Annotated in this window: 62 protein-coding genes and 1 other RNA gene (2 of these 63 only partly in view); 15 read left to right on the forward strand and 48 right to left on the reverse strand. The window is 41.8% G+C overall.

Annotated features, from left to right (window positions below; all coding sequences use genetic code 11):
• The 4 genes from MHB38_RS15940 to MHB38_RS15955 all read right to left on the reverse strand — a co-directional run.
• Positions 1 to 459 carry the 5' portion of a trimeric intracellular cation channel family protein gene (locus tag MHB38_RS15940; protein WP_007500242.1) on the reverse strand. The gene continues 153 nt to the left of window position 1, outside the view, so the window shows 459 of its 612 coding nt (coding positions 1-459); its start codon is at positions 457 to 459; the stop codon falls past the left edge of the window.
• 342 nt (positions 460 to 801) lie between these two features.
• The gene (locus MHB38_RS15945) at positions 802 to 1,215 is read right to left on the reverse strand and encodes a disulfide oxidoreductase (RefSeq protein ID WP_007500241.1); all 414 of its coding nucleotides are present in this window, start codon (positions 1,213 to 1,215) and stop codon (positions 802 to 804) included.
• Positions 1,212 to 1,898: a DsbA family protein gene (locus tag MHB38_RS15950; protein ID WP_017359241.1), complete on the reverse strand. Its 687-nt coding sequence runs from the start codon at positions 1,896 to 1,898 to the stop codon at positions 1,212 to 1,214. The genes MHB38_RS15945 and MHB38_RS15950 overlap by 4 nt, the downstream gene beginning before the upstream one ends.
• A 146-nt stretch (positions 1,899 to 2,044) precedes the next feature.
• Positions 2,045 to 4,144 (reverse strand): heavy metal translocating P-type ATPase, encoded by a 2,100-nt coding sequence (locus tag MHB38_RS15955; protein ID WP_202734220.1) that lies wholly within the window; start codon positions 4,142 to 4,144, stop codon positions 2,045 to 2,047.
• 422 nt (positions 4,145 to 4,566) lie between these two features.
• Here MHB38_RS15955 and MHB38_RS15960 point away from each other — a divergent pair, with 422 nt between their 5' ends.
• The 3 genes from MHB38_RS15960 to MHB38_RS15970 are packed head-to-tail and all read left to right on the forward strand — an operon-like array spanning position 4,567 to position 7,134.
• On the forward strand, positions 4,567 to 5,310 hold the full coding sequence (locus tag MHB38_RS15960; protein WP_008347622.1) for a metal ABC transporter ATP-binding protein: 744 nt from the start codon (positions 4,567 to 4,569) through the stop codon (positions 5,308 to 5,310).
• Positions 5,310 to 6,182 carry a metal ABC transporter permease gene (locus MHB38_RS15965; RefSeq protein WP_007500236.1) on the forward strand — a complete coding sequence of 291 codons (873 nt, stop codon included), beginning with the start codon at positions 5,310 to 5,312 and terminating at the stop codon, positions 6,180 to 6,182. The genes MHB38_RS15960 and MHB38_RS15965 overlap by 1 nt, the downstream gene beginning before the upstream one ends.
• Positions 6,183 to 6,195: 13 nt before the next feature.
• A complete protein-coding gene (locus MHB38_RS15970; protein ID WP_008347626.1) occupies positions 6,196 to 7,134 on the forward strand; it encodes a metal ABC transporter substrate-binding protein in 939 nt (312 codons plus the stop codon).
• A 38-nt stretch (positions 7,135 to 7,172) separates the two neighbouring features.
• Here MHB38_RS15970 and MHB38_RS15975 read toward each other — a convergent pair whose 3' ends face one another.
• On the reverse strand, positions 7,173 to 7,721 hold the full coding sequence (locus MHB38_RS15975) for a hypothetical protein (protein WP_017359239.1): 549 nt from the start codon (positions 7,719 to 7,721) through the stop codon (positions 7,173 to 7,175).
• A gap of 88 nt (positions 7,722 to 7,809) precedes the next feature.
• On the opposite strand from MHB38_RS15975, the gene MHB38_RS15980 reads away from it, so the two are divergent.
• Positions 7,810 to 8,418 (forward strand): TetR/AcrR family transcriptional regulator, encoded by a 609-nt coding sequence (locus MHB38_RS15980; protein ID WP_025207976.1) that lies wholly within the window; start codon positions 7,810 to 7,812, stop codon positions 8,416 to 8,418.
• Positions 8,419 to 8,432: 14 nt separating this feature from the next.
• On the opposite strand, the gene MHB38_RS15985 is transcribed toward MHB38_RS15980, so the two are convergent.
• The 10 genes from MHB38_RS15985 to MHB38_RS16030 all read right to left on the reverse strand — a co-directional run bounded on the left by MHB38_RS15985 (position 8,433) and on the right by MHB38_RS16030 (position 19,508).
• Positions 8,433 to 9,365: a response regulator gene (locus MHB38_RS15985; RefSeq protein WP_048002947.1), complete on the reverse strand. Its 933-nt coding sequence runs from the start codon at positions 9,363 to 9,365 to the stop codon at positions 8,433 to 8,435.
• Positions 9,362 to 10,678, reverse strand: coding sequence for an ATP-binding protein (locus MHB38_RS15990; RefSeq protein WP_060832649.1), 1,317 nt, complete (start codon positions 10,676 to 10,678; stop codon positions 9,362 to 9,364). The genes MHB38_RS15985 and MHB38_RS15990 overlap by 4 nt, the downstream gene beginning before the upstream one ends.
• A gap of 117 nt (positions 10,679 to 10,795) precedes the next feature.
• On the reverse strand, positions 10,796 to 12,241 hold the full coding sequence (gene aspA, locus MHB38_RS15995; RefSeq protein WP_007500224.1) for an aspartate ammonia-lyase: 1,446 nt from the start codon (positions 12,239 to 12,241) through the stop codon (positions 10,796 to 10,798).
• A 16-nt stretch (positions 12,242 to 12,257) separates the two neighbouring features.
• Positions 12,258 to 13,535: a cation:dicarboxylate symporter family transporter gene (locus MHB38_RS16000; protein WP_007500222.1), complete on the reverse strand. Its 1,278-nt coding sequence runs from the start codon at positions 13,533 to 13,535 to the stop codon at positions 12,258 to 12,260.
• Between the two features lie 328 nt (positions 13,536 to 13,863).
• Positions 13,864 to 13,989 carry a hypothetical protein gene (locus MHB38_RS16005; protein ID WP_265784893.1) on the reverse strand — a complete coding sequence of 42 codons (126 nt, stop codon included), beginning with the start codon at positions 13,987 to 13,989 and terminating at the stop codon, positions 13,864 to 13,866.
• Positions 13,986 to 16,421: a heavy metal translocating P-type ATPase gene (locus MHB38_RS16010; RefSeq protein ID WP_050826613.1), complete on the reverse strand. Its 2,436-nt coding sequence runs from the start codon at positions 16,419 to 16,421 to the stop codon at positions 13,986 to 13,988. The genes MHB38_RS16005 and MHB38_RS16010 overlap by 4 nt, the downstream gene beginning before the upstream one ends.
• An 84-nt stretch (positions 16,422 to 16,505) precedes the next feature.
• The gene (copZ, locus tag MHB38_RS16015) at positions 16,506 to 16,712 is read right to left on the reverse strand and encodes a copper chaperone CopZ (protein ID WP_008347645.1); all 207 of its coding nucleotides are present in this window, start codon (positions 16,710 to 16,712) and stop codon (positions 16,506 to 16,508) included.
• Positions 16,713 to 16,795: 83 nt separating this feature from the next.
• Positions 16,796 to 17,101 carry a metal-sensing transcriptional repressor gene (locus tag MHB38_RS16020; RefSeq protein ID WP_008347647.1) on the reverse strand — a complete coding sequence of 102 codons (306 nt, stop codon included), beginning with the start codon at positions 17,099 to 17,101 and terminating at the stop codon, positions 16,796 to 16,798.
• 97 nt (positions 17,102 to 17,198) lie between these two features.
• Positions 17,199 to 17,654 carry a DUF6376 family protein gene (locus MHB38_RS16025; protein WP_076821121.1) on the reverse strand — a complete coding sequence of 152 codons (456 nt, stop codon included), beginning with the start codon at positions 17,652 to 17,654 and terminating at the stop codon, positions 17,199 to 17,201.
• A gap of 255 nt (positions 17,655 to 17,909) precedes the next feature.
• On the reverse strand, positions 17,910 to 19,508 hold the full coding sequence (locus tag MHB38_RS16030; RefSeq protein WP_035389410.1) for a histidine kinase N-terminal 7TM domain-containing diguanylate cyclase: 1,599 nt from the start codon (positions 19,506 to 19,508) through the stop codon (positions 17,910 to 17,912).
• A 64-nt stretch (positions 19,509 to 19,572) separates the two neighbouring features.
• On the opposite strand from MHB38_RS16030, the gene MHB38_RS16035 reads away from it, so the two are divergent.
• Positions 19,573 to 19,728, forward strand: coding sequence for a hypothetical protein (locus MHB38_RS16035; RefSeq protein ID WP_017359231.1), 156 nt, complete (start codon positions 19,573 to 19,575; stop codon positions 19,726 to 19,728).
• Positions 19,729 to 19,747: 19 nt separating this feature from the next.
• Positions 19,748 to 19,993: a hypothetical protein gene (locus tag MHB38_RS16040; protein ID WP_017359230.1), complete on the forward strand. Its 246-nt coding sequence runs from the start codon at positions 19,748 to 19,750 to the stop codon at positions 19,991 to 19,993.
• Positions 19,994 to 20,095: 102 nt separating this feature from the next.
• Here the strand turns inward: MHB38_RS16040 and MHB38_RS16045 are convergent, their stop codons facing one another.
• Positions 20,096 to 20,662, reverse strand: coding sequence for a hypothetical protein (locus MHB38_RS16045; protein WP_017359229.1), 567 nt, complete (start codon positions 20,660 to 20,662; stop codon positions 20,096 to 20,098).
• A gap of 427 nt (positions 20,663 to 21,089) precedes the next feature.
• Between MHB38_RS16045 and MHB38_RS16050 the strand changes: the two genes are divergently transcribed.
• Positions 21,090 to 21,926, forward strand: coding sequence for a hypothetical protein (locus tag MHB38_RS16050; protein WP_048002942.1), 837 nt, complete (start codon positions 21,090 to 21,092; stop codon positions 21,924 to 21,926).
• A 110-nt stretch (positions 21,927 to 22,036) separates the two neighbouring features.
• Here MHB38_RS16050 and ssrA read toward each other — a convergent pair.
• The 7 genes from ssrA to MHB38_RS16085 form a co-directional block, all read right to left on the reverse strand.
• Positions 22,037 to 22,400, reverse strand: a transfer-messenger RNA (tmRNA) gene (ssrA, locus tag MHB38_RS16055).
• Positions 22,401 to 22,582: 182 nt separating this feature from the next.
• Complete coding sequence (gene smpB, locus MHB38_RS16060; RefSeq protein ID WP_008347658.1) at positions 22,583 to 23,053, reverse strand: SsrA-binding protein SmpB; 471 nt, start codon at positions 23,051 to 23,053, stop codon at positions 22,583 to 22,585.
• 139 nt (positions 23,054 to 23,192) lie between these two features.
• A complete protein-coding gene (rnr, locus tag MHB38_RS16065) occupies positions 23,193 to 25,532 on the reverse strand; it encodes a ribonuclease R (RefSeq protein ID WP_341003956.1) in 2,340 nt (779 codons plus the stop codon).
• A 19-nt stretch (positions 25,533 to 25,551) separates the two neighbouring features.
• Positions 25,552 to 26,298, reverse strand: coding sequence for an alpha/beta hydrolase (locus MHB38_RS16070; protein WP_008347663.1), 747 nt, complete (start codon positions 26,296 to 26,298; stop codon positions 25,552 to 25,554).
• 123 nt (positions 26,299 to 26,421) lie between these two features.
• Positions 26,422 to 26,655, reverse strand: a complete 234-nt coding sequence (gene secG, locus MHB38_RS16075; protein WP_003212746.1) for a preprotein translocase subunit SecG — start codon at positions 26,653 to 26,655, stop codon at positions 26,422 to 26,424.
• Positions 26,656 to 26,842: 187 nt separating this feature from the next.
• Complete coding sequence (locus MHB38_RS16080) at positions 26,843 to 27,133, reverse strand: AbrB/MazE/SpoVT family DNA-binding domain-containing protein (protein WP_008347666.1); 291 nt, start codon at positions 27,131 to 27,133, stop codon at positions 26,843 to 26,845.
• A gap of 37 nt (positions 27,134 to 27,170) precedes the next feature.
• Entirely contained in the window at positions 27,171 to 27,404 is a 234-nt protein-coding gene (locus tag MHB38_RS16085; RefSeq protein ID WP_008347669.1) for a helix-turn-helix domain-containing protein, read from the reverse strand.
• A 155-nt stretch (positions 27,405 to 27,559) separates the two neighbouring features.
• Between MHB38_RS16085 and MHB38_RS16090 the strand changes: the two genes are divergently transcribed.
• The 3 genes from MHB38_RS16090 (at position 27,560) to MHB38_RS16100 (ending at position 28,899) form a co-directional block, all read left to right on the forward strand.
• Positions 27,560 to 27,964 carry a helix-turn-helix domain-containing protein gene (locus tag MHB38_RS16090; protein ID WP_017368066.1) on the forward strand — a complete coding sequence of 135 codons (405 nt, stop codon included), beginning with the start codon at positions 27,560 to 27,562 and terminating at the stop codon, positions 27,962 to 27,964.
• 130 nt (positions 27,965 to 28,094) lie between these two features.
• On the forward strand, positions 28,095 to 28,496 hold the full coding sequence (locus tag MHB38_RS16095) for a helix-turn-helix domain-containing protein (protein ID WP_017368067.1): 402 nt from the start codon (positions 28,095 to 28,097) through the stop codon (positions 28,494 to 28,496).
• Positions 28,497 to 28,578: 82 nt separating this feature from the next.
• Positions 28,579 to 28,899, forward strand: a complete 321-nt coding sequence (locus tag MHB38_RS16100; RefSeq protein WP_007500199.1) for a winged helix-turn-helix transcriptional regulator — start codon at positions 28,579 to 28,581, stop codon at positions 28,897 to 28,899.
• A gap of 81 nt (positions 28,900 to 28,980) precedes the next feature.
• Here the strand turns inward: MHB38_RS16100 and MHB38_RS16105 are convergent, their stop codons facing one another.
• From MHB38_RS16105 to MHB38_RS16120, 4 genes are read right to left on the reverse strand one after another with little or no spacing between them, the layout of a single operon-like run.
• Positions 28,981 to 29,670: an ABC transporter permease gene (locus MHB38_RS16105; RefSeq protein ID WP_008347676.1), complete on the reverse strand. Its 690-nt coding sequence runs from the start codon at positions 29,668 to 29,670 to the stop codon at positions 28,981 to 28,983.
• 21 nt (positions 29,671 to 29,691) lie between these two features.
• Positions 29,692 to 30,609: an osmoprotectant ABC transporter substrate-binding protein gene (locus MHB38_RS16110; protein WP_008347678.1), complete on the reverse strand. Its 918-nt coding sequence runs from the start codon at positions 30,607 to 30,609 to the stop codon at positions 29,692 to 29,694.
• Positions 30,610 to 30,622: 13 nt separating this feature from the next.
• Positions 30,623 to 31,276, reverse strand: a complete 654-nt coding sequence (locus MHB38_RS16115) for an ABC transporter permease (RefSeq protein WP_008347681.1) — start codon at positions 31,274 to 31,276, stop codon at positions 30,623 to 30,625.
• Between the two features lie 13 nt (positions 31,277 to 31,289).
• Entirely contained in the window at positions 31,290 to 32,438 is a 1,149-nt protein-coding gene (locus MHB38_RS16120) for a betaine/proline/choline family ABC transporter ATP-binding protein (RefSeq protein WP_017359222.1), read from the reverse strand.
• A gap of 269 nt (positions 32,439 to 32,707) precedes the next feature.
• Here MHB38_RS16120 and MHB38_RS16125 point away from each other — a divergent pair, with 269 nt between their 5' ends.
• Positions 32,708 to 33,244, forward strand: a complete 537-nt coding sequence (locus MHB38_RS16125) for a GbsR/MarR family transcriptional regulator (protein ID WP_065461083.1) — start codon at positions 32,708 to 32,710, stop codon at positions 33,242 to 33,244.
• A gap of 54 nt (positions 33,245 to 33,298) precedes the next feature.
• Here the strand turns inward: MHB38_RS16125 and MHB38_RS16130 are convergent, their stop codons facing one another.
• Positions 33,299 to 33,934, reverse strand: a complete 636-nt coding sequence (locus tag MHB38_RS16130; RefSeq protein ID WP_202734219.1) for a MarC family protein — start codon at positions 33,932 to 33,934, stop codon at positions 33,299 to 33,301.
• Between the two features lie 118 nt (positions 33,935 to 34,052).
• On the opposite strand from MHB38_RS16130, the gene MHB38_RS16135 reads away from it, so the two are divergent.
• Complete coding sequence (locus MHB38_RS16135; protein WP_202734218.1) at positions 34,053 to 34,517, forward strand: hypothetical protein; 465 nt, start codon at positions 34,053 to 34,055, stop codon at positions 34,515 to 34,517.
• A gap of 15 nt (positions 34,518 to 34,532) precedes the next feature.
• Complete coding sequence (locus MHB38_RS16140) at positions 34,533 to 34,997, forward strand: GNAT family N-acetyltransferase (protein WP_182488926.1); 465 nt, start codon at positions 34,533 to 34,535, stop codon at positions 34,995 to 34,997.
• 19 nt (positions 34,998 to 35,016) lie between these two features.
• Here the strand turns inward: MHB38_RS16140 and MHB38_RS16145 are convergent, their stop codons facing one another.
• The 13 genes from MHB38_RS16145 to MHB38_RS16205 all read right to left on the reverse strand — a co-directional run bounded on the left by MHB38_RS16145 (position 35,017) and on the right by MHB38_RS16205 (position 48,528).
• On the reverse strand, positions 35,017 to 35,298 hold the full coding sequence (locus MHB38_RS16145; RefSeq protein ID WP_008347692.1) for a hypothetical protein: 282 nt from the start codon (positions 35,296 to 35,298) through the stop codon (positions 35,017 to 35,019).
• Complete coding sequence (locus MHB38_RS16150; protein ID WP_202734217.1) at positions 35,299 to 35,664, reverse strand: hypothetical protein; 366 nt, start codon at positions 35,662 to 35,664, stop codon at positions 35,299 to 35,301.
• Positions 35,661 to 37,058: a hypothetical protein gene (locus MHB38_RS16155; protein WP_202734216.1), complete on the reverse strand. Its 1,398-nt coding sequence runs from the start codon at positions 37,056 to 37,058 to the stop codon at positions 35,661 to 35,663. Before MHB38_RS16155 ends, MHB38_RS16150 begins: the two co-directional genes overlap by 4 nt.
• Positions 37,030 to 37,797, reverse strand: a complete 768-nt coding sequence (locus tag MHB38_RS16160; protein WP_008347699.1) for an ATP-binding cassette domain-containing protein — start codon at positions 37,795 to 37,797, stop codon at positions 37,030 to 37,032. The genes MHB38_RS16155 and MHB38_RS16160 overlap by 29 nt, the downstream gene beginning before the upstream one ends.
• A 59-nt stretch (positions 37,798 to 37,856) precedes the next feature.
• The gene (locus tag MHB38_RS16165; protein WP_008347702.1) at positions 37,857 to 38,126 is read right to left on the reverse strand and encodes a hypothetical protein; all 270 of its coding nucleotides are present in this window, start codon (positions 38,124 to 38,126) and stop codon (positions 37,857 to 37,859) included.
• A 280-nt stretch (positions 38,127 to 38,406) separates the two neighbouring features.
• Positions 38,407 to 39,699, reverse strand: coding sequence for a phosphopyruvate hydratase (gene eno, locus MHB38_RS16170; protein WP_003212752.1), 1,293 nt, complete (start codon positions 39,697 to 39,699; stop codon positions 38,407 to 38,409).
• A gap of 29 nt (positions 39,700 to 39,728) precedes the next feature.
• Positions 39,729 to 41,264 carry a 2,3-bisphosphoglycerate-independent phosphoglycerate mutase gene (gene gpmI, locus MHB38_RS16175; RefSeq protein WP_008347705.1) on the reverse strand — a complete coding sequence of 512 codons (1,536 nt, stop codon included), beginning with the start codon at positions 41,262 to 41,264 and terminating at the stop codon, positions 39,729 to 39,731.
• Positions 41,257 to 42,018: a triose-phosphate isomerase gene (tpiA, locus tag MHB38_RS16180; protein WP_008347706.1), complete on the reverse strand. Its 762-nt coding sequence runs from the start codon at positions 42,016 to 42,018 to the stop codon at positions 41,257 to 41,259. The genes gpmI and tpiA overlap by 8 nt, the downstream gene beginning before the upstream one ends.
• Positions 42,019 to 42,048: 30 nt before the next feature.
• Positions 42,049 to 43,233, reverse strand: a complete 1,185-nt coding sequence (locus tag MHB38_RS16185; RefSeq protein ID WP_008347708.1) for a phosphoglycerate kinase — start codon at positions 43,231 to 43,233, stop codon at positions 42,049 to 42,051.
• 213 nt (positions 43,234 to 43,446) lie between these two features.
• Complete coding sequence (gene gap, locus MHB38_RS16190) at positions 43,447 to 44,454, reverse strand: type I glyceraldehyde-3-phosphate dehydrogenase (protein WP_007500174.1); 1,008 nt, start codon at positions 44,452 to 44,454, stop codon at positions 43,447 to 43,449.
• Positions 44,455 to 44,485: 31 nt separating this feature from the next.
• Positions 44,486 to 45,523 (reverse strand): sugar-binding transcriptional regulator, encoded by a 1,038-nt coding sequence (locus tag MHB38_RS16195; RefSeq protein WP_008347711.1) that lies wholly within the window; start codon positions 45,521 to 45,523, stop codon positions 44,486 to 44,488.
• Between the two features lie 288 nt (positions 45,524 to 45,811).
• Positions 45,812 to 47,197 (reverse strand): amino acid permease, encoded by a 1,386-nt coding sequence (locus MHB38_RS16200; protein WP_051632367.1) that lies wholly within the window; start codon positions 47,195 to 47,197, stop codon positions 45,812 to 45,814.
• A 137-nt stretch (positions 47,198 to 47,334) separates the two neighbouring features.
• On the reverse strand, positions 47,335 to 48,528 hold the full coding sequence (locus tag MHB38_RS16205) for an ornithine--oxo-acid transaminase (RefSeq protein WP_202734215.1): 1,194 nt from the start codon (positions 48,526 to 48,528) through the stop codon (positions 47,335 to 47,337).
• Positions 48,529 to 48,737: 209 nt separating this feature from the next.
• On the opposite strand from MHB38_RS16205, the gene MHB38_RS16210 reads away from it, so the two are divergent.
• Positions 48,738 to 50,180, forward strand: coding sequence for a sigma-54 interaction domain-containing protein (locus MHB38_RS16210; RefSeq protein ID WP_035701437.1), 1,443 nt, complete (start codon positions 48,738 to 48,740; stop codon positions 50,178 to 50,180).
• 27 nt (positions 50,181 to 50,207) lie between these two features.
• Here the strand turns inward: MHB38_RS16210 and MHB38_RS16215 are convergent, their stop codons facing one another.
• Together MHB38_RS16215 and rpoN are read right to left on the reverse strand one after the other, a co-directional pair.
• A complete protein-coding gene (locus MHB38_RS16215) occupies positions 50,208 to 50,945 on the reverse strand; it encodes a FadR/GntR family transcriptional regulator (RefSeq protein ID WP_181891327.1) in 738 nt (245 codons plus the stop codon).
• 173 nt (positions 50,946 to 51,118) lie between these two features.
• Positions 51,119 to 52,417, reverse strand: a complete 1,299-nt coding sequence (gene rpoN, locus MHB38_RS16220) for an RNA polymerase factor sigma-54 (protein ID WP_048002935.1) — start codon at positions 52,415 to 52,417, stop codon at positions 51,119 to 51,121.
• Between the two features lie 70 nt (positions 52,418 to 52,487).
• On the opposite strand from rpoN, the gene yvfG reads away from it, so the two are divergent.
• A complete protein-coding gene (gene yvfG / locus MHB38_RS16225) occupies positions 52,488 to 52,703 on the forward strand; it encodes a protein YvfG (RefSeq protein ID WP_008347725.1) in 216 nt (71 codons plus the stop codon).
• 24 nt (positions 52,704 to 52,727) lie between these two features.
• Here the strand turns inward: yvfG and MHB38_RS16230 are convergent, their stop codons facing one another.
• The 5 genes from MHB38_RS16230 to nikB form a co-directional block, all read right to left on the reverse strand.
• Positions 52,728 to 54,053, reverse strand: a complete 1,326-nt coding sequence (locus MHB38_RS16230; protein ID WP_202734214.1) for an MATE family efflux transporter — start codon at positions 54,051 to 54,053, stop codon at positions 52,728 to 52,730.
• A gap of 64 nt (positions 54,054 to 54,117) precedes the next feature.
• On the reverse strand, positions 54,118 to 54,933 hold the full coding sequence (locus tag MHB38_RS16235) for an ABC transporter ATP-binding protein (RefSeq protein ID WP_202734213.1): 816 nt from the start codon (positions 54,931 to 54,933) through the stop codon (positions 54,118 to 54,120).
• 13 nt (positions 54,934 to 54,946) lie between these two features.
• Positions 54,947 to 55,753, reverse strand: coding sequence for a nickel import ATP-binding protein NikD (gene nikD / locus MHB38_RS16240; RefSeq protein WP_202734212.1), 807 nt, complete (start codon positions 55,751 to 55,753; stop codon positions 54,947 to 54,949).
• 13 nt (positions 55,754 to 55,766) lie between these two features.
• Entirely contained in the window at positions 55,767 to 56,600 is an 834-nt protein-coding gene (gene nikC, locus MHB38_RS16245; RefSeq protein WP_017359202.1) for a nickel ABC transporter permease subunit NikC, read from the reverse strand.
• Positions 56,597 to 57,147 carry the 3' portion of a nickel ABC transporter permease subunit NikB gene (gene nikB / locus MHB38_RS16250; protein WP_202734211.1) on the reverse strand. Its footprint extends 394 nt past the window's final position, so 551 of the gene's 945 nt are visible here — the last part of the coding sequence; its start codon lies off the right edge, out of view; the stop codon is at positions 56,597 to 56,599. Before nikB ends, nikC begins: the two co-directional genes overlap by 4 nt.

Raw genomic sequence — 57,147 nt, forward strand, 5'->3', positions numbered from 1 at the left:
CCATACTGCGTAAATCTCTGCTTTTAGCACAAGTGGCTTTCGTCCTGCTAATAAATCACGCACAATGCCGCCGCCGCTTCCAGTCAAAATGGCTGCCACAATGACCGCACTGAGCGGGAGCTCTCTTTGTACAGCAAATAATGCACCTTGAATCGCAAACGCTGCTAAACCGATCGCATCTGAGAAATTCCCCCACGTGCTCCAGTGCTTGAGCAAAAGCTTTGGAAATAGAAACACGATCGTAATGGATACAAGGGCAATGGTAAACATTTTGCCCTGCGACCATAAAGCAGACACCGGAAGACCAATTAATAGATTCCGAATCGCTCCACCGCCAAATGCTGTGACAATCCCTAAAATGTACACACCAAGAATATCGTACTCTTCCTCCATTGCGACAATCGCACCACTAATGGCGAATGCCACAATGCCTATAATACTTAAGACTTCCCATGCCATTTTCCGCTTATCTCCTTACCATTGTCTGATCATCTAACACTCTCCCCTTAATGTATATCTGACACAAATGAAAAGCAATACAAATTTTCTTTAAATTTTATCTTTTTGCAAAAATAAAAAATAGCCTGCTTAAAAGCAGGCTCAGATTGTTGACAAAGGGCTAAAATGAACTTGATTTTAGCCCTTTGTTTTTTTCAGCGTGATAGAAAACCTTTGCAGTCTAGGAAGGACGAGTACTGGCGCGGAGCGAATTTGACATTCGTGAGCACCAGCACGCAGGACTGACAAAGAATGCGAGGGTTTGTCTACACGCTGCAGCCTGCTTAAAAGCAGGCTATCTCCTCAATCTTCTTTTGCATTTAAAAGTAGCATACTAATGATGATCAGAATAAATGCAATGAGAGCTAAGAGTGGAATGGTGATAAAACCAAACCAGTTCAGATAATCAACGGAACAAGGAATACCGCTTAGACAAGGGCGAATCGATGCAAAGCCTGGAATCTTTTGTTCCATATAATGATAGATGGAAAAGCAAGCACCAATCCCGGCCAAAGGGAGAACGTAGTACTTCACTTTGACATCGCCACGGAATGTAGCAATTCCAAGTAAAAGCACAAGCGGATACATGAAAATGCGCTGAAACCAGCACATATCACATGGAATAAACTTCTTTACTTCACTTAAATACAGGCTGCTCATCGTCGCCACAATCGAGACGATCCAAGCGCTGTATAAGTAAATCAGTTTATTCTTCATGATTTTTTCCCTTTCAGCTCTTGATCAATTAATTCTTTGATTTCATCATAGTCATAAAAGTTTTGGACTTGTTTATTGTTAATGAAAATAGTTGGTGTTGCATTTACTTTGTATTGATTCACCAGCTGATCATCTGTGTTCAACTGTGGCTGATATGTTTTCTTTGATAGGTTATCTTTCAGCTTGTCCGTATCAATTTTCGTTGTCTTCTTCGCCAATTCGGTGAGCTTTGCTGGCGTTACCCATTCTGCTTCACTATCTGGTTGTGCGTTGTAGACCGCTTCATGAAATGCCCAGAAGTTTTTCGGATCTTCTTTCCACACTTCTTCAGAAGCCAGTGCTGCTAATACCGCACCGTCCCCATGAACAGGCAGTGGTAAATTAATAAATGAGAAGGATACATCGCCATTATCTATGTAGTCTGCTTTCAATTTTGGGAAAATGTCTGTCTCAAATGATTTACATGATGGACATTTGTAGTCCCCAAACTCGACAACTTGCACTTTTGCCTTTTGATCTCCCATGACAGGCTGTCCTTTAATAGACGGCTTACTGTCGACTGTTTGTGCTTCTTGGCTGTTGTTGTTACCGATCACAACGAAAATACCGATGAGAAGAGCTGCAATGATGGTTAATATAACTGCAAACTTGATGGATGAAGATTGATTATTTTTTTTACTCACAAAAGCACCTACCTTATCTTTTTCATTCATTCCTTCACAAAGAAAAAGGATAACAGCTCAGGAAAATGCCATTATCCAACTTCTTCTATTTTAACAAGAGGGGGTCTATTATGAAAGACGCTATTCATGAATTTTTCCTTACAATTTTATTTCATGACCCTCATCGCATTTAAAACAGCCAGTACAGTGACACCAACATCCGAGAAGACGGCTTCCCACATCGTTGCAATACCGAATGCACCAAGTATGAGAAAGACGGCCTTCACCCCAAGAGCAAACGCAATATTCTGCCATACGATGGCTCTCGTTCTTTTAGCGACAGCAATGGCTTCCGCTACCTTTGATGGCTGATCTGTCATAATCACAATATCAGCCGCTTCAACTGCTGCATCCGAACCAAGCCCACCCATGGCAATACCTATATCCGCTCTTGCCAAAACCGGCGTATCGTTTATGCCATCACCAACAAACAATAATTTGTCTTGAGATGCTTTTTTCTGATACATGTCTTCGATTTTGGCGACTTTATCCTGTGGCAATAATTCAGTGTGAACTTCGTCAATGCCGATCTGCTGTGCGACTGCATTTCCTACTTGCGCAGCATCCCCTGTAAGCATCACGGTTTGAATGCCCGCAGCTTTTAGAGAAGATATCGCTTCAACTGCATCGTCTTTTACTTCATCTGCAATCAAGATAGATCCCGCAAACTCACCGTCTATTGCTAAATACACAACCGTTCCGCTTCGTTTTTCTTTTTCAAAAGAAATGCCTTCTCGTTCCATCAGGCGATGGTTACCTGCCAATACATGGGCTCCGCGAATTGTCGCTTTGATCCCATGACCCGCAATATCCTCGTAAGATTCGATCTGGCTCTCATCAAGAGACGCTCCGTAAGCCGCTTTAATCGATTCTGCAATCGGATGCGGAGAATGTGCTTCTGCCAGTGCCGCAAAAGAAAGCAATTCCTCTTCTGACCATTTCTCATTCGCTGCTTCGATATGAGTGACTGTAAAGTTTCCTTTTGTCAAAGTACCTGTTTTATCAAACACCGCATAGCGCACAGAGTTTAAGGCTTCCAAGTAGTTACTGCCTTTCACTAAAATGCCTCGTTTTGATGCGGCACCAATCCCGCCAAAGAAACCTAATGGAATGGATACAACGAGAGCACATGGACACGAAATGACAAGGAAGACAAGTGCCCGGTACACCCAATCAGACAATTGAGCTGATGGGATGAGAAGCGGTGGTACAAAGGCAAGCAATAAAGCTAGCACGACCACAGCAGGTGTATAATATTTAGCGAACTTTGTGATAAAGTTTTCTGTCTGCGCTTTACGGCTGCTTGCATTTTCGACTAAATCTAAAATCTTCGTAACCGCTGACTCACTGAGCTCTTTTTGCACTTCAATTTCAAGAATGCCGTTTTGGTTCACAAATCCAGCAAGCACTTCTTTTCCTGCTTCCACATCTCTTGGAACAGACTCCCCAGTTAGTGCAGAGGTATCCACAAGAGAATAACCGTCTATCACGCGTCCATCCAAAGGAATTTTTTCACCTGGTTTGACAACAATACGGTCACCCGCTTTGACTTCTTCCGGCTTTACCTTTTTTGTTTCTTGCCCCACTTTGAGGTTTGCGTATTCTGGACGGATATTCATTAATTCGCTAATTGATTTTCTAGAGCGGTTCACAGCTGCCCCTTGGAACAGTTCTCCAATTTGGTAAAACAGCATGACTGCCAATGCCTCAGGATACTGCTGAATCACAAAAGCACCAACTGTAGCTATGGTCATTAAGAAGTTCTCATCAAATACTTGACCGCGCACAATATTTTTCAGCGCTTTCAGGACAACATCTCCGCCAACGAGTAAATACGCGGCGAAAAACATGATGAACTTCAGTAAGCCATTGTCAGGTATAAAATAAGCCGCCGTTCCAATGACTGCACCACCAATTAATTTCAGTACAATCGTTTTTAAATTCTTTGTTCCATGATCGTGATCGTGGTGATGTCCTTCTTCTTTTGGTGATACACTCACATGAGGTTCAATGGACTGAACGGTTTTTTCAATACGCTTTGACATCGTTTCTTGTGCATCAGCATGTGTCACAGTTAATGTACCCGTCGCAAAATTAATTGAGCAGGCTTCAACCCCTTCGAGTTTGCTGACACCTGTTTCAATTTTACGTGCACAGTTTCCACAATCGAGACCGCTTAATACGTATTCATCCTTCATCTTTTTCATGTTCTCACCTTTTTCTATATAAGTAGCCTTCCCTGATTCAATCAAACCTATCAGCTGCTGTAGATATTATATATGAGCACATATTCATATATTGAATTACCCTTATTATATGAGGAGTTCTTACAAACTGTCAATCATTTATAAGCAAATGTTTGAGATTTTTCGTATTCAAGGATGTCACGTGAATTTTCAATAATCCATGCTCATGTCCCCTCTTCGTTGCATAACATAAAAACGATCGCTTGATGGGAATATTCAGCATTTCTCTTTACAAAAGAAGGACATACGATTAGAATAAGATAAAAGTTTCCTTAAGGAAACAAATTAGCGTTAGAGAATCATTTCATCCTTTAGTCAAAATTATTAAATGTATGCATATATTTTTAGGAAACGCAATTGATGATCGAAAGGGGCCGCAAGAGATGTCAAACGCTTTAACAATCGACCGCCTGTATGTCTCATACCACGGACAGGATGCACTAGAAAACGTCTCTCTTTCCATACAGGAAGGAACGATGACTGGAATCATTGGTCCAAATGGTGCTGGTAAATCGACTTTATTGAAAGCATGTTTAGATTTAATTGAAAAGGATCAAGGGGATATTCGTTTTTTTGAACAACCCTTTAAACAAGTGAGAAAACAGATCGCCTATGTACCGCAAAGAAATGATCTAGACTGGACGTTTCCTATCCATGTGCTGGATACCGTACTGCTTGGCACATACCCAAAGCTCGGATTGATCAAACGACCGAAAAAAGAAGACCGTGCCTATGCGTACCATTGCTTAGAAAAGGTCGGGATGCAGGACTTTGCCAAAAGACAGATTGGGGAATTATCTGGCGGTCAGCAGCAGCGTGTCTTCCTTGCGCGAGCACTCGCTCAAAACGCACAGCTCTTTTGTTTAGATGAACCATTTGTCGGAATTGATATGGCAAGTGAAGAAACGATGATCGGCATTTTGAAGGAATTACGAGATGAAGGAAAAACCATTCTGGTCGTCCACCATGACTTAAGTAAAGCCGATGATTACTTCAGCCATCTCGTTCTTCTAAATAAAAAGCTGGTCAAAGCAGGGCCTGTACATGATATTCTTCGTCCTGAGGTCATGCTCCAAGCATACGAAACACAACTGCCATTTTTAAAATCAGCAGGAGGAGACGCGTAATGGAATTCTTAACCGGACTTTTTGAATATGCGTTTTTACAAAAAGCGTTATTTACATCCGTTATGGTAGGGATCATCTGCGGCGTCATTGGCTGCTTTATCATTTTACGGGGAATGGCTTTGATGGGAGATGCGATTTCACACGCTGTACTTCCAGGTGTCGCCATCTCTTATATGCTCGGCATTAACTTTTTCTTTGGTGCGGTTCTAACTGGTGTACTGACAGCCATCGGCATCGGATATGTCAGTCAAAACAGCCGCATTAAAAATGATTCTGCCATCGGCATCGTATTCACTGCTTTTTTTTCCATTGGGATCATTTTGATTACATTTTTGAAAAGTTCCAGCGATTTATATCATATCTTGTTTGGAAACGTACTAGCCGTTCGTTCATCTGATATGTGGATCACGCTTGGCATTGGCATTTTCATTTTGCTGGCTGTCATTGTTTTCTACAAAGAACTGCTCATTAGTTCATTTGATCCAGTGATTTCTTCGGTTTACGGTTTACCGAATCGCATGATCCATTATTTCCTCATGACCTTATTGACCTTAGTGACCGTGGCGTCTCTGCAAACTGTAGGTATTATTCTTGTTGTTGCAATGCTTATTACACCAGCTGCCACCGCTTATTTACTGACAGACCGGCTATGGATCATGATTTATTTATCTGCTTTTTTTGGAGCAGTTTCAGCCGTCGTAGGACTTGGGCTCAGCTTTACGTATAACTTATCGTCTGGTGCTTCCATTGTGCTGGTCGCGACCATATTATTCGGCAGTGCCTTTATCTTTTCACCGAAACAAGGGATATTGTGGAGATCCTTAAAATCGAAGCGAAAACGAACACAGTTAAAAAAGGAAGCGTCTATGTAAAAGGAGGACATATATGAAGAAGGTATTAGCAATCCGTTTGACCGCAGTATGTATTGCCCTTTTGGTCATCGCAGGCTGTTCTACTCAGCAAAAGAGTTCCGGAAAAGATGACGGTACATTAAAAGTTGTCACGACCTACTCCATTCTTTATGACATTGTGAAGGAAGTAGGCGGACAGCATGTCTCTATTCACAGCATTGTTCCCATTGGTACAGACCCACATGAATTTGACCCACTACCAAAGGATGTTCAGTATACGACGGATGCAGACCTTGTTCTATCTAATGGCTTGAACCTTGAAACAGGGAATGGCTGGTTTCAAAAACTGCTTGAATCGAGCGGCAAGGACGGAGCTGATGCACCTGTAGCCGAGCTGAGTAAAGGCGTCAAAGTGAAGCATTTGTCTTCAAAAGGGCTTGAAAGCCAGCAGGACCCACACGCATGGCTGAATGTCGAGAATGGGATTCTTTATGCGCAAAATGCCAGAGATGCACTCATTCAAGCAGATCCTGAGCATAAAGAGGATTACGAGAAAAATGCTGAAACCTATATCAAAAAGCTTCAAACGCTTCACAATGAAGCAAAAGATAAGTTTGATCAGCTGCCAAAAGACAAAAAACTCCTTGTCACAAGCGAAGGGGCATTCAAATATTTTGCGGATGCGTATGGACTGAAAGCCGGCTACATTTGGGAGATCAACACAGAAAGTGAAGGAACACCTGGACAAATGAAGCGCATCATTCATTTTGTTAAAGACCATCAAGTTCCTGCCCTTTTTCTTGAAACAAGTGTAGATAAGCGCAGCCTTGAAAGCCTATCTGAGGAAACCGGAGTTCCGATTAAGGGGAAAGTATTTACGGACTCTATTGGCAAAGAAGGTGAAGATGGGGACAGCTACTATAAGATGATGAAATGGAATATTGACACCATTTACAAAGGATTGTCCTCATAGCAAAAAGACAGGTGGAATGAGTCCGCCTGTCTTTTTTGTCAACCTGCTATATTTTCTGGGTGTTTTTTCGGCCAAATGACGTAGCTGATGCTAATGACGAAATCAATGGCTAAGACCATCCCCCACACACTGACAAGCTGCATCAGAGATTCCGTTCGTTCTGGTGCTTGGATGAGATAGGTCAATCCATATAACAGCCCCGCTCCGATGACATAAGAGATGAAATGACGTGTCCAGCCCACCATTTCATACAAAGACCGCTCCTTCCCGTACTTTGGTTTCCCCTTTGGCTTAGGACCACCTGCAAAACGATAAGCAAACCGGGCATCTGCCCATTTCACCATTTGATGTCCAAAGGCCAGACTCACACCAATATAGACAGCCGCAAGCCCGTGAATGACGCTCGCCACAGCCCCTTGCTTTAAATCTATATAAGTAGCCGCAAGAAGGATGAGATCTAAAACCGGCGTACAGACAAGAAAGAAAGCACCCCATTTTTTCTGTTTAAATACATAACGCAGTGTTAAGCCCATAAGAATAAACAGCCAAAAACCAATTTCACATGCCACAATCAATAAACCGACCAATTTCCCCACATCCTTTTTAACACGATTGTATTAAATAAAAAATAACACAACTGTGTTAAAAAAACAATAGCTGTGCTAAAATCAAGGTATGCCAAAAATCGTCGATCACCATAAACAAAAACAAAAGGTCGCTCAAGCTGCTATGAGAGTGATTAAACAAGAGGGATTGGAAAGCGCTTCTGTACGAAAAATAGCCGTTGAAGCTGGCATTTCAGCCGGCTCTATGCGTCATTATTTTTCCACACAGCAAGAATTATTTCTATTCTCCATGAATTTAATTCAGGAAAGAGTGAAGGAGCGAATTGCTAAGCTTCCATTAAACGGTTCAACAGAGGAAAATGTATTCACATTATTGGAGCAGGTTCTTCCACTAGACGAAGAACGAATATTTGAAATGGAGGTGTGGCAGGCTTTTACAGTCAAGGCACTGACTGAACCAGATTTACAGCCGCTCAATGCAAAGATGTATGACGAGCTTTTTCAAACCGTTCAATTTTGCTTAATGAAATTGAAAGAGGATGAGCTACTGCTAGATCATCTCGATCTTTTATTAGAAACTGAGCGGCTTTATGCGGTCATCAATGGGCTTGCATTGAATGGAATCGTACAGCCCCATCGTTTACCGCCTCAGCTCATGCGCTCCGTGCTACAGATGCATCTTCAATCCATCACAAAAAAAGACATGCCCTCCTTATAGAGAGCATGTCTTTTTTAATCTTCCATGAAAATACGTTTCGCCTCGTAATAAAGCACCTGCACAAATTTCTTCACATTGATACGTGTGTGCTCTTCTCTTCCACTTGTCTCTTTTGTGAGTTCACTCATTTTCTTACGCACAATGGTAAAATCGAAAAATTTTGATGCATAGTTTTCAAAGGTTGGGTGAGAAAAATCGGTTAACCCGAGCGAGGCGATGTGTTTCAATGATTGGTTGATCGCACGTCTTACCCGCTGTTCCGCTGCTTTTGCTTCTCTTGCGATGTCTGCTGATGTAAAAGGTTCGTTTAATTTATCCTCTGTGATGCCAGTGAAAATCACTTTTAATGAAGGGAAAGAGTCATGCTGATCGGCATGTAACGCTAAATACTGATCTGTGAAAAGAATCATATCTAGTAAATCCTTAGACCCCTTTTCGCCGACAATCCCAAGCTCCGCGAGCAAAAACTGACCTGCCTCTGCAAGACTTTTCCCCCTCTGCTTCGTTTTCGTCTGTCCGCGCTGCTGGAACTGCATGACCGATTTGAGCGAATGCTGAATATTTTCAATTGAGTGCTCTAAATGCAGACGTTCAATCATGAGGTGGAGCACACTTAAGACCTCTACCCGATTGATCGGCTTTGTCACATAATACTCGACACCGAGCGTATATGCCTGGCCGATGAGTTCCTTTGTTTCTACCTGTGACAGCATTAAATATTTCCCATGAAATTCATCCTTGATCGCTCGAATCGTCTCAAGACCGTCCCTTTCCGGCATCAATAGATCAATACACAAAATATCAATGTGCAAATCATTTAAGTAGCTCGCTGTTACTTCAGCACCATCCTCTGCTTCCCCGGCCACAAAGCCAAGCTCTTCATCTTCAATGAGCTGTGCGAGTGAAGAACGAACGGCTTCATCATCATCGACAATAAAAAATCTCATCTCCCATTTCCCTCTTTTCTGCTGACTTGATCAATTGGTATCGTTAAAGTGAACTTCGTTTGTTGATTTGGGATACTCTTCATTTCAACACTTCCGCCAAGCTTCTCGGCTGTGTCTTTCACATAGGAAAGACCGATGCCGCTTGATGGGTTCCCGGCCTGGTCGTATTTTAAAGTGAAGCCCGGTTTAAAGATCACATGATGGTTACGCTCTTTAATGCCTGGCCCGTTGTCACTGACTTGAAAGATCACATCATTCTCTTTCCGTGAAATGGATAGTGATACCTCTCCATTCACCGGAATGGCTTCAATGGCATTGGATACAATGTTATTTAATAAAGATAGAATGGTATACACATGATAAGCAGGGTGCTGTCCTTCTTCATCATAATGAAAAACGATGTGTTTTTTAAGAGATTCCGCGTAATTTTCATGGATACGGATCACAAGTCCAGCAATATGAGCAGGACTTGCATACTCCTGAAAGTTTTCCTCATGAATCAGTTTTGATAAGGCAGAAAAAATCCGCTGATTATCCTTTTTGATTTCGTGTACCTCACCTGCAATTTGCAGGGCTGTTTTTCCGAGTTTTTTCAAATCTAATGATTCCGTATCCTTTGCATGATGCAGAGATTGATACAATTGATATGAAGTAGCTGTAATGTGCTCAGCATGTGCAAGGGTTTTATAAAAATATGTAGATTCCGTATAAAGATTTGACAGCAGCATCAGCAGGTGTTCCTTTTCCTTCTTCATTTGGCGCTCTCTCGCCTGTTCTTCGTATAATCGAATCATCGTATAACAAGCCAATACGAAAAAGCTTCTGAAAATCGCCAATACAAATAGTTGAAACAGCGTTCTCACTGTTAAAATTTCATCAATGGCTCCCCTGAGTGCAATCATTTCAACTACACTTGCGCATAGTTCCATGATGATCCCTGTCGCCCCAATGAGCCAAGGCTTATCACGGAAACGTCTGACCTGTAATACATAAAAAAGCGTACCATAGACGACGTAATACAGCAGGGAAGGAAATCTTAAAGAAACGGCCTCTTCCAGCGCTAGGTGGCCTGACACAGCGGTATCAAGAAGCACCCGGAATGCAAACACGGATCCCCCCGCAATGATGCCGCTTGCCCATGCCGGGAATTTTTTCATTTGAAGCAGGATAAAGAAAAAGACAACGGTTCCAAAGCTGACACGAAAGCTATCCTCAAATGGATAAAATTTCAGCTCTCCCCCAATCGGAGTCAGAACAATGAGCATGATAATTAAATAAGGCTCTGTATTCAACCATTTTTTCAGTAGATTCAAACGCAGTCACATCCCTAATAATTGACGATAGTATACTATGTGCGCTTCAGAAAAACAAACAGTCCATGAAAAAACGCACACCGGATATTTGTCGGTGTGCGCTTCTCATGATGCCGCTTAATCTTCTAAACGATCCTTTTCTAAAAGTGATGCGCCAGCAATACCTGGTTTCGTCATTTCAAAAGGATTTAAGATGATATCAAGCTCTTCCTCTGATAACACATCATTTTGCAGACAAAGCTCACGTACAGATACGCCTGTAAGTATCGCTTCTCTCGCAATTCGTGCAGCAGCTTCATAACCAATGTGCGGGTTGACCGCCGTCATGACACCAGCACTCTTTTCTACATATTCTTTTAATCTCGATTCATCTGCTTTTAGGTCACGCAAGCAGTTATCGACAAAGGATTCAAATACATTTTTCATCATACTGAGAGACTGTAGTAAGTTGAATATTAAAACTGGCTCCATGACGTTCAGTTCAAGCTGACCAGCCTCTGATGCAAGGCAGATCGTGTGGTCATTTCCGATGACTTGGAATGCCACTTGGTTCATGACCTCAGGCATCACTGGGTTGACTTTCCCTGGCATGATGGATGAACCTGGCTGTCTTGGCGGCAAGTGCAACTCACCAAATCCTGCTCTAGGACCTGAAGCCATCAAACGAATATCGTTTGCCATTTTGGACATATTCATCATACATACTTTCAGTGCAGCTGATACTTCTGTATAAGCATCTGTATTTTGCGTAGCATCGACCAAATCTTCTGCTCCAACTAACGGCAATCCGCTAATGTCAGCTAGATAACCAACTACCTGGCGAATATATTTAGGATCAGCATTCAGTCCTGTTCCAACTGCTGTTGCGCCCATATTGACTTCATATAAATGCTGTCTAGACTGCTTGATTCGTTTAATATCACGAGCAAGAACCTTTGCATATGCACTAAACTCTTGACCAAGTCTGATTGGAACAGCGTCCTGAAGATGCGTACGTCCCATTTTGATGACATGATCGAATTCTTGCGCTTTTTCTGTCATGACTTGATGCATGTTTTCCATCGTATAAAGTAGTTTTTCAATCATATTCAATGTTGAAATATGAATCGCTGTTGGGAAAACGTCGTTTGTTGACTGCGACATGTTCACATGCGTGTTTGGACTTAGCTCAGTATAAGCGCCTTTTTCCTTTCCTAGTAGTTCAAGCGCTCTGTTTGCAATGACTTCATTGGCATTCATATTCATTGAAGTGCCAGCCCCGCCTTGAATTGGATCGACAATAAATTGATTGTTCCATTTTCCTTCAATCACTTCATCTGCGGCTTGAACAATTTTTTCTCCAAGACCAGCATATAGTCGCTTTGTATCCATATTTGCAAGTGCGGCTGCCTTTTTGACAATCCCTAGTGCTTTGATGAGTTCCTCATGAACATGGTAGCCTGTAATTGGAAAGTTCTCTACTGCACGTAATGTCTGAATTCCATAATACGCTTGAGTGTCTACTTCCTTTTCACCTAGAAAGTCTCGTTCGATACGAACTTGCTTGTCCTGTAGCTTCGTCATTTGAAAAGATCTCCTTTTACGCTGCTTTTGTTTGTTGTTTTAATTCCTCAATATACTTCTTCGATTTCTCTTGATCAAACACTTTTTCCCACTTAGACATGACAATGGCTGCAAGTGAGTTACCAAATACGTTAACAGTTGTACGAACCATGTCAAGGATACGGTCGATCCCAACGATGAAGGCAAGTCCTTCAAGCGGAAGTCCCATTGCTCCAAGTGTTGTGATGACAACAACGATCGATGCACCTGGTACACCAGCCATTCCTTTTGATGTGAGCATTAAGATTAATAGTAACGTAATTTGCTCATAGATGGAAAGAGGCATGCCGTACATTTGTGCAACAAATATGGCGGCAATGGATTGATAAATGGCACTTCCATCTAAGTTAAAGGTATAGCCTGTTGGGATAACGAACGACGTGATCGCTTTCGGGCATCCGAACTTCTCCATTTTGTCCATTAATCTAGGCAATACAGCTTCTGAACTTGCTGTTGAGAAGGCAAGAATGATTTCTTCTTTTAACACTCTAAATAGTGTAAAGACGCTTGTTCCAGCTAATTTTGCGATAATGCCAAGTACGACAATCACGAAGAATGCCATTGTGCCGTAAACGACAAGTACCAGTTTACCTAGCGGGAGAAGCGCTCCGACCCCGAATTTGATCACCGTCACACTGATGAGCGCGAATACACCAAATGGTGCAAACTTCATCACTTTATTGGTCACCCAGAACATCGCTTCGAGGATGCCCTCAAAAAATCCTAACACTGGTTTTCCTTTGTCTCCAACTGCTGCAATTCCTAATCCGAATAACACTGTAAAGAAGATTGTTGGTAATAGATCACCTTCTGCAATGGATTGGAACACGTTTGTTGGCACAAGATGCACAATCGTTTCAGAGAAACTAGCTTTTTCGGCAGAAGACTTAGATGTCTCTTCATATTTAGAGATATCGCCTTTCTCCATGTTACTCATATCAATTCCTGTACCAGGATGGAAAACGTTTGCTGCAAGCAGTCCAACTGCTAATGCAATCGTTGTCACAATTTCGAAGTAAAGAATCGTTTTCCCACCGAGTCTTCCGATGGTTTTCATATCGCCTACACCTGCAACGGCTACAATCAATGCAGCAATAACAATTGGAAGAACGATCATTTTAATTAAGTGGATGAATATATCGCCAATCGGCGTTAACACATTAATAACGGTTTCATTTTGATAAAATAGTGCTCCTACGACAACACCCAAAACAAGTGCGATGAGTATTTGAGAAGCTAACCCTAACTTTTTCATACGTGGACCCCCTTTTTTTGATAACGCTTTCTTTGTTGCTTAATCGCATCTTAACGATGAACCTACAAAAAACGACAAAAAGGAACAAAAAGAAGTGAATTTTTTATGAAAAATCTTTTAAAAGGTGGGTTTTTCCACAAAATTGTTAAAAAAATACTTCGCTTATGGCGAAGTCTCAGATTATTGACAAAGGGCTAAAATGAACTTTATTTTAGCCCTTTGTCTTCTTTTCAGTGTGATAGAAAACCTTTGAAGTCTAGAAAGGACGAGCACCGAAGTGCAGGACTGACACCGAATGCGAGGACTTCGCTTCTGATGAAGTCTCATGTTACATATGATCAGCTGGCGGCTCTTGAAGAGGAGAAAGTTCGACATAAACCGCATAGCCTATCAGTACAATGGCTACATAAATCACAGCACTCAACGTCCACACCCATTTGACATTCAGCTTCATTTTGCCACACCCTCTCTGACAGGTTTCAATCGCTGTAATCTTAGTGCGTTCAGCACAACCGATACAGAACTAGAGGCCATTGCCGCTCCTGCAAGCCATGGTGCCAGGAACCCAAATGCGGCGACTGGTATACCAATACAATTGTAAGCAAGTGCCCAAAATAGATTCTGTTTAATGTTTCTCATCGTTTTTCTGCTAAATTCAAGTGCATCTGCAATGGCATGGAGATCTCCTGTCATGAGCGTAATATCTGCCGCTTCCATGGCAACATCTGTACCTGTTCCGACAGCCATCCCGATATTTGCTGTTGCAAGGGCAGGGGCATCATTAATGCCGTCTCCAACCATCGCCACTTTTTTTCCTTGTTTCTGAAGCGCTACAATATGAGCCGCTTTTTCCTCTGGAAGAACTTCAGCGATGACATGATCTATGCCTGCCTCACTCGCAATCGCTTCTGCTGTGCGCTTGTTATCTCCTGTCATCATCACGACGTGAATCCCTTGCTCTTTGAGACGAGCGACCGCTTGAGAAGAAGACGATTTGATTGTATCAGCAACGGCGACAATACCTGCTGGCTCGCCGTCAATGGCAATGAGCATCGCCGTTTTCCCTTGTTCTTCAAGCTCAGTCACAACTGTTTCTAGTGCTTCGCAGCTGATATGATGTTTCTTTAGGAGTTTCCGTGTGCCAATCAAAAGCTCATGTCCGGCAGCTCTTGCTTCAATTCCATGACCAGGATCTGCTTGAAAAGCTTCTACCTCGACCGCTTGGAGACCCCGAGTCTTCATGCCATCTGTAATCGCTCTGGCAAGTGGATGCTCTGACTGCTGTTCTGCCGATCCTGCTAACTGAAGCAGCTTATCTTCTGTCCAATTGGCAGACGCAATCACATCTGTAAGACTCGGCTCCCCTTTTGTCACAGTCCCTGTTTTATCTAGCACTACTGTATCTAGTGATTGGGTTACCTCTAAGTGTTCTCCGCCTTTAAACAAAATCCCTGATTCAGCTGCCCGGCCGCTGCCTGCCATAATAGAGGTCGGTGTAGCAAGACCAAGCGCACAAGGACATGCGATGACGATGACCGCTATAAAGGTTTCAAGTGCAGATGTCACATTCCCTGGGTCAACAAAGAAAAACCAAATCAGAAAAGTGAGTACAGCCAATCCTACAACAATGGGGACAAATATCCCTGAAATTTGATCTGCCATTCTTTGAATTGGTGCTTTTGAGCCTTGCGCTTGTTCGACGACTCGAATGATTTGTGAAAGAGCCGTTTCTTTTCCTACTTTTGTTGCTTTCACTTTCACAAATCCATTTTTATTGATGGTTGCCCCGATGACTGTATCTCCTGTGGTTTTATCAACTGGCAGACTTTCTCCTGTAATCATCGATTCGTCGATCGCTGTTGTTCCTTCGATGATTTCTCCGTCTACCGGGACTTTTTCACCCGGCTTGACGAACACAAAATCATTCACTTTCACTTCAGAAATAGGAACGGTCATTTCTTTCCCATCTCGCTCTATCACAGCTTCTTTCGCTTGTAAGCCCATCAGTTTTTGAATCGCTTCTGATGATCTCCCTTTCGCTCTTGCTTCCATTAACTTTCCGAGCACAATCAACGTAATCAGCACAGCACTCGTTTCATAATAGAGGCCCGCCTCATGTGTACCTTGAACCGCTGACTGAATACTTTCATATAAACTATAGAAAAAAGCAGCTGATGTCCCTAATGCCACAAGGACATCCATATTGGCACTTTTATTTTTCAACGCTTTATAAGCACCTACATAAAAAGGCCAGCCGACAATGAACTGGACGGGCGCTGCTAATGCGAGCTGAACCCATGGATTCATAAACGCTTCTGGCAACCAAATAAACGATGTGAAAGAAAAATGACTGACCATTGCCCAAAGAAGAGGCAATGACAAAATCATCGAGAACAAAAAGCGTGCCGTTTGTTTCTCAATCGCTACTTGGCGATGGTCTTTTTTCCCTTCCTCTGCATGCTCTTCGGCTGGTTCGATTAATGAATACCCAATGGATTTCACAGCCTCTTTTATGTCACTTGGAGATATTTGCCCTGGATGATACGTCACCTGAAGTGTCTCAAGCGCAAAGTTCACTGACCCTTGATCAATACCCTCCATCCGGTTGACTTTTTTCTCAATTCGGTTTGCACAAGCAGCACACGTCATTCCCTCTATATCAAATTCGGCTTGTTCCATCACCACATCATAGCCAAGAGATTGAATTTTTTGTTTTAGATCCTCTGCTGTGAGTTGTTCTGTTTCATACACAATGTGGGATGTTTCAAGCGCTAAGTTCACACTGGCGGCGTCCACACCTTCCAACCTGTTCAAGCCCTTTTCAATGCGGCCTGCACAGGCGGCGCAAGTCATTCCCGTAATTTGAAAATCAATTTCTTTTTTCATTTATCTCACCTCTCCACATACTCCATGGGGGTATTGTTATTTTTAAAAAAATACGTGCTGTCTTATGCAGCACGTATGCTCATTTTATACGACATCATATCCCTGTTCTTCAATGACATCAGAGATCTGGTGTAACGTGATTTGATCTGAGTGAAAGGAAACCTCCACCTGACCCTTATCTAAATGGACTTTCACAGATTCAACACCTGCTAATTCTCCTACATTTCCTTCGACTGCTTTCACACAATGTCCGCAAGACATGCCTTGCACTTGTAGTGTTGCTTGTTCCACTTCTCATCGCCTCCATCAATCATTTTCTATTTTTACTATACCCTAGTAGGGTATCATTGTAAACATAAATGATCCGCTGTTTGCTACGATTTTGTCAACTTCGTGAAGACATTCATCAACTCTTCAATGGCTTCATCCCCATTACCGCTCTTAATGGCATCTGCTACGCAATGATGTGTATGCTTTTCCATTAATTGAAGACTCACTTTTTTTAAAGCTGCATTGACAGCAGAAATTTGATTCACGACATCTATACAGTAACGATCGTTTTCAATCATTTGCTGAATCCCTCGCACTTGACCTTCCACTCGTTTTAAGCGGTTGATTAATTGCTCTTTTTCCTTCTCGGCTCTAGGCGAAGCGATATGTCTTTCTTCTTGTTCTGTCATCTGATCACCTTTTTTCTATCATACTTGTCTTACATTCCATTAAAGCATATCTTCACCTGAAAAGGCAAAGATATGCTGAGATCACCGTTTGTTTATTCTAGTTTGTCAACTGTTCAATATCTTGCAAAAGGTTGACGGATTGCTGAAGCTGCTTCATGAGGCCTTGCTGATCCTCTAAAATAGCTGCAGCATCGAAGTTGTCCATTTTCAATTGCTGTAAATAGGTTTGAATCTCCTCTGACAGTACTTTATTTTTCTCCATGATTTGTGCATGCAGGTCTTTTGCTATTGATGGGGCTGAGAGTTCATTAAATTCTTGAATGTCTGCTTTCAATGATTCAAGCTGCTGCGTCAAATCTGCTCTTTTGGCAGCATCTTGTACAGCTTCTTCCGCAAGCTGTGGAAAATCCTCTGTGAATTGCTGAATATCCATCACATACTCATTTGCTTCTGTGACATATGTCGTTGTATCGTTCACTTGGTCTAGCAGTCCAGAACATCCACTTAACAAAAACGTACCGGTAAATAGAAACGCCATCACATGTTGTTTCAAGATCCATCATCCTTTCATCTGCTATGTTGAAACCCCTCATTTGTCCAGCTCCCAACCACACAGATGCAAAAAGACCTTAAAAAAAGCCAGACCTTTGCCTCAAGTGTGATAGGCAAAGGTCTGGCTAACATGTTCATGCCGGAATGGCCGAGAAACAACGGATGTTTCTGTAATGACGACCAAACCGTAAAAGCTACTCCCCTTTAGGAAACCGTTCAAATGTTATGTTTATCATATCTAAATGAAGGACAACAGTCAATGAGAAGTAGGCGGAAGATCCTGCTTTTGGTACAGCATATAGTCCGAACCAGTTGATGCATAAATCCGATTACGTCCTTGGCGTTTTGACATATACAAGGCTTGATCTGCCTCAAATAGAAGCGTTTCTAATATAGAGGGATCATTCGCTGTATGGGCGACGCCAAAGCTTGCTGTCACTCTTACTTTTTTCTCATCTGTCTGAAAGAAACTCACTTCAAATGAATGTCTCATTTGTTCCGCAATACGACATGCCTCTTCAAATGAATGATGCGGCAGACAAATGGCGAACTCTTCTCCACCATATCGCCCAAATAAATCATCCATCTTCAAATGCTGCTGACAAATGGACACAACATGACGCAACGCCTCGTCTCCAATGTGATGGCCGTGCGTATCATTGATTTGTTTAAAGAAATCAATATCAAATAGCAGTATTGCGGTATCCTGCGCATCCTCTTCCAATAACATCTGCGTTCGTTCAATAAAGGAAGACCGATTGAAGATATTCGTCAAACCATCAATATATGCTCGGCGCTCCAGCTCTTCCTGCAATAGTCGCTGCTCAGTAACATCACTGATCACAATTTGCCTGCCTTCGACTTCGCCTCTTCTATTAAAAAGAGAAGAAGCAGTGAGATGATAATAGAAGGGCTGCTCTTTTTCCCACATTAAATCATACTGTGAATGATCCTGCGGAGAACGCAGCCACTGTATAAACGCCGGCTCTTTGATGATCCCTGAGAATATATCATCGATTTTATAGCCGATTCCCTTTTTAGCGAGCACAGGAATGATCAATGCAGCCGCAGGGTTATAATCAATCAGTGTTCGGTATCGATCCAATAGAAGAACACCTTCTGACATATGTTCAAACACACGCTCCATCGCAATGGGAGAGAGCTTAAAGAGATGAAAAGACATAATCGCCCATAAGTAGAGTGCGTTGGTTAAAAACATCACCACTGGTACTGGGTCAATGTGAAAGGGCGTGACACCTAATAAATAGATAAAAGAGGTGGTGATCGGTAATAATATCCCAACGAGCAAGATCAGAACCTGTTTCAAATAATCTTTCTTTACACGTAAAAACCAAAGCAGCATAAAAATAGCGAGCATGGAACAACCAAATGTATAGACCCCATGAATGATATACCAATAGCCAATGGTAAAATCAGCCAATAAAAACCCGTCTACTGTATTCATCGTGATGCTTCGGTAAAAGAGTGAATGAAAAGAGTTGGTGAACACCAAAATGGTGGTTAAAATTGGAATCAGCAAGAAGAGAAGCACGCGGCGCTTTGTTACATATTGATGGAAACCAGTAAACTGCAGCACAATCATCAGGCTGAACGGTGCAATGAACGGAAGACCTATGTATTGAAAACTAACCCAGAATGTAATTTCTTGAGGGGTGCGCGCCAATAATTCAAATGTATGTCCAAAAATATAAATCGCAGTTGCTCCAGACATATACATAAACAATTGACAGCCAATATACCGATGGCGATTTGCATGAGCAATGATTGATAATATTACGGACAGAATGCCAGAAACACTCATGATCACAATAAAATGTAAAACAATCGAATCCATGTAAACGCCCCAATTTCAGTTATTTAGAACTAGTCTAATCTTACTATATATGAGGACGTCTCAAATGGGAAGATGTGATTTTGATTTGGTTGGCGGTTTTTTGGAAAGCGTTCGTCATTTTACTAGTCGTGGCGCCTTATCTGTTCATTACTTTTTACTTATTTTATGGATAAAGCATATTGTAGCAAGTGAAATATCTGTACAATGTGGAGATGAATGAAAAGGAGGCTTGATAGGAGATGACTTTTTTGATCATCATGGCAGGTTTGTTCATGCTGATTCTTTTAGAGAAGCCATTTCAGAAGAAACGATCTGAGCTGTTATTTTTGATGAGTTATTTGCTGCTGATTGCGGTTTATGTGATTCAGACAACATTTGTGGAGATTATGCCTGATGGGCTTTTGTTGATGATGGCGGTGATTGTGGTTTGTCCTTTGTTTATTCGGTTGGTTCGGTTTTCTTCAAGGAACTTACATGAAAAGTAAGAAGGATGACAGTATGTAGCATCCTTCTTACGTTGTGAACTAAACTCGTTATTCTTAAGACCCTCTGAGCTTTGTAAAGCAGACGTCTTTTTCTTTACTTAATTATGAATTTGATTTATCTTTTTGTTTTTCATTTGATTTATTGTCTTTCATTTTACTCATCTCTTTTTTAGCATTATCCACTTCTTCTAAAGCTTTTTTCATTCTAGAATTCATGAAACTTAAATCATCATCACTGACTTTATCTCGCTTGATTACTTTTAAGATATCTTTGAAAAGTGATTCAAATTTGTCATCCGCTTTCACCAAGTACTCGTTTACTTTTTTATACGTATCAGGAACTTTAACTTCTTTGTCTTTGGCTTCGCTGAGTAATTCTCTCATGCTATCAATCTTTGTCTCAACATCACTAGCCCATTCTTTATCGTAAACCTCGTCTAAAGGAACCAACGATAAAACAAAAGACATAATTCTTTCTTCAAACCGTTTTAGATATCCCTTATACCATGATGCATATTCGCTATCAGTCATTTTTTCTATTTTTTCTTGTTTTGCTGCTGCTTTGTTTGATGAACCGTTTTCTGATTCATTTTTACCGCATGCTGTACCCATCATCAATGTAAATACTAAAAGAAATACTGAAATGATTGTCTTTTTGTTTGTTTTCATTTTTATGAATTACTCCTTATCCTTTGAGACTTTTTCTAATTCGTCAACTACTTTAGCTGTTTCATCATATGCTTTGTAGGGTCTATTCGAACTTTTTTCTTTTAACTAAAATGTCCCCCTGTCATTATCTGGTGATATTTCCCTACAAATTATCATCGGTTAAAAAATAGGTATATTTAGGTATTCTCCCTAACTTTCTAATAAAAAATTCTATAAGAAACAACCTAAGCATCTATCTTCCAGACACTAGATACGACGGCTTCTGAAAGTTTAGAAACAAGCTACATTGCCGAATCGCTTCTTAATTTTTGAATTTCAAGTGTGAAATGAATTACATGAAGTATATTAAAGTATAATAAAGAGGTTAAAAAATGAAGTTAGATAATCTTCTAATAAATAAAGAGTGGACATAAAGGAGAACTTACGAATGACTTTTGATGAATTAATGGAACTTTCAGAAGAAGAATTTATAAATTATGATTTCAAAAGAGAGGTTTTTGATTTAAGAAATTTAATATATGATGAAAAAAACCCTATTGCAAATATTATTCTATATAAAGGTAATATTTATGGTTCCCAATCTGATTGTGATAGATTACCTTTGACCCTCGAAATATACAAACGCTTATGGGGAAATCAATTTGAATTCTGGAATACTAAACAAACAGATTTTGTTGAGGCAAATGGAGAAACAATGAATTCATTTGTAACTCCTTACAAAGCCTTTTATAAGGAGACATATGATTTATCTAATCCTATATTTAAAGATTATGCAAAATTAACACACACAGTAGGTAATTTTATACCTGTATACGCCATCAAAAATAATAAAAATTGGTTTTCTCCTTTTAATAGCAAACGTTATAAATCTACCTATGATTATTGGGATCTAACTTTGAACCATATTAAAGTCATTTTAAATGATTTTATGAATAGTAATGATTCTATTGAGATTTTTTTAGAAAACACAATGAACAATAACACTTTTAAGTATAAAAAATATATTATTGAATCCGCTAAGTGGATTTTAAGTTTTAAAACTTGGCCTAATTTTGTGGAGAAGAATTTTTTGCAGAGCTTTTTAGAAAACCCAAAAGATTTAACCAGTGAACCAAAAGAATTTTGGCGCAATCACTTTAAAGAAACAGTTAGTACCAAAGATGAAAATAATCTGAGTGAATTTTTAACTTTTGTTAATCAAGCTATTCTTGAACGAAGTTCACTTATATATAAACAACTGAAACTAAATTATGAATTCCTATAATATTTGTAACAGCAACATATAGCAAAAGTTCATTGCAACTATAAAATTTCACGTATTTAAAAAGTGTCAAAACCCTTATCTAACATGGGTTTTGACACTTTTTTAAAATCATATGGAGACGGTGGGAGTCGAACCCACGTCCAGAGACATCGATTACTTAAGCGTCTACGAGCGTAGTCAACATATTTACGTGTTCACTCATCCTCATGCCTGCTGACGGGCGCTTGGAGAGCTAGTCTGATGGATCTCTTCTTACGTCCTCAGACGAAAACGTAAGCGTAGCCTACTTCATTGGGCTCCTCACAGACACATAGGCGATGTCAGGAAGAGCTCGCTGCGCTTATTAGGCAGCTAGTGCTAAGTTTTGGTTAAAACTTTTAGTTTTGCCAGTTACATTTAGGTGCGTGTTAACGAGATCGCCTCTCGGCTCGCAGCCTAAGCTCGAACCATCCCTGTCGAATCCGTAACGTCCCCTTGTAAAAGGGATATACGGGATGGAAACGTTCTTTAGCTTAACTGCTTCCGTATATGACTATTATAACAATCTCATCGCTCGAAACAACTGGTGGTTTCTGTAAAAAAAACGACGATGATTGTTTACTGCATAACATATTGTAGCATAATGCTTCCGCTCTCAGCAAGCCATCTGCATGCGTCTAGAATTGCTTTTGACGATCACGGAAAGCTCGCTCGATTTCACGTTTCGCATCTTTTTTCTTCAGATCTTCACGTTTATCATATTTCTTCTTCCCTTTACCGACTCCAATTAGCACTTTGGCAAAGCCATTTTTCAAATAGAGTTTAATGGGAACAAGTGAGTAGCCTTCTTCCTTTGTCGCACCAATCAATTTACTGATTTGTTTGCGGTGGAGCAGCAGCTTTCTCGTTCTGAGCGGATCATGGTTATAACGGTTCCCCTGTTCGTATGGGCTCACGTGCATATTGTGAAGAAACACTTCTCCTCGTTCGATTTTGGCAAAGGAATCTTTTAAATTCACTTTTCCTGCTCGAATGGATTTGATTTCAGTTCCTTGTAATACAAGGCCGGCTTCGTATGTTTCTTCTATAAAATAATCATGGTTGGCTTTTTTGTTTTGGGAAACAACCTTTCCCTCTCCCTTTGGCATTGGCGTACACCCTCCTTTTGACACAGACACGGTCCAAATCGTACGGATTATTTTATCAAACAATCCAGCTTTCGACAATGCTGCTGCCACGTGGTCAAAAAGCAAATAGAGCGTGATGCCCTATTTGCTTTTTGTCACGTTACTTTTTCTTTTTGCGCTTTTGTTTCGGTGCGTTATCAAATACGCGTTTTTTCTTTTTCTTCTTTTTACGACCTGTAAACCAGTCGCCGCCTTTATCCTCTTTGCCTTTTTCCCCAGAGGCCTTTTGACCTCCGCGTCCTTTTTTGGCTGGTGGATCTGTCCGTTTTTTGAACTTGAAGTCTTTTGGTGATTTACGGCGAGTGCCTTTCATCCCGACGATTTCAAAATCAATGGAATGCTCATCTTTATTCACACTCACCACTTTGACAGTGATTTCGTCACCGATACGGTAGACATTCCCTGTACGTTCACCGATCATGGCAAAGTGCTGTTCATCAAAACGATAGTAATCGTCTGTCATGTAGCTCACATGGACAAGACCTTCTATCGTATTCGGCAGTTCAACGAATAGTCCGAAATTCGTAACGGAACTAATCATACCATCAAACTCTTCACCGATTTTATCAAGCATAAACTCTGCCTTTTTCAGGTCATCTGTTTCGCGCTCAGCATCAACAGAGCGGCGCTCCATTGTAGATGCATGATCTGCGATTTCTGGCAGCAATTGACCCCATTTTTCAAGGGTCGCTTCGTCTGTCTTTTTCTCTATTAAATAGGTTCTGATCAGCCTATGCACGATTAAATCCGGGTAACGGCGGATCGGCGACGTGAAGTGTGTATAGAATTCGGTAGATAATCCAAAATGGCCAATGCTTTCTGGATCATACTTCGCCTGTTTCATAGAGCGAAGCATCACAGTTTGAATGACGACTTCTTCTGGTTGATCTCTGACAGCATCGAGGACACTTTGAAGTGCGCGCGGGTGAATGTTCGTTGACGTTCCTTTCACAATGTAACCAAACGTCGTCACGAACTCTAAAAAGCGCTGAAGCTTCTCAGGATTTGGTTCTTCGTGAATTCGGTAAATGAACGGAACATTCATCCAGTGGAAATGCTCGGCAACTGTTTCGTTTGACACCAGCATGAATTCTTCAATTAATTTCTCTGCAACTGAACGCTCACGAATGACTACGTCTTTCGCTGCGCCTTCATCATCTACAAGCACCTTTGCTTCCTTGAAATCAAAGTCGACTGCTCCGCGCTCCATTCGCTTGTCACGCAGAATTTCTGCAAGCTTCTCCATCTCTTGGAACATTGGTACTAACGGCTCGTATTTGTCTAAAAGCTCTTCATCTTGGTCAACTAAAATCTTATTCACATCGGAATAGGTCATTCTTTCCGTCGTTTTGATCACACTTTGGAAAATTTCGTGTTTGACGACTTTCCCACTTCGATCAATGATCATTTCACAAGAGAGTGTGAGACGATCAACCTTCGGATTCAATGAGCAAATGCCATTTGACAGGCGATGAGGAATCATTGGAATAACGCGGTCTACAAGATACACACTCGTTCCGCGCTCATAGGCTTCCTGATCAATTGGAGAGTTTTCCGTTACATAATGAGAGACATCCGCAATATGCACACCTAGTTTGTATTTACCATCATCCAGCTTTTGCACAGTAACCGCATCGTCCAAGTCCTTTGCATCTGCACCATCAATGGTCACAATCGTTTCGTTGCGCAGATCACGCCTGCCCTCTAAGTCTTTTTCATCGATCGTTTCAGGTGTGTCTGCTGCCTGCTGGAGCGCTTCTTCCGGAAACTCACCTGGTAGACCGTGTTTATGAATAATCGATAAAATATCGATGCCAGGGTCATTTTTGTGACCGAGAATTTCCGTCACTTCACCCTCTGCACTCATTCTTCCTTCTGGATAGCTTGTCAGCGTGACAACGACTTTATGACCTTCAACCGCTCCGTTTTTAGCGGATTTTGGAATGAAGATATCGTTTGTGATTTTTTTATCATCAGGAATGACAAAACCAAAACTTTTCGTTTCTGTATAGGTACCGACAACCGTCTGAGTATTACGCTCCAGAATACGGATGACCGTTCCTTCTTTTTTGGTGCCATTTGATTTGTGGCTGACACGAACCATGACGGTGTCGCCATTCATTGCTGTGCCTAGCTCATTTGGCGGAATGAAAATATCATCCTGCCCAAACTCTTCTGGTGTCACAAATGCAAATCCTTTTGCATGCGCAGACAGCTTCCCTTTTACCAAGTTCATTTTTTCCGGTACACCATAGCGGTCGCTGCGGGTACGGACGATAAGCCCCTGATCCTCTAATATCACAAGTGCTTTGACGAGCTCTTTATAATCATCTGGATTGGTAATTTCCATCATGACTTCTAATTCCTGTACCGTTAATGGTTTGTACGCCTCTTCTTGCATAAACGCAAGTAATTCATCCATAAATTCTTCTTTTTGCACACTCTAACCCCCTATATATTTAAATTGACCAATCGAGTGATTCTAAGAATGCATATACATCCTGATGAACCTTCTCCCGCTCTTTATCAAGCGTGATAACATGGCCCGATTCTTCATACCACTTTAAATGTTTTTCATCTGTCTCTACTTCGTTATAAATAATGTTTGCACTGTCTGTATTAATCATATGATCATGACGAGCCTGAACAACAAAAGTAGGTGAATAAATCATGTCAACATTGTTTCTGACATCTGCAATGAGTTCTTGAAGAGCCTTGAGTGTACCCATTGGTGTTTTCTTGAACTCTTCCATCTCTTGCTCAATTTGATCCTCTGACTTACCCTCGAATTTTTTATAGTTACGGGCATAATCTAGTACACCCTGGTACATGACTTCTTCACTTTTTATGTACATAGGTGCACACATAGGTACAATTCCCTTTACAGGTACAGTGTAACCTAATTTCAATGAAAAAACTCCTCCGAGGGATAGTCCGCAGACCGCAATTTCCTCATAACCTTCGTCTTTTAAAAATTGATAGCCTTCTTCTACATCTTTCCACCAATCTGTAGGACCTGTATGAACAAGCTCCTCTGGCGGTACACCGTGTCCTTTGTATTGAGGTGCATGGCATGTATAGCCTCTTTCATTCAAATAACGCCCAAGCATGCGAACATCGGCTGTATTCCCAGTAAAACCGTGAAGAAGAAGCACCGCCTTTTCTCCACCTTTAAACGTAAATGGTTTTGGTGTAACAACTTTCATGATGTGACTTCCTTTCCTTCTGATATGGTTTATATTTTCCACTTGTATGTATGATACAAACACAAAAGAGTGCTGATAATAAAAAAAGGTCTGAAAAAAGATCAGACCTTCTGTTACTCGCGCCTACACGCCTAAATATGCCAATGCAAGTGTTAAGATGAAGAAAAGCACTGACAAAATGACAGTTAATCGGTGAAGAATCAAGTCAAGACCTCTCGCTTTTTGCTTACCGAAAAGCTGCTCGGCTCCACCTGAAATAGCGCCTGACAGTCCTGCACTTTTACTTGATTGTAATAATACAACGATGATAAGTGCGATACTGACAATTACGAGTAATGTGATAACAAATGCGTGCATGAAAACACCTCCAGACAAACTGGTACACATAACTTTATTTTACATGAAAACAAGGTGCATGTCACGAAACATCAAAATAAAGATTTCCTATATATTGTCGACTTTATTTGTCATTTTGATTCAATTTCGCTCCAATGGATTGTATGCAGCATTTTTTATATGCAATTTTTGAGGTTAAAAAACGTTTTTAGCGAGTTGCTTCTTCTTTTAAGAGCTGTTTTAATTCTACTAACAGCCGTTCAGCTCCTTCAGGACTCAGTACGACATTGCCGTTTCCATAGCTTTTGTTGTATTTCGTTATTTGGCCAGTTAATAAGCAGCTCTTATCTGCATCATATTTTTTCAGCATAATGGTTTGATCTTCGATGAAAATTTCTAACAGCTGCTCTTCTTTTATATTGAGTACCTTCCGCATTTCTGAAGGCAGAACAATTCTGCCAAGCGAATCGATGTGTCTTACCATTCCAGTTCTTTTCAATGAAGCCGCCTCCTTAATGATCATACGATGATTTCGTTCATTGACTTTTGTCAACATCTTCATAGTAAAATAAATCTTCAAATTTTTTATCAAAGTAATGAATCATTTTGCCAATGACAAGCTGTCCTGGCTTCCGGTGACCATTCAATACCCTGCTGAGTGTGGCAGGAGAGATGCCAATTTCATCTGCGAGCTGATTTAAAGACATATCGTTTTCGATCATATACTGCATCACAAACGCCCGCCTGATCTGAATCTTTTCGACCATCATTACAACCTCCCTATAGGATCAATATGTACAACATGTAGGACTCTCATATCTCCCGGATCCATTAACTTATGTCAACACTTTTACGCCCTTTCTATTTCCTTTGGTCAATGATCATACTAAAATAAGTCATATACTGAAATGTGAGGTTCGATGACATGAATCACTTTGGTGAACAATTACGCATTTTAAGAGAGAATAGAAAGATGTCTGTCAATCAACTCGCCATGTATTCAGGCGTAAGCGCTGCCGGTATTTCTCGGATTGAGAATGGAAAGCGTGGTGTGCCAAAGCCTTTAACCATAAAAAAATTAGCACGCGCTTTGAAGGTGCCTTATGAGGATTTAATGCTGCTTGCCGGTTATATTGAACAGGAAAAAGTGCATGAAATGAAACCGAAATATGAGTCCATATTAAAAATCTATCAAACGGCGCTTCAAAAGGATGTAGAACATCTCCCTATTTTCGATGGAGACCAATGGAAAACACTCACCGCACAAGACATCAGCCAGCTGAATCAATACTTTCTCACGCTCATTAACCAAAAAAAGGCGAACAAATAGCGGGGCATAAACATAAGATACATCCACCATTAACTAATGTCAATATTTTCATGGTGCACTTATTGCCAATAGTCAACAAATCGAGTACACTAGAGATAACTAATCTTTAACCATGTGAGGTTTTGAGTTGATGAACTTCGGTGCATATTTAAGAGCATTACGTGAGAAAAGGAAACTATCGGTGAACCAATTAGCGATGTATTCAGAGGTCAGCGCTGCTGGTATTTCTCGGATTGAAAACGGGAAACGCGGCATTCCGAAACCTCCTACAATTAAAAAACTAGCAGGTGCATTAAAAGTACCTTATGAGGACATGATGCAGGCTGCAGGGTATATTGAAGAAGCGGCTTCTGCCTATGTCATAAAGGAAGAAGAAACGGCTTTTACCCAAATAAAAGAAGCAGCAGAGCAATATGAACTTGATGATCTTGAAATATTTAATGGGGACATATGGTCCACCCTTTCTAAACATGAAATAGAAGATTTAAACCGCTATTTGTTATTTCTACTAAACAGCCGTTCGTCATCGTAAAATGTTTTGATCATTGACAAGCTTTTTGCGCCGATTTTTGACAGAATTACGGTATAATGGGTTCAGATTGGAGTGAAGAAAGATGAATCAATCTGATATGTGCCCGCGGTTTGAAAAAGCAGTTGAGTTATTAAGTAAACGCTGGGTGGCACTGATTGTTTTTCAGCTTCTCTCAGGTTCACAGCGCTTTAGTGAAATCGAAGCAGCTCTGACCAATTTAAGCGGAAGGGTTTTATCTGAGAGATTAAAAGAGCTGGAAGCAGCAGGCATTGTAAAACGGGAGGTTTTTGCTGAAACACCCGTGCGTATTGAGTATTCATTAACTGATATGGGGCGCTCACTTGCACCCGTTTTTGAGGAAATTGCGAAGTGGTCCTCTGAATGGATCACACTTGAATCATAAATGTCTCCTGATGTGAGCCGCCTAATCATGATAAAAAAACCTCCCCTACAGATGTAGAGGAGGTTTTGTCTTTTCAAGCATTTATGCGGACGTCATGTTTTTTTCAGCTAATGCCTTGCTTTCTTTTTTCTTGTTGGTTGGGCTTAAATAGCGTTCAAGCCAGCCCATGACAAGGTCAGCAATAATGGCCATGAGCGCAGTTGGAATAGCACCTGCTAAAATAATGGCTGTTCCGTTTGTCGCGTTTGATCCTCTGATGATGATATCACCAAGTCCTCCAGCACCAACAAATGTCCCAATCGCTGTAATACCGATTGCGATCACAAGTGCGGTTCTTAAACCAGCCATAATGACAGATAAAGCAAGCGGTAATTCAACCATTCTCAGCACTTGCCATTTCGTCATACCCATCGCTTTCCCCGATTCTAAATAGGCATGCTCAATGCTGACAATACCTGTGTACGTGTTACGGATAATCGGCAGAAGCGAATACAAAAAGAGTGATAAGATGACTGTATTTGCGCCAAGTCCTAATACAAGCATCAACACAGAAAGCATCGCTAACGCTGGAATGGTTTGAATGACATTGGTTATTGCGAACACCCAATTGCTCAGTTTGCGGTAATGCGCCACAAAGATGCCGACTGGTATTCCGACAATTGCCGCAAATAATACCCCATACGCTGACATGAGGAAATGCCGGTAAAATTCTTCTAACACATATGAACCGTTCTGTTGATAATACGCCCATAATTGCTGCAGTGTGTCCATCAGCTCTGACACCTCCCAATCTTACTCAAAGTAATTGTGTTTCTTTAGAAAATCTCTCGCAACAGTCGCTGGTTCTTTTAGTTCTCCATCGACTTGATAATTGAGCTCTTGCATTTGTTCGGTATCGATTTTTCCAATCAACCTGTTGATCACCTTGTCCAGTCCTGGATTTTCTTTTAATACCTTCTCAGGGACAACTGGTGATGCATCGTATGGTGGGAAGAATCGTTTATCATCTTTTAAGATTTTGAGATTATACGCTTTGATCCGGCCATCTGTTGAATAGGCAAGCACAATATCCATTTTTTCATTTTTCAATGCGTCATAGACTAGACCGATCTGCATCGGAAAAGTGCTTCCAAATTCAATTCCGTATGTTTTCACAAACCCTTCGTAACCGTCACCTTTCTTTTTCAGCCAAATATTATCCACACCGAAGCGATAATTTTTGGCATTCTTTTTTAAATCAGAGACTGTTTCTAGGTTGTTTTCCTTCGCCATCTTCTGCGTCACAGCAAAGGCATACGTATTATCAAACCCATAGGAATCAAACCATTTGTAATCATAGCGTTTTTTGAATTCTTTCTGGACGATTTCCATTGCACGCTTTGGATCTTTTTCTGCATCCATTCCTAGCGTACTTGTTAAATCCGTGCCTGTATATCGTGTTGCCGAAATGTCGACATCCCCGTTTTCCATTGCTTTTTGCTGTACGGTATTTGAGCCTAAATTCTTCACAATGGTTGTCTTTTTATCTGTGTAATGCTCAATGATGTCTCCCACCATATAGGCCATAATTTCTGATTCTGTAAAGTTTTGTGCACCGATTCGCAGCGTGCTCCCTGAAGAGCCGGCTAGTCCAGGAAGTGAACAGCCACTTATAAATAGCAAGCATCCGGCAAGCAGTGCACTGATCCATTTTGTTTTTCTATTCTTCACATGAGCCAACTCCTTATGAAACTTCCTTCAATCCTTTTAAGCCTTCTGGTGTTACTTTTTTCTCAAGCTTCATCAATGTAAGGTCAATGATGACTGCTAAAATAGTGACAGGGATCGCACCCGCAATAATGTATTCCGGCTGGTAAAGCTGAAGCCCAATTAAAATGTAGTCACCAAGACCGCCTCCACCGATAAAAGCAGCAAGTGTTGTCCACCCAATTAAATAAATCGTTGAGGTTCTGACCCCTGCCATAATGACCGGAACAGCAAGCGGCAGTTCCACAAGACGAATTTGTTCCCATGTCGTCATGCCAATCCCTTTACCAGATTCAAGCAAGTTTTTGTTCACACCTTGAACACCGGCATACGTATTTCTTAAAATAGGCAAAACGGAATAGAAAAATAGCGCAACGATCGCAGGTATTTTTCCAACTCCCAAAATAGGAATAAAAAATGCAAGAATCGCTAAACTAGGGAGTGTTTGAAAGATATTCACGACGCCGATGACAAAACCGGCGCCTCTTTTCATTCGTGTAAGAATGACGCCTAAAGGAACGGCCACGATAATGCCTAACACAACGGCAATTAAAGAAATGTATAAATGCTCCCACATTTTTGTGAGGAGTTCCCCACCATTTTTCTCAAGAAAATCGATGATTTGATCCATGTGTACACCTCCCTTAGTTCATTTCAGTGACAGCCTCCGGGGTATCTTCTCCCCAAATAGAGTCATATACGACATCTACAAGACTTGCACGTGTGACGATGCCTTTTAAGTGCCCTTTTGCATCGACAACCGGTACATATTTAATGCCACGTATTAAGATCTTTCGGACAGTATCTCTAAGAAGCGCACCTTCTTGTACTGTATAAAATTCTGTATTTAAAATATCGCCAACGAAGGCTGCTTTTCTACGGTTTGCATCGATGGTTTCAATGTCGATATAGCCTTTCAGCACATGATTTTCATCAACGACAAGCAGGGAATCAACCCGCTTTTCTCTCATAATAAAGATGGCATCTGTCAATGTTTTTTCGACGGTAATTGTGACTGGAGATGTGTTCATCATTTGTTCCACACGTTCCATATTCGGATTTGACTGAAGCAGACGTTCTTTCCCGATGAATTCTTCTACGAATTCGTTCACAGGGTTACGTAAAATATCATCTGGTGTGCCCACTTGGACAATCTCTCCATCTTTTAAAATGACAATGCGGTCTGCAAGTTTAATCGCTTCATCCATGTCATGTGTGACGAATACGATTGTTTTATTTAACGTTTTTTGCAGTTTCTTAAATTCTTCCTGCAATGAATCTCTTGTGATCGGGTCAAGTGCTCCAAATGGTTCATCCATTAGGATTAAAGGGGGTTCTGCTGCGAGTGCGCGAAGAACGCCGATACGCTGCTGCTGTCCTCCACTGAGTTCATGAGGGTAACGCTCTAAGTATTCCGGCCCCATGTCGACGAGTTTGAGCAATTCACGCGCTCGTTCTTTTCGTTTTTCTTCCGGCCACTTCAGCAGCTTCGGCACAAGGGAAATGTTTTGTGCGATGGTCATATGAGGGAAAAGTCCAATTTGCTGAATCACATAACCAATTTCTCTTCTTAATTGGACTGGATCTTTTTTCATAATGTTTTCTCCCTCGATCAATATGTTTCCTGAGGAAGGTTCAATCAGTCGGTTAATCATCTTCATGGTTGTCGTTTTACCACAGCCACTCGGTCCAATAAAACAAATAAATTCTCCTTTTGCTATTTCTAAATCAATATTTTTGACAGCTTTTTTTCCGCCTTTATACGTCTTAGATACATTCTCTAGTTTCAGCAAATGAGACACCTCCAATTAGTCGGATATATATTTTCAGAAAATTTACACCTTATTTATTATAGTGCAAACTTTATAAAATAAAAAGTTTACAATGTGTTTGTATTGCATAAGATTTATTTAAAATTTTCAGTTAACGGCTTGATATGTACCGATCCCTCCTTTTTCCTCCAACTTACGAGCAAATACTCAATATTTATTGTTTTCATCAACAAACAGGTATATGATATATTGTGTTACAAATTGTCAGTCGTGAAGGGATGAAGCGGGGAATGGACAAGCAAGCGTTAGGCGCCATTCAAAAAGCACAGGATCATTATATTGAAAAAGCTGCCGAGAACATGAATGCCTTTGGTCTTTCTGCCACAGTGGGTAGAGTGCTTGGTATCATTCATATGAACCGTAAACCAATGACGCTCGGTGAGCTCTCAGAGGAAACCGGCATGAGCAAAACAAGAATGAGTCAAGTCGTTCGAGAAATGCTTGATCTGAATATTGCTGAAAAGGTTTATGAAAAAGGAATACGCAAAGATTTATATGACGTTGAGCAAGATCAATATCAAACCTTTATTTCATTGTTTGCAGCCAATTGGTCACGTGTTGTCAGCAAAAATCGCAAGGCACATAAGAAGACATGCAAGGAATTGCTGGAGCTGCTTGAACAAGATGACCTGCCAGAAGAAACAGTAGATAAAATCAATCTTCTTCTTTCAGAAATCAAGGAAAGTCTCGATTATTATGACTGGATTAGCCGTTTAATTGAGTTCTTTGAAAGTGAAGAAGTATTTCAACATGTGCCAAAACCTTAAAAAAGCTGTTTTATTTTACAATTTTGTAGAAAAAAACAGCTTTTTTATATACACTTATGACATCAGCATTGGGAACATCCCTTTGATCCCTGCGCCAATCATCTCTACTGCCACAACAGCTAGAATCAATCCCATTAATCGTGTCACGACATTCATCTCTGTTTTCCCCATTTTTCGCATAATGAAACTTGAATAATGAAATGCATAATAGGTCATGGCAAGTACGACTACAATGCCAATAAGAATCGCAAGCAGATGAAGCGTTACTTGGTGGCTTCCTGGCGTTAAGCTCATGACGGTCGCAATTGTACCAGGTCCGGCAATGATCGGAATGGCGAGCGGGGTCACTGAAACATCGGCCTTCTCTTTGCTTTCTGCCTTTTCATCCGAATGAGGGTTTTGAACATGTGACTCTTTTGCATTCAGTAAATTGTAAGCGATACCAAAAATAAAAATACCTCCGGCGATACGGAGTGCATGGATATCAATGCCAAACAATTTGAAAATGAGCCTGCCTGCCAAAAGAAAGGCAATTAAAATCATAAAAGACACAATAATCGCTTTTTTGGCCGTCTGGGCGCGTTCTTTTTCTGAGTAGCCTTCTGTTAAAGTGATGAAAAGAGGCACGTTTCCAATGGGGTTTGAGACAGCAAATAGTGACACAATGACATGAATCATAAAGGAAATCAACAGACACCCTCCTTTTTTCATAGTGTCTGCTAATCTGATGCGAATATTCCCTTGTTCTGTTAAAACCTGGTTTGTTTTAACCGATGATAATAGAGGTTTAACGAAAGGGGAATAGAACATGAAAAAAAACATCACGATCATTGTCTTGTCTGTGATCATCCTAGGTGCAACTGGCTGGATTGTGTGGCAGCAGCAGTCGCTCACCGCGGCAGAGAAAAAACACCAGCAAGAAATGAGAAAGAATGATGAGCAGCTGACACAATTAAAGTCAGAAGGAACGGATATGAAAGATGAAATGGATGGTCAAAAAAAGGAATTGTCCACCGTCACAAACAAGCTGAAGAAAGAAAAGAAGGCGCATCAAAAAGAAATCAAACAGCGTAAAGCGCTTGAGTTAAAAATAGACCAGCTTCAAAAAGAACTGGCATCAGCGAAAGCAACGGCTCAAGCGAATAAGCAGGCAGCACAAACGACTAGGAAAACAACTGTCAAAAAAGACCCAAATGTCACCCATCATCCTCCTTCTCAATGGGTGCAGGATCAATATGATTGGGGTGTTAAACAAGGGTATATCAAAGAATAGAGAGGATGAAATGATTTGATACAGATTCGGCCATTGTCTCATGATCAATCTGTTCCTATGGATCTTTTACTATTAGCTGACCCTTCAACTGAAAAAGTCCTTGCCTATGTACAATCTGGTTCTTGTTATGTTGCTTTTCATAAACAGGACATGATTGGTGTGTATGTTCTGACGCCTCTGTCTCAGCAGACAGTGGAAATCATGAATGTCGCCGTGAAGGAGTCATGGCAAGGGAGAGGAATTGGGAAGCAGCTGATCCGCCATGCTATTACAGAAGCCAAGGCAGCTGGCTTTCATACAATTGAAATTGGCACAGGCAACTCTAGTATTCAGCAGCTCGCCCTTTATCAAAAATGCGGTTTTCGCATGGCGTCTATCGATCACGATTTCTTTCTGAAGCACTATGATGAACCGATTTATGAGAACGGTATTCAGTGTATGGATATGGTGCGGTTGTCACTCGTTCTTCAAGCAGACTGACTTCATTCAGCCTGCTTTTTTATGTTCTGCTCTTTTTCACTGCATGAATCACATATTGAATCAAGAAGTAGAGAGCGGCACCCGCTAAAAAACAGACCACGCACCCAAAGAGCGTTGCCTCTGAGCTGAATTGATACTGTTCAATTTTCATGATATAAAATGGCATACCAAATAGAGTTGGACTTGATTCAACATGATGAACCTCTAGCAGCATTAAAAATACTGGCGTCATAAACACAGCAAACACATACAGCATCGCAAGCGTTAAACCGCTAGAAAACGAATGAAATACTTTAACCATTTAGTTCTCTCCTTTCATCTCTTTTAAACTGGCGATGATATTTTTCCCGTCTGGGCAAGCTGGATGCAGCATCACTGTATTTAATAAAGAAAAAAGCAGCAATGGATGCGTCAAAGGATGCCTCCACATGAAGAAAAGCACACCCGAGCAGATCACTGGAAACACAGGACCTGCAAGTGCCACCATCACATTAAAACCCGGCCGTGAAAATTTCTCATGGACAATCGACACGTGCTTCCAATCGATCATTACCACATAATCAAAGATGGGTCTTTTTTCGATTTTGTTGCACACCATCACCATCAGGATATGACCGAGTTCATGAATGAGCACAACGGCTATTAAGCAAAATAAAAGCATCATCATCGCACAACCGGCCTCTTTAGCATGGCAGCATATATGAAGATGAAGAATGCGGCTGAACAAGCCATATAGGCAGTTGAGAGCAGCTGGGTATTTGCTGAAAGCCACTGGACTAAAAGCATATCCAACATACTGAACACAGCAATCATCATCACGATCACAAACAGTTTATTAAACTCACTAATCTTCACGACAAACCCGACACATGCCGCCATGACAGTGATCAATAAAATGGACAAACTCGCCAAACCGTGCCCTTCACTTTCGACTCCAATCATGAAATAAGCAAGCCCGATATAGACAAAATAAATCAATACATTCATTGTGTAATAAAATAAAATTCTTGATAATAAATAGGCACCCTTTGATGTATTTAACATAAAAATGGCTCGCTGATTGAGATGATATTCCCTGCCAATCATGAGCGGTAGCATAATAAGTATTTCCTTTAACGCAAACTGCACAATAAAGGCATACATCCAGCCAGTTTCTGCCGGAGTAAAGATGAATGGGAGACCTATCGTGAAACAGACAAGAAACAGGAACAAAATACCTTGTTCTTTAAACACAGCTGATCGGCTAAAATAAACAAGCTCCTGCCGCAGATGTGTGAAAAATGAAGAATCCGATCTGATTTTTTGGTAAGAAAACGACTTCACCTCTACCTTTAGCTGCAAAAACATCCGATTGACATAACAAGCCGCCAAGCCCTTCAGCCAAAACCACCCTGCACATAGAAAGATCACCAGAAATACAAGATAGATAGACGGCCATACGTGAATCATCTCAACCGCTTTTTGAAAAAGGAGAAACACGAAAGCACCAAGCGTCACAAATCCGAGCGTTTGCAGCAGTAAATGCTCTTTTGTTTTTGATATAAAATGGCTCACACCAATGCGTATCAGCATCCAAGAAACAAGCGTATAGAGCGCCAATCCAAAGCAAGTGATCCCTACCACAATGATCCAATACAAAGATAGTGTAACGCCACTAATGATCAGTCCTAATAGGATGGGTAAAAAAAGCAGACCAAGCATGATGAAACAAAACAGCACTGGAAAGAAATACACACAAAGGACAAATGAGACACTTTGCATCGCACTATTCAAAAAGAAAAACTGATACTCTTGACGCTTCATTTTATGACGGGAAAAGACAATACCTGCTCCCAAAAGCAGCAGGGTCATTTTCACAAATTGAAGGTATAAAGCAACTGGTTCGCTCTCCCCTACTTGCATAAAAAAACGCAGGCTCATGACAACGTATATGGCGTAGATCAGCAATAAAAAAACGGCTGCGGCGAGAAGCTGCAAAGGATATTTTTTGCCGAGCTGCTTGATTTTCGTTGTGAGCATGCCCCATTCTATTTTATGAAGAACGTGTCGTGTCCAAGTCATTGAGCAACCTCTCCACCTGCATATAGTAATCTTGATTCACTTCTTTATAAATATCCTCAAGTGCTTGATGAGGGAATGTTTTGTTTGTTTCTTGACGTGACATATCCAGCTTGATATCACCGTTTCTTAAGATCATGAGGTGGTCATACAATGTCTCACCAAAGCCCAAATGATGGGTAGAAATGAGAATGCCTGCACCTTGATTTCTCAGCTTCATGAGCACCTTTTTTAAGATGATCATCATATCTGGATCAAGTCCATTTGTAGGCTCGTCGAATACATAATAATCACAAGACCTAAGGAGCTGTGAAATGATTTGGGTTTTCTTTTGATTGCCATGAGACAGCTGGGCAATTGGCTGATCCATATAAGGTCTCAGCTCAAACAGATCGACGAAGGCCTCTTCTCGAGGTCCATTTCGTTTGTCTGGAAGCTGGAGTAAATGAAAATATTCTCTCGGCGTTAAATAATCAAACAAAGCATGATCATCAGGAATATAGGAAACATGTTCTTTCAAAAAGGAGATATGTGCTGAGGATTGAAAATTCAGCTGTTTACCATCTAAAGAGACAACACCCGTAAATGGTGTCAGGCCAAACATAGACTGAATCATCGTGGTTTTTCCTGCCCCATTATGCCCCAAAAGCAGAAGCATACGTCCTTTCTCTACATTTAACTGAATATCGCGGAGAGAAAAGGTGCGGCTATACGTTTTTTCTGTTAAGTGTAATGTCAGCATCATGTCCCTCCATTTATTTCAGATAGAACAGATGACCTCGCATCTGTTCTCACCATTTGTTAGAAGCCGCATTTGATTTTAATATACAGGCCTAAAAACTTGAACTCTCCTAAAAATTTCGAGCCTTTTCCAAATGTTTTGCATGCCCAAATCAAAGCTGCAGCTGTCACAATGCCTAAGATAGCGGCAAGGACATAAATCCAAAATGCATTTTTCTGTACGTTCTTAGAAGTTAGAATTCGTTGCTTCCTTTCATCATATGCCGCCAGTAGGTGAAGGACATACATGTACACGCCTACTGGAAAACGAAGGCTAAAAGGATTCAGCATCTCATCACCCCCTAATATATGTAAAATGATACCACCCCCATGCAAATAGCATAAGTTCAATTCAGATCATATTTTTAGAAGAGTTTTCATGATTTATTGCTTATAAATCGTCAAGCTCATCGTTTCGCCTCTGACTGAAGGATGATTTTTTACAAAAATAGGATATGACAAAGGAAGCAGAGCCTATTCGCTTGAGCCAGCTTTGCGTCTTTATTTCAACATAAAAAAAGCGCTGCGATACGCTCTTTTCAAAAGAGCGCACGCAGCGCGTTGCTTTACATTACTTATTCAAGTTATAGAATGTAGCAATGCCGTGGTATTGAGCTGTTTCAGCCAATTGATCTTCGATGCGAAGTAATTGGTTGTATTTCGCTACACGGTCCGTACGAGACGGAGCACCTGTTTTGATTTGTCCAGCGTTAGTTGCAACTGCAATGTCTGCAATTGTGCTATCTTCTGTTTCACCAGAACGGTGAGAGATAACAGCTGTATAGCCTGCACGTTTCGCCATTTCGATTGCATCAAATGTTTCAGTTAATGTACCGATTTGGTTTACTTTGATGAGGATTGAGTTACCAACGCCGTTTTTGATTCCTTCAGAAAGCTTCTTCGTATTTGTTACGAACAAGTCGTCTCCTACTAACTGAACCTTGCTACCAAGACGCTCAGTTAATAGTTTATGACCTTCCCAGTCGTTTTCATCAAGACCGTCTTCGATTGAGATGATTGGGTATTTCGATACCATATCTTCATACCAGTCAACCATTTCAGCAGATGTTTTCACAACACCTTCGCCTGATAAATGATATTTACCGTCTTCTTTGTTATAGAACTCAGAAGATGCAGCATCCATCGCAAGTTTCACTTCTTCACCTGGTTTGAAACCAGCTTTTTCAATCGCTTCTACGATTGTTTGAAGTGCTTCTTCGTTAGAACCAAGGTTTGGAGCGAATCCACCTTCGTCACCTACAGCTGTGTTTAAGCCTTTTGCGCTTAATACAGATTTCAGGCTATGGAAGATTTGAGCGCCCATGCGAAGTGCTTCACGGAAGTTTGGAGCACCTACAGGCATAATCATGAATTCTTGAATGTCTACGTTGTTATCCGCATGCTCTCCACCGTTGACGATGTTCATCATCGGTACTGGAAGCGTTTTGGAGTTGAATCCACCAAGGTATTGATAAAGTGGAATTTGTAAGAAATCAGCAGCCGCACGTGCTACAGCGATAGATACGCCAAGGATTGCGTTTGCACCTAATTTCCCTTTGTTTTCAGTTCCGTCAAGCTCGATTAACATTTTGTCAATTGCTACTTGTTCAGTGACATCAAAGCCTAAAAGCTCTGGTGCAATGATTTCGTTTACGTTGTTTACAGCTGTCAAAACACCTTTTCCAAGGTAACGGTCTTTGTCTCCGTCACGTAGTTCTACTGCTTCATATTCACCAGTAGAAGCACCACTTGGTACTAGTGCACGGCCAAAGCCGCCAGATTCTGTGTAAACTTCTACTTCAACTGTTGGATTACCGCGAGAGTCTAATACTTCGCGTGCATATACGTCAACAATGTATGGCATCGTTATTTCTCTCCTTTTGAATCAATTTGTTATTTTTGAATCAATGATGTTCCTGTCATCTCTTTTGGTTTTTCAAGACCAAGTAAGTCTAAAAGCGTTGGAGATAGATCAGCTAAAATGCCGCCTTCTCTAAGCTTCGCATCTTTTTTCGTTACGATGACTGGCACAGGATTCGTTGTATGTGCAGTATGCGGCTTTCCTTCTTCGGTAATGAGCACGTCTGCGTTACCGTGGTCTGCCGTGATGATGGCATGTCCGCCTTTTGCTAGGATTGCGTCGACTACAGCTCCTAAGCACTCATCTACTGCTTCAATGGCTTTGATTGTTGGCTCAAGCATTCCTGAATGCCCCACCATATCTGGGTTAGCAAAGTTCAGAATGATCGCATCATGCTTGTCCGCATTGATGTCTGCAACAAGTGCATCCTTTACCTCATAAGCGCTCATTTCTGGCTTGAGGTCATAGGTTGCGACATCTGGTGAATTGATTAAGATGCGGTCTTCTCCAGGAAATTCTTCTTCACGTCCACCACTCATAAAGAACGTCACGTGAGGATATTTCTCTGTTTCAGCAATCCGCAGCTGCTTCAATCCATTTTGAGAAAGTACTTCTCCTACTGTGTTATCCAAATTCACTGGTTTGAAAGCCACATAGCCATCTACCGTTTCACTGAAGTGTGTGAAGCAGACGAAGTGTAAATCCTTCGGATGTGCTTCCCCGCGGTCAAACGAGCGGAAATCTTCATTTGTGAATGTGTTTGAAATTTGAATCGCACGGTCTGGACGGAAGTTATAGAAAATCACAGAGTCGCCGTCGTTTACTTTTGCAACCGGCTCACCATTTTCTCTCGTAATGACAGATGGAATAACGAACTCATCGTAGATTCCATTTTCATAGGAGTCATCAACGACATCATAGATGTTTTGATAACTTGGGCCTTCACCATACGCCATCGCGCGATATGCTTTCTCCACACGATCCCAGCGCTTGTCACGGTCCATTGAGTAATAGCGTCCAGAAAGTGTTGCGACTTCTCCGACACCGATTTCTTTGATTTGTTCTTCAAGCTGTTTTAAGTACACTTTCGCTGTCTTCTGACCAACATCACGTCCGTCTAAGAAACCGTGAATGTATACTTTTGTTAAGCCTTCTTTTTTCGCTAGTTTCAGCAAGGCAAAAAGATGCTGGATGTGGCTGTGCACACCGCCGTCTGACAAGAGGCCGAATAAATGAAGCGCCTTGTCATTTTCTTTTGCATAAGTCATTGCATCTAGGAACGTTTCGTTTTTCTCAAATTCCCCATCACGAATGGCCACATTCACTCTTGTTAAGCTTTGGTACACGATGCGTCCTGCACCGATGTTCAAATGCCCAACTTCAGAGTTCCCCATTTGACCTTCTGGGAGGCCCACTGCCTCACCTGAAGCCGTTAAGGTTTGATGCGGGAATTCGTTCCAGTAGCGGTCGAAGTTCGGTTTCTTTGCTTGGGCAACAGCGTTACCGACTGTTTCGCCTCTTAAACCGAATCCATCTAAGATGATTAATGCAGCTGGTTTCTTACTCATATTGACCTTCCTCCAATAATTGAACGAAAGACTGAGGTTCTAAGCTTGCGCCGCCTACCAAAGCACCGTCAATATCGGATTCTGCCATATATTCTTTAATATTCGCAGGTTTCACGCTTCCGCCATATTGAATGCGAAGGCTGTCTGCCGCTTCTTGACCATATTCACTTGCAACTGTTTGGCGAATGTGCGCACAAACATCGTTTGCATCTTTCGCTGTAGAAGATTTACCTGTACCGATCGCCCAGATTGGCTCATAGGCAATCACAGATTCAGCGACTTGCTGCTTCGTTAAACCAGCTAGTGCTTTCTTCACTTGATCAGCGACAAGTTCGTTTGTTTTGCCTGCTTCACGTTCTTCAAGCGTTTCACCTACACAGATGATTGGAACGATGCCATGCTTGAATGCAGCATGTGCTTTTTTGTTCACTGTTTCATCTGTTTCAGCGAAGAATTCGCGGCGCTCTGAATGACCGATCACTGAGTATCCGATGCCAAGATCTTTAAGCGCAGCAGGGCTGATTTCACCAGTGAATGCACCGTTTTCTTCAAAGTGCATGTTTTGCGCACCAATTTTAAGGTCTGTTCCGTTAGAAAGGCTGTTCAGCTTTTCAAGGAAAAGGGCTGGTGCACAGACAATAGATTCCACTTTGTCAGGAGATGGAATAGATGATTTGACTTCTTCAACGAAACTTACAGCTTCACCAAGTGTTTTGTTCATCTTCCAGTTCCCAGCTATAATTGGTTTTCTCATGATTGACACTTCCTTATAGCAGTTTTGGTCTTATTTATCGTTTAATGCAGTCACACCTGGAAGTTCTTTGCCTTCCATAAATTCAAGTGAAGCGCCGCCGCCTGTAGAAATATGGCTCATCTGATCGGCAAGACCAAATTTCTCAACAGCTGCTGCTGAATCTCCACCACCAATGACAGAATATGTATCTTTTGCTTCTGCCAGTGCTTCTGCGATTGCTTTTGTTCCTTTAGCGAATGCATCGATTTCAAATACACCCATTGGTCCGTTCCAGACAACAAGTTTGCTGTTTTTAATGACATCAGCATACTTCTCTCTTGTCTCTGTTCCAATATCAAGTGCTTCTAAATCACTTGGAATTTCAGAGATTGGCACAATGCTTGTATTCGCATCATTTGAAAAGTCGTCGGCTACCAGAACATCTGTTGGAATCAGGAAGTTCACGCCTTTTTCTTTTGCACGGTCCATAAAGGATTTCGCTAAATCTACTTTGTCTTCTTCTAATAGAGATTTCCCTACTTCGTGGCCAAGTGCTTTGACAAATGTATAAGCAAGTCCGCCGCCGATGATCAGGTTGTCCACTTTATCAAGAAGACTTTCAATTACACCGATTTTATCCTTTACTTTTGCGCCACCTATAATCGCTGTAAATGGGCGATCAGGGTTTGAAATGGCTTTCCCTAGAACCTCAAGCTCTTTTTGCATGAGGAAGCCTGAAACAGCCGGAAGATACGCTGCAATACCAGCTGTGGATGCATGTGCACGGTGTGCAGCACCGAACGCATCATTGACATACACATCGGCTAAATCAGCAAACGCTTTTGATAATTCAGGATCGTTCTTTTCTTCACCAGGATAGAAACGAACGTTTTCAAGCACTAGCACATCTCCTTCTTTTAAGTTAGAGATTTGCTTTTTCACGTTGTCGCCGTAAGCTTCATCTGCTTTTTTCACTTCTTGTCCAAGAAGCTCTTGCAGACGTTTTGCTACAGGTGTCAGACGCAGTTCTTCAGTAACTTGACCTTTCGGACGACCCAAATGACTAGCTAGTAGTACCTTTGCGCCTTGTCCTGTTAAATACTCAATCGTTGGTAATGCTGCGCGAATACGAGTATCATCCGTCACTTTTCCGTCCTTCATTGGAACGTTAAAATCTACGCGGCAGAACACAACTTTACCTTTTACGTCAATGTCTTTTACTGATTTCTTATTCATGCTCGTCAGGAGATCCTCCTTTATTCTGGTTTCCTTACGCATTGGACAAGTCTCTCTTTATCCTTTTCCCATTTTGCCCTCATCAAAACGAGAAATCGTGCAGAACGGATAAATACAGAGAAAAAGGGAAAGGGATGCTTCCCCTTCCCTTGTCCGTCTTCATTATATCGTGTCTCTAGGAAAGAACCAAGTGAGTTCCTTCAGTGTGAGAAATTAAAGACCTTGTTTTGCAATGTAAGCTGCAAGGTCAACAACGCGGTGAGAATATCCACTCTCGTTATCGTACCAAGAAATGACTTTCACCATGCTGCCTTCCATTACCATTGTAGAAAGAGCATCGATTGTTGAAGAGTTTGCATTACCATTGTAGTCACCAGATACTAATGGCTCTTCGCTGTAGCCAAGGATTCCTTTAAGTTCTCCTTCAGCTGCTTCTTTAAGTGCTGCATTTACGTCTTCAGCTGTCACATCTTGATTTAATTCAGCAACAAGATCAACTAAAGAAACGTTAGGTGTTGGAACACGCATAGCGCCACCGTTTAATTTACCTTTAAGTTCAGGCAATACAAGTGAAACAGCTTTCGCAGCACCTGTAGAAGTTGGGATGATGTTTTCCGCAGCTGCACGAGCACGACGGTAGTCTTTGTGCGGAAGATCAAGAATTTGTTGGTCATTTGTGTATGAGTGAACAGTTGTCATCATACCGCGTTTGATACCAAATTTATCGTTAAGTACTTTTGCAAATGGAGCTAAGCAGTTTGTTGTACAAGATGCATTAGAGATGACATCGTGGCTAGCTGCATCGTATTTGTCTTCGTTTACACCCATAACGATTGTGATATCTTCTTCGTTAGCAGGAGCAGAGATGATGACTTTTTTAGCGCCAGCTTCTAAGTGTTTAGCAGCGTCTGCACGTTTAGTGAAGAATCCAGTAGATTCAACAACGATTTCTACGCCTTGTTTACCCCAGCTTAATTTCGCAGGGTCACGCTCAGCTGATACTTCGATTGTTTTACCGTTCACTACTAAGTTCGTACCGTCTACAGAAACCTCTGCATCTAGTTTTCCGTGAACAGAGTCATATTGTAAAAGGTGTGCAAGCATGTTAGCGTCTGTTAGATCGTTAACCGCTACTACCTCAACTTCAGGATTGTTTAATGCTGCACGAAATACGTTACGTCCAATACGTCCAAATCCGTTAATACCGACTTTTACTGCCATGATGTTTCCTCCTTTTATAGGTCACAATGTTTTATATTGAGGGATCAATTGACTCCCTTAATAACTCTTTTGCGGCTCCTTCGTCTGTGACGAGAACCGTTCGGCGGGGTTTTTTGAAATAAGCTTCAATGGCCCCAGCCTTTGATGATCCACCTGCAACAGCAATGATGTGTGGAATGCTTTCTAAATCATCTAGCTGCATGCCGACGGAGTGCACTTTGTGGACGACCTCACCATCACGATTAAAGTAATAGCCAAAGGCCTCTGTCACTGCGTCATGCTCATCAATCTTTTTTAAATCTTCAGCGGGTGTGTTTCGTCTCATCGCCATTGTTTTTGCTTCACCGATTCCATGAATAAGCATCGTGGATGATTTAATTGTTTGAAGCACTTCTTTGACAGACGGCTCTTCAATAATGGAAGAGTAAGCACCTTCTGACAGCTGTCCTGGAACAAACAGCAGTTTGTAAGTACCGGAAGCTTTTTCAGCCATGTGGGCACAAATGGTGTTTGCCTGATTTTTTACATTCTCCCCAAGACCGCCTCTCGCAGGGACAAACATCATGTCGCGATTTTTGGCATCAGGGGTCATCATTTCGGCAACAGCTTCCATCGTCGTTCCGCCAGTGACGGCGACGATATTATTTCCAGTAAACCTTTTTTTCATACATTGGACAGCAGCTCTTCCCATTTCTTGCTTCACCCACGGGGATTCATCGCTGTCACCAGAAACAATGATGACTTCTTCCAGGCCTAATTTCCTCTTTAATGTATTTTCCAAAAAGGTTAAACCTAAAACGTCCTTCATCATTCCTTCAAGCATTTCAAGCAAAGCATGACCTTCAGTCGTCAGCATCATACCGCTCGTTTTGACATCCAGCAGATTTTGTTCCTTTAAGAACTGAACTTCAGCTCTTAAAATACGTTCACTCAGACCAAGACTTGTCGCAAGACTTCTGCGACCAATTGGTTCAGCTAATCTGATGTACTGCAAAATGTCGTAGCGTTTTTGCATAACTGTGAGAAGATCTGGTAATAATTTTTTTTGAGCTTCCAATAAACGATTCATGGCTAACGACCCTTTCTTTTCACGTTGGACTAAAAACGTCCCACTGTGACAAAAAACGTCCCGCCACAGCCAAAAAAAATTAATCCCTGCTTTCTTTAATTATTTTAACAGGATAATCTTGCATTTTCAACTCTTACAAACACATTTAGACAAAAAATAGACACATTTTGACCGATAACCTGCTTGTCATCTAGCTTTCCGCTATTTTATTTTTTTCAAACTATTTATTTTCTTCTATATTGAATGCATTTGTCTTTGAAAAGGTGCAGGCGGTCAAAAGCCGCCTGCTTATGTTTTCGGTATCGTTTCTTTCTCTTCATTAAATCGTTTCGCATCTTCCTTCGGTTTAATCTTGAGGTAGTAAATGATGTAGCAGGCGGCCATAAATGGAACTCCGCAATAAAGACCAATCCGCTGATCCTCAATAAAGAATAAACTGATAAGAACAATGCCAAATGCGATAAAGCCTGCTAATGGCACAAATGGATAAAAAGGCGTTCGGAAGACAAGATTCTTTACATCTCCGCCCTCTTTTATGAATTGTCTCCTAAAGAAGTATTGGGATAAACAAATAGACATCCAAACAACGACAAGCACCATACCCGAAATGGATATGAGCCAGACATATACCGTTTTTGGTGCTACAACACTCGTGAGCAGTGATAGAGCGGATACACCCATTGTCACCAATAAGGCATTGATCGGGATTTTACGTTTGGATAATTTTTTCGTGAAAACAGGTCCTTTCCCGTCTTTTGAAAGCGCCCATAGCATACGTGATGATGCATATAATCCAGAGTTCGCTACAGATAAGACGGCTGTAATGATGATAAAATTCATGATATCTGCGGCGTATGGTATGCCGACCTTGTCCAATACCACAACAAACGGACTATCCACTGCGCCGGCGGTCTGCCATGGAAGAAGGGCTGCAAGAACCGCAATCGATAAAACAAAAAAGACCATCGTCCGCCAAATAATATTCCGAATAGAACGCGGGAGTGTTTTTTCCGGACTTTCACTTTCACCTGCTGCAATCCCTACAAGCTCTGTTCCTTGAAAGGAGAAATTGACTGTGACCATGGTTAATAAAATCGCAAAAACACCATTAGGAAAAAGTCCACCATGATCCGTCAAATGACGAAATAGTGGGGCAGGTTCCCCGCCTTTTAAGTGAATCATTCCGAAAATTGCGCCAATTCCAATGATAATAAACAATAAGATCGCAGCAACCTTGATGGCTGAAAACCAGAACTCTGTTTCAGCGAAACTGCGTGCCGAGATGGCATTGATGGAAAATAAGATGACGCTAAAGGCAAGACACCAAAGCCAAACAGGGATATCTGGGAACCACCTTTGGAGTAGAATACCTGCTGATGTAAACTCAAGTCCAATTGTACATGCCCAGCTAAACCAATAAAGCCAGCCGATCATAAAGCCTGTGGACGGACCTATATATTTGGTTGCATACTCCTGAAAGGAACCAGCTGTCGGCATCGCCACTGCTAATTCACCAAGACAGAGCATCACCAAATACATGAGCAATCCGCCAATGATAAACGAAAGAATGGCTCCCCCTGGGCCTGCCTGATGAATAATGAGTCCTGACCCAAGGAAAAGGCCTGTTCCGATGACCCCACCTAAGGCAATCATAAAGAGATGTCTGCTTTTCATGGAACGCTCTAATTCATTATGCTGTTCTGGCTTCAAATCCGCTTCCCCACTTTCACTCTTCTATTCATCAACCTTTGACAAAATTCGCCGTTCATTGAAAGAGAAAGGGAGAATTTGAAGTCTTCTCCCTTGATCATTTATGCTTGAAATAACGCTTCGATATGAGCGATTGCCCAATCCAAGTCTTCTTTTGAAATGGTAAGCGGCGGTGCAAATCGAATCACTGTCTCATGGGTTTCTTTGCATAACAGCCCCTCTTGCTTGAGCTTCTCACAATAAGGTCTAGCTGCCTCAGTCAGTTCCATCCCAATAAATAGTCCACGCCCGCGGACTTCCTTAATGACAGGACTTTGAATGCGTGACAGTTTGTCTTTGAAATATTGCCCTAGCTCCAATGAGCGCTCGGCAAGCTTCTCATCGATTAACACATCTAGTGCAGCAAGTGATACTGCGCACGCAAGAGGATTCCCGCCGAAGGTAGACCCGTGAGACCCTGGATTAAATACACCTAAAATATCACGGTTTGCTACAACACATGAGATCGGGAATACCCCACCGCCAAGTGCTTTACCAAGAATCAGCATATCCGGCTCAATGTCTTCCCAGTCGCATGCAAACATCTTGCCAGTCCGCGCTAAGCCCACTTGAATTTCATCTGCGATCAATAACACATGTTCCTTCTCACAAATCGCTTTTGCCTCTTTTATAAAGCCCTCAGGCGGCATGACAATGCCCGCTTCTCCTTGAATCGGTTCAAAGAGAAAAGCTGCTGTTTGCGGAGTGATCGCTTCGCGTAACGCCTCAATATCTCCATAAGGGATGAGCTTTATGCCTGGAAGCATCGGACCGAAACCTCTTTGATATTCTGCTTCCGAAGAAAGTGACACAGCCGTCATTGTACGACCATGAAAATTCCCGGTACATGCAATGATTTCTGCTCGATTCTCTTCGATTCCCTTGACATCATAGCCCCATCGTCTCGCTGCCTTTATCGCCGTTTCCACAGCCTCGGCACCCGTATTCATCGGCAATGCCATCTCTTTATTCGTTAATTTGCAGATCTTCTCATACCATGGGCCAAGCTGATCATTATGGAAGGCCCTTGATGTGAGTGTCACGCGGTCAGCTTGTGTTTTAAGCGCTTCAATAATGCGGGGATGGCGATGTCCTTGGTTCACTGCAGAATATGCACTGAGCATATCCATGTAGCGGTTGCCTTCAGGATCAGTCACCCACACTCCCTCAGCCTCTGAAATCACAATTGGCAACGGATGATAATTCGCCGCACCGTATTGTTCTGTTTGATGAATCAATGCTTTTGTCTGTGTCATCGTGTATTCCTCCTTCTATAAGCTTGCCTCTTTTGATTGGGTTCATCTTCACTCTTATGTTATGCAAGGATCATGCCAACTTAGTGATCGCTCTGTGTCTAGGATTGTGCTCATCTTTACCGCAAAAATATTTTGCATATGCAAATTTTTTTAGAGGAAACCGCAAAATTTTTCATGTAAAATAGAGGTAATGTCTGGAGGTGGCGCAAGTGAAAAAAGATCAGCATACCGCAAAGCTCGAAAATGAGATTGATCTATATAAACAAATGCTCGATTTAATTGATGTTGGGGTTCACGCCATTGACGAAAATGGCAATACCATTGTTTATAACAAAAAAATGATGGAGATCGAATCTTTAAAACGTTCTGATGTCCTTTATAAAAATGTCTTAGACCTCTTTGTGTTTCAGGATGAGATGCACAGTACACTTGTCCAAGCGCTGCGAACCGGGAAACAGACGGTTCATGCAAAGCAGACGTATCACAACTACAATGGAAAAGAAATCACAACGATTAACCATACATACCCGCTCGTTCGAGACGGTTTGATTCAAGGGGCAGTTGAAATTTCGAATGATGTCACGAAACTGGAACGGCTCATTCATCACAATATGAAGAAAAAAGGAAACACACGCTTTACATTTGATTCAATCATTGGGGAGAGTCCTGCCTTTTTAGAAGTGATTGAACATGCGAAACGAGCCACACGTACCTCTTCTTATGTGCTGATTGTTGGTGAGACAGGGACGGGGAAAGAACTATTTGCACAAAGCATTCATAATGGCAGCAGCCGTTCATCTGGACCATTTATTACGCAGAATTGTGCAGCACTGCCTGATAACCTGATTGAAAGTCTGCTTTTTGGAACACAAAAAGGGGCTTTTACAGGGGCAACAGATCAGCCGGGTCTATTCGAACAAGCACAAGGAGGTACACTGCTTTTAGATGAGATCAACTCATTACACCCAGCTCTTCAAGCAAAACTATTGCGCGTCTTGCAAGAGAAACGTGTAAGAAGGTTAGGCAGTACAAAGGAAATCGCCATTGATGTGAGAGTGATTGCTAATATGAATGAGGACCCTGTAGATGCGATCGCAGGTGGACGGATGCGAAAGGATTTATTTTACCGGCTTGGCATTGTCACCTTGTTTATCCCGCCACTCTCTGAGCGAAAAGAAGACATCCCCACATTTGTCATGCATTTTATTCAAAAATATAATGAACTGTTTCAAATGAATGTGAAGGCGGCTGATGAAGAGGTACTTGCCCTGTTCCAAACGTATCATTGGCCGGGCAATGTAAGAGAACTGGAGCATGTGATTGAAGCTGGGATGAATATGATGATGGACGAAACATACTTAAGCATGCATCACCTTCCTTACCATTTCCGTTTCAAGCAAGGAGAAGGACGTCCTAGTGAACACATGCAGATGAGTCCGCTTAATCTATCAGCTGCAGCTGATACGTTTGTCTACACGAGCTCAGATCATACAACTGACTTCCAAACCCAAATGGATCGATTTGAAAAACAATACATCGTCCATTACTTAAATAAAATGGACGACAATATTTCACAGACTGCAAAGATATTGGGCATGAGCAGGCAAAGTCTGCAATATCGAATGAAAAAGCTGCATATTTCTCTTCAATAATAGAGCTGTGCCCTTATGCGGCACAGCTTATTGTATATCTGGCTTTCCTTCCTGTTCTTGCAGCACATCACCAAGAAGTTGTTCTACTTTTTCCAAATGTGTGAGCATCGCCCGCTCTGCTTCTTCTGGCTGTTTGTCCATGATAGCTTGATAAATACGTTCATGGTCCTTGTAAAGCTGATGTATGGACGCTTTTCTTGAGAATAACACGACTTTTCTTGTTTCTCGCATCGTTTCCATTAACAAGGTTGAGACCTGATTCATTAAAGCCTCTAGTAAATGATTCTTTGAGGCTTTGGCGATGGCAAGATGAAATGTGAGGTCTGCCTCCTCACCAATTTCTTTATACGCTTCTGCACGCTTCATTTGTTCAAGTGCATCACGCAGTCGATGGAGGTCATCGTCTGTCCGCAGCAATGCTGCCTTTTTGACAGCACCTGATTCAATGATTGATCTCACTTCAAGAAGCTGCGCGATATCCTGCTGCTTCATCAAAAAAGCAGGAGATAAACAAAATGTGAGCTGCTCAGGATCGAACTGCTTCACATATGTGCCTTCTCCTTGCTTCATCTCTATTAATCCGATCGCTTTCAGAGCGGACAGCGCCTCTCTCACAGCGGAACGGCTGACTTGAAAGTTTTCAGAAAGTGCTTGAACCGAGTCTAATTTTTCGCCCGGAAGAAGCTCCCCCGTCCGAATGGATTCGATTAATGCATCCGCAATTTCTTCATATATTTTTTTCGTTTTGATTTGTTTATATTTCAATTGGTCTCACCTCATCACTGTTGTCTACCCCATCGGCTCATGCCCTATCTTATACTTTACCCCAAAATTCAGATCACACGTCTTCCCTTTTTTCAATTCTCAAGAAATCTTCTATCACTCTTCCACTCATCAAAAAAGAAGCACATGCCATTGTTTCTGGCATGTGCTTCTTTTTAATCATATCGCTTCCGCAGCGTGGAAGACGGAAGGTTCATTTGTTCACGATATTTGGCAATGGTTCTGCGAGAGACGCGGATACCAAAGGTTTGCTGAAGCTGCGTCATGATTTGCTGATCCGAATACGGTTTTTTCTTATTTTCTGATTGAATCAGCTCTGCAATGTGGGTCTTCACTGTGTAGCTGGATGCTTCTTCAAGCGAATGCCCTTCTAGTTTCGCTTGAAAAAACTGTTTCATTTCCATTAACCCATAAGGGGTCTGCACCATTTTTCCTTTGACTGTTCGACTCACTGTCGACTCATGTACTTGTAATTTATCTGCAACCCGCTTCATCGTAAGCGGTTTCATTTTATGCTTCCCGGTCAGGAAAAAATCAGTCTGTTGTAAGATAATCTCACGAACGACATTTGTCATCGTTTGTTTTCTCTGCTTCAGCGCTTGAACAAGCCAATTGTACTGCTGCTGCTTTTCCTTTAAATACGTGTATGCTTCATGCCGCTTTTGATCTTGAATCATGGCGAAATACCCTTCATTCATTTCAATGTCCGGAAAAGCACGCTGGTTCAGCTCGAATGTGATGTGACCTCCCGCAGCTGTAATCAACACATCTGGCTCTATATACACATCCTCTTCTTCATAAGAGAAATGAAGGCCTGGTCTTGGTTCGAGAAGCGACACCTCATCTTGTATGGCTTGCAGGGTTTTCAACGGCATACCTGTTTTAGCTGCGATTTCCTTCCAAGCCTTCCTTGCGAACAGAAAGAAATGCCCTTCGATGATCAGCTCTGCTTCATACCAGCGATCCTTTTTTCGTCTAAGCTGGAGCAGGATGCATTCTTGCAATGATCTAGCGCCAATCCCGGCAGGCTCTAATGATTGAAGCTGATGAAGAACGGCCTCTACTTCTTCTGCCGAAGCCTGTAACACAGCGGCCATTTGGTCAACCGGTTCATTTAAATAGCCATTGGAATCAATGGACTCAATCATGAATTGAAAAATCCTTTGATTCTTTTCACTTAAATTCAAATCAATAGCCTGTCTCTTTAAATACATTTGCAGGCTTTCTTTTTGATGCGTACGATACGGCTCTGTCATTCGATCTTGCGTTCTTTTATGATAAACTGGTTGATAGCTGTCCGTGTCTTTCCGCTCAATCAGAGGGTTCTCAAGCGCTAACTGATCAAGATACTCACCCAGCTCTGCACAATTCAATTGCAGCAGCGTAATCGCCTGCCTGAGTTCTTGCGTGAGTACCTGCTTTAATACTAGTTCTTGTTGCAGTTTAAGGCTCATTGTCTCCCCTCCCTCTCATCATTTTACATGAAGATTGACGGACCGTATATACGAAATAGGAGTGATTTCCATGTCTGAACTTTTTTCCGTTCCATACTTTATCGACAACTTAAAACAGCACATTGCCATGAATCAACATGAAGACAAGATTCATGCCATGAACGCTTATTATCGTTCGGTGGTTTCTACACTTGTGCAGGACCAATTGACGAAAAATGCTGTTGTCTTGAAGCGAATTCAGCATCTCGATGAAGCGTACCAAAAGGTGAAAAAAGAAGGCGAATAAATGGACGACAAACAACACCCTTTCTCATGATTGCAAAGGGTGTTTTTCATGCAGGAAAAGCTTTTGATCCAGCTTTGATTTGTACATCATCAAAAAGCCTGACCGTCCTAAAGTATAAATGATAAAGGCAAACCATAGTCCGTGATTGTGCCATATCGGAATGACTGCCGCCTGAACAGCCACAAACAAAATCATCGCAAACAGCATTGAATTCCTAACAGGAGCAATTTCTGTCGCACCTGTGAATACACCATAAATCACCAAGCCAAAGCAAGCAGCGAACGGATAAAGAACGAGCCAATCGGCATATTGCAGTGTCACATCAAGAAGCTGAGGCAAATTTGTAAACAGGCTCAAAATCGGTACTTTAAAGAAAAAGTAACCTGCCGCAATGACACATGCCATCACAACTGCCCATTGTCTCGAAAGGGTTAATGTTTTATCATAAAGCGCTCGGTCGTTCGCACCTACTGATCTACCGACAAGGATGCTGGATGCATTGGCAAATCCATCGAACAAATAGGCCATGATGTAGTGAATTTGAAATAAAATGGCATTCGCCGCCAATTGCTCCGTTCCGAAAGACGCTCCCTTTGCTGTAAACATGTTGATCACGACAAGCAGACAGATCGTTCGGATAAACAAGTCTTTATTCACATGAAACATTTTCTTTACTGCACGTGTGTCCATCACCTGCTGGATAGACGGCATCCAAAAACCGTTTGACGTATGCTTCAAGATGATCCAGGCCCCTAACACAAAAGCAGTGAGTTCAGAGATCAATGTCGCCGCTGCCACACCTTTGACGGCAAAAGAAAACGCATGAACTAAGATCAATGCCAAGATCATATTCATGACATTGATCAAAATTTGTAAAGAAAGAGCTTCTTTCATTTTTGCCATCCCCATCAGCCAGCCGAGTATGACGTAATTCATCAAGGTAAATGGCGCTCCCCAGATCCGAATATGAAAATAATCCGCTGCATATTCACGCACATCAGCAGCAGGAGAGATGATCCATAATGCGGATTGAATAATGGGCCATTGAAGAGCAATAAAACAAAGCCCGACGATAATAGCCAGCAAAAAAGGCCTTAGAAAAGCAAGAACACCCTGCTCCTCGTTCTGCGCTCCGTTTGCTTGGGCGGCAAAAGCAGATGTACTTACCCGTAAAAAGCCAAACAGCCAGTACAATGTACTAAAAATGAGACTGCCGACTGCGACGCCCCCTATATAAGCGGGATTGGCAAGCTGTCCAACAACTGCTGTATCGACAGCACCGAGTAATGGCGTGGTCATCGTTGAAATGGTTAAAGGGATAGCCAAAGCTAAATATGCTCGATGGTTCATCGATGCCACCTGCCTTTCATGAAAAATAGCCTCTCCTAAAAGAGGCATTGAGGGAATGAAAAAGTTAACGAAGCGGCCTGCCAATCGTTCGGGACAAAGGGTGACTGGCGAGCGTTGCCTCCTTCATTTTCAGCACAGCTTCGTGCTCTGATATAAAGAAATCATCCTTCGATTGAAACTGAGCCACAAGTTCACCTTGATCAAGAATCGCTAATTGATCACTTAAATGATAGGCCGCTGTCAAATCATGTGTAATAAATAAGTATGCAAGCTTCAGCTCTTTCTTTAATTCGACTAACAAATCTAAAATGACAGCCTGCGTAACCATATCTAAGCTACTGACTGATTCATCCAGCACAATGAGCTTTGGCTGAAGCACCAGTGCTCTGGCGATGTTGATCCGCTGTAGCTGGCCGCCGCTAAATTGGTATGGGTACTTGGACAAATCCTGCTCACTGAGCCCTACTCTTTCTAACCAGTGAATCAGTATATGCTGACGTTTTTTACGGTTCATTGGTTCATAGTTTTCAAGCGGCTCAGATAGAATTTGTTCCACTGTCCACCTTGGATTCACCGCTGAATATGAATCTTGAAATACCGCTTGTACATGTCGGCGGAAATGCTGATGTGTCCGCTGATCTGCACGAATGATATCCTGACCTTCAAACAGAACTTGTCCGCTACTTGGCTTCTCTAGTCCAAGGATGATGCGGCCAAGTGTACTTTTCCCTGCACCACTTTGACCTAGTAATCCAAGACAAGTGCCTTCTTCAATGGTCAAATGGACGTTTTTCAGGACAGGGGCTCTCCCTTTTGTCCTCATCAGAAACGATCGGCTACCATATGAATGACTAACTGCTTTCACTTCTAATAAATGCAACGGTCTTCTCACCTCAAATCGGGCAAACAGCTGGCATGGACGGACGAGCTGCTAAAAGTTTCTTTGTATAATCATGCTTCGGGTGTTCAAAAAGCTCAAGAACTTCAGCCTTTTCAACGATTTTTCCTTGTTTCATCACCACGACCACGTCTGCCATTTCTGCAATCACACTAAGATCGTGGGTAATGAGCAAAATCGCCGTTCCGTATTCATGACGAATTTGATTCAAGTGCTCAAGCACCAGCTTCTGATTGTGTACATCTAATGCGGTTGTCGGTTCATCTGCGATGATCAGAGGCGGATGCATACAGGCAGCCATAGCAATCATGACACGCTGGAGCATCCCCCCGCTTAATTCAAAAGGGTACTTACTCAGTAATTGATCTGGATGCGGCAGGTTCATTTTCTCTAAGGCTTCAATTGCCTGGACCCGAGCCTTCCTTTTACTGACAGATGTATGCCGGCGGATTGTTTCAATCAATTGATGTCCAATTGTCCATACAGGCGTAAAGCTATTCATTGGATTTTGCATGATATATGAGAGATCTTTGCCACGAATAGACCGCATATGCTGTTCACTCAAACCGATCAATTCTCGACCTTGTAGAGTGATACTGCCAGTCACTTCCGTTGTTTTTCGATCAAGCATGTTTAAGATCGACATACTTGTCACCGTTTTTCCGCATCCGCTCTCACCAATTAATCCAACAATTTGACCGTGCTTTACCTCAAATGCTATTTCCTGAACGAGAGAAATGGTTCCTTGCGGCGTTTTCGTATGCACATGCAGGTTCTCTATGTTTAAAATAGACTCTTCCATCTGACTCATTCCTTTACACACGACGTTTGATGCCATATTTCTCTGAAAGGGCTTCTCCCAGTAAGTTGAATAGAATGACCACAGCCATAATCACAAGACCCGGATAAAGCATCAGCTGAGGATTTGTTTGAATATAAGATTTTCCTTCATGGATCATCGCTCCCCATTCAGGCGTAGGGGGCTGAACCCCTAAGCCTAGAAAAGACATGGCGGAAATGTCCATAATCGCCCAGCCCATTTCAAGTGTGCCCACAACTGCGAGTGGCGGCAGTACATTCGGAATCATATGCTTTCTCATGATATTCCAATGGGAAGTACCACTAATCTTCGCAGCTGCAATAAAGTTTTGTTCCTTTAAACTAAGCACCATCCCTCGAAAGACGCGGGCGTAATACACCCACTGCACAAGCATCAAAGCCAGCACCACTTGAGAAAGCCCTGGTCCAAAAATACCGACTAATCCGAGGATCAGCACCAAATTTGGAAATGCCATGACCCCGTCGCACAATCTCATCAATACGTGATCGATCCAGCCGCCTTTATATCCAGAAATCAGCCCTACGATTAAACCGATAGATAGAGAGGAAACAAAGATTAACAACGCACATCCTAGTGAAATACGAGCACCATATAGAATACGAGATAAATTGCATCTTCCCAATTGGTCGGTGCCTAGAGGATACTCCCATGAAGAACCCTTTAGCTTCATTGCAAGATTGACAGCCGCTGGGTCATGCGGAGCGATCCATGGTGCACATATCGTCACAATGAGCAGGAGACCGAGCAGCAGCACACAGATCGAGATCATCTTTTGATGATAGAAAAGATGTTTTACTTTTGTCATCATGGCTGGCGGCCTTCCTTTCTAGAAATACGGGGGTCAATGAGCAGCAGAAGAAGATCCACTATCAAGCTGCTTAAGATAAAGATACACGCCGCCATCAACACATAAAATTGAATGACCGGCAGATCCCGGTTAAAGATCGCTTCAATAAAAAATCGTCCAAATCCAGGCCATGAAAAAACAGCCTCTACAATAATAGTCCCTGTGAGCAGCTTGCCAAGATTCACGCCAAGTCCTGTCAGCATCGGTGATAGCGCCATTCTGAAGACATGTTTGAACATAATCGATTGTTCCTTTAACCCTCTCATTCTCGCATATTGAACAAAAGGCTCGTGAAGCGTCTCACTCACACTCGCTCGCAATAATCTCGTATACATCGCAATTAACGGCACAGCCAGTGTAATGGATGGCAGTACAAGATGTTCCCATGTACCAACACCTTCAACAGGTAAAAGATCGAGTTTCACTGAAAAAAAGAAGATGAGCAAATACCCCAAAACAAAGGTCGGGATAGATGCTCCTAGGAAAGAAATCATCCGGCTCACATGAT

The sequence above is a fragment of the Bacillus sp. FSL K6-3176 genome (assembly GCF_038003325.1).
Taxonomy (GTDB): domain Bacteria; phylum Bacillota; class Bacilli; order Bacillales; family Bacillaceae; genus Bacillus; species Bacillus altitudinis.

What these genes read in the sequence shown, in the direction of transcription:
- MHB38_RS15980 (WP_025207976.1), top strand. Translation starts at nt 7,810, where the DNA reads ATGCCAAAAATCGTCGATCACCATAAACAAAAACAAAAGGTCGCTCAA.
- aspA (WP_007500224.1), bottom strand. Translation starts at nt 12,241, where the DNA reads ATGACGAAGCTACAGGACAAGCAAGTTCGTATCGAACGAGACTTTCTA.
- MHB38_RS16115 (WP_008347681.1), bottom strand. Translation starts at nt 31,276, where the DNA reads ATGGATCAAATCATCGATTTTCTTGAGAAAAATGGTGGGGAACTCCTC.
- MHB38_RS16135 (WP_202734218.1), top strand. Translation starts at nt 34,053, where the DNA reads ATGAAAAAAAACATCACGATCATTGTCTTGTCTGTGATCATCCTAGGT.
- MHB38_RS15965 (WP_007500236.1), top strand. Translation starts at nt 5,310, where the DNA reads ATGGAATTCTTAACCGGACTTTTTGAATATGCGTTTTTACAAAAAGCG.
- MHB38_RS16200 (WP_051632367.1), bottom strand. Translation starts at nt 47,197, where the DNA reads ATGAAAAGCAGACATCTCTTTATGATTGCCTTAGGTGGGGTCATCGGA.
- MHB38_RS16085 (WP_008347669.1), bottom strand. Translation starts at nt 27,404, where the DNA reads ATGATGGTCGAAAAGATTCAGATCAGGCGGGCGTTTGTGATGCAGTAT.
- MHB38_RS16040 (WP_017359230.1), top strand. Translation starts at nt 19,748, where the DNA reads ATGACTTTTTTGATCATCATGGCAGGTTTGTTCATGCTGATTCTTTTA.
- nikD (WP_202734212.1), bottom strand. Translation starts at nt 55,753, where the DNA reads ATGGAAGAGTCTATTTTAAACATAGAGAACCTGCATGTGCATACGAAA.
- rpoN (WP_048002935.1), bottom strand. Translation starts at nt 52,417, where the DNA reads ATGAGCCTTAAACTGCAACAAGAACTAGTATTAAAGCAGGTACTCACG.
- secG (WP_003212746.1), bottom strand. Translation starts at nt 26,655, where the DNA reads ATGCACGCATTTGTTATCACATTACTCGTAATTGTCAGTATCGCACTT.
- MHB38_RS16230 (WP_202734214.1), bottom strand. Translation starts at nt 54,053, where the DNA reads ATGAACCATCGAGCATATTTAGCTTTGGCTATCCCTTTAACCATTTCA.
- tpiA (WP_008347706.1), bottom strand. Translation starts at nt 42,018, where the DNA reads ATGAGAAAACCAATTATAGCTGGGAACTGGAAGATGAACAAAACACTT.
- MHB38_RS15985 (WP_048002947.1), bottom strand. Translation starts at nt 9,365, where the DNA reads ATGAGATTTTTTATTGTCGATGATGATGAAGCCGTTCGTTCTTCACTC.
- MHB38_RS15960 (WP_008347622.1), top strand. Translation starts at nt 4,567, where the DNA reads ATGTCAAACGCTTTAACAATCGACCGCCTGTATGTCTCATACCACGGA.
- MHB38_RS16010 (WP_050826613.1), bottom strand. Translation starts at nt 16,421, where the DNA reads ATGAAAAAAGAAATTGATTTTCAAATTACGGGAATGACTTGCGCCGCC.
- gap (WP_007500174.1), bottom strand. Translation starts at nt 44,454, where the DNA reads ATGGCAGTAAAAGTCGGTATTAACGGATTTGGACGTATTGGACGTAAC.
- smpB (WP_008347658.1), bottom strand. Translation starts at nt 23,053, where the DNA reads ATGCCAAAGGGAGAGGGAAAGGTTGTTTCCCAAAACAAAAAAGCCAAC.
- MHB38_RS16195 (WP_008347711.1), bottom strand. Translation starts at nt 45,523, where the DNA reads ATGAATCGTTTATTGGAAGCTCAAAAAAAATTATTACCAGATCTTCTC.
- MHB38_RS16035 (WP_017359231.1), top strand. Translation starts at nt 19,573, where the DNA reads ATGGGAAGATGTGATTTTGATTTGGTTGGCGGTTTTTTGGAAAGCGTT.
- MHB38_RS16050 (WP_048002942.1), top strand. Translation starts at nt 21,090, where the DNA reads ATGACTTTTGATGAATTAATGGAACTTTCAGAAGAAGAATTTATAAAT.
- gpmI (WP_008347705.1), bottom strand. Translation starts at nt 41,264, where the DNA reads ATGAGTAAGAAACCAGCTGCATTAATCATCTTAGATGGATTCGGTTTA.
- MHB38_RS15945 (WP_007500241.1), bottom strand. Translation starts at nt 1,215, where the DNA reads ATGAAGAATAAACTGATTTACTTATACAGCGCTTGGATCGTCTCGATT.
- MHB38_RS16045 (WP_017359229.1), bottom strand. Translation starts at nt 20,662, where the DNA reads ATGAAAACAAACAAAAAGACAATCATTTCAGTATTTCTTTTAGTATTT.
- MHB38_RS16205 (WP_202734215.1), bottom strand. Translation starts at nt 48,528, where the DNA reads ATGACACAGACAAAAGCATTGATTCATCAAACAGAACAATACGGTGCG.
- eno (WP_003212752.1), bottom strand. Translation starts at nt 39,699, where the DNA reads ATGCCATACATTGTTGACGTATATGCACGCGAAGTATTAGACTCTCGC.
- MHB38_RS16155 (WP_202734216.1), bottom strand. Translation starts at nt 37,058, where the DNA reads ATGACTTGGACACGACACGTTCTTCATAAAATAGAATGGGGCATGCTC.
- MHB38_RS16070 (WP_008347663.1), bottom strand. Translation starts at nt 26,298, where the DNA reads ATGAAAGTTGTTACACCAAAACCATTTACGTTTAAAGGTGGAGAAAAG.
- MHB38_RS16000 (WP_007500222.1), bottom strand. Translation starts at nt 13,535, where the DNA reads ATGAAAAAGTTAGGGTTAGCTTCTCAAATACTCATCGCACTTGTTTTG.
- MHB38_RS16020 (WP_008347647.1), bottom strand. Translation starts at nt 17,101, where the DNA reads ATGACAGAACAAGAAGAAAGACATATCGCTTCGCCTAGAGCCGAGAAG.
- yvfG (WP_008347725.1), top strand. Translation starts at nt 52,488, where the DNA reads ATGTCTGAACTTTTTTCCGTTCCATACTTTATCGACAACTTAAAACAG.
- MHB38_RS16165 (WP_008347702.1), bottom strand. Translation starts at nt 38,126, where the DNA reads ATGCTGAATCCTTTTAGCCTTCGTTTTCCAGTAGGCGTGTACATGTAT.
- MHB38_RS16150 (WP_202734217.1), bottom strand. Translation starts at nt 35,664, where the DNA reads ATGATGATGCTTTTATTTTGCTTAATAGCCGTTGTGCTCATTCATGAA.
- MHB38_RS16100 (WP_007500199.1), top strand. Translation starts at nt 28,579, where the DNA reads ATGAATCAATCTGATATGTGCCCGCGGTTTGAAAAAGCAGTTGAGTTA.
- nikC (WP_017359202.1), bottom strand. Translation starts at nt 56,600, where the DNA reads ATGATGACAAAAGTAAAACATCTTTTCTATCATCAAAAGATGATCTCG.
- MHB38_RS16030 (WP_035389410.1), bottom strand. Translation starts at nt 19,508, where the DNA reads ATGGATTCGATTGTTTTACATTTTATTGTGATCATGAGTGTTTCTGGC.
- MHB38_RS16095 (WP_017368067.1), top strand. Translation starts at nt 28,095, where the DNA reads ATGAACTTCGGTGCATATTTAAGAGCATTACGTGAGAAAAGGAAACTA.
- MHB38_RS16005 (WP_265784893.1), bottom strand. Translation starts at nt 13,989, where the DNA reads ATGAAGCTGAATGTCAAATGGGTGTGGACGTTGAGTGCTGTGATTTAT.
- MHB38_RS16125 (WP_065461083.1), top strand. Translation starts at nt 32,708, where the DNA reads ATGGACAAGCAAGCGTTAGGCGCCATTCAAAAAGCACAGGATCATTAT.
- MHB38_RS16145 (WP_008347692.1), bottom strand. Translation starts at nt 35,298, where the DNA reads ATGGTTAAAGTATTTCATTCGTTTTCTAGCGGTTTAACGCTTGCGATG.
- MHB38_RS16185 (WP_008347708.1), bottom strand. Translation starts at nt 43,233, where the DNA reads ATGAATAAGAAATCAGTAAAAGACATTGACGTAAAAGGTAAAGTTGTG.
- MHB38_RS16105 (WP_008347676.1), bottom strand. Translation starts at nt 29,670, where the DNA reads ATGGACACACTGCAGCAATTATGGGCGTATTATCAACAGAACGGTTCA.
- MHB38_RS16090 (WP_017368066.1), top strand. Translation starts at nt 27,560, where the DNA reads ATGAATCACTTTGGTGAACAATTACGCATTTTAAGAGAGAATAGAAAG.
- MHB38_RS16160 (WP_008347699.1), bottom strand. Translation starts at nt 37,797, where the DNA reads ATGCTGACATTACACTTAACAGAAAAAACGTATAGCCGCACCTTTTCT.
- MHB38_RS15955 (WP_202734220.1), bottom strand. Translation starts at nt 4,144, where the DNA reads ATGAAAAAGATGAAGGATGAATACGTATTAAGCGGTCTCGATTGTGGA.
- MHB38_RS15970 (WP_008347626.1), top strand. Translation starts at nt 6,196, where the DNA reads ATGAAGAAGGTATTAGCAATCCGTTTGACCGCAGTATGTATTGCCCTT.